This is a genomic window from Paraburkholderia oxyphila NBRC 105797, assembly GCF_000685075.1.
GTDB classification, from domain to species: domain Bacteria; phylum Pseudomonadota; class Gammaproteobacteria; order Burkholderiales; family Burkholderiaceae; genus Paraburkholderia; species Paraburkholderia oxyphila.
Map to the genome: position 1 here is coordinate 57,672 of NZ_BAYD01000023.1, position 57,671 is coordinate 115,342.

46 protein-coding genes and 1 pseudogene (2 of these 47 cut by a window edge) are annotated in these 57,671 nt (G+C 63.3%); 30 read left to right on the forward strand and 17 right to left on the reverse strand.

The features are described 5' to 3' along the window. Window positions 1-672 carry the 5' portion of a TauD/TfdA dioxygenase family protein gene (locus tag BO1_RS51420; protein ID WP_063744687.1) on the reverse strand. It extends 312 nt beyond the left edge of the window, so 672 of the gene's 984 nt are visible here — the first part of the coding sequence; its start codon is at window positions 670-672; its stop codon lies off the left edge, out of view. Window positions 673-1,732: 1,060 nt separating this feature from the next. Here BO1_RS51420 and BO1_RS61190 point away from each other — a divergent pair. Continuing rightward, a pseudogene (locus BO1_RS61190) lies at window positions 1,733-1,927 on the forward strand (integrase); the annotation flags it as partial. 190 nt (window positions 1,928-2,117) lie between these two features. On the opposite strand, the gene BO1_RS17270 reads toward BO1_RS61190, so the two are convergent. Then, entirely contained in the window at window positions 2,118-2,975 is an 858-nt protein-coding gene (locus BO1_RS17270; protein ID WP_028218630.1) for an oxidoreductase, read from the reverse strand. Window positions 2,976-3,095: 120 nt separating this feature from the next. Between BO1_RS17270 and BO1_RS17275 the strand changes: the two genes are divergently transcribed. Next, complete coding sequence (locus BO1_RS17275) at window positions 3,096-4,070, forward strand: LysR family transcriptional regulator (protein ID WP_028218631.1); 975 nt, start codon at window positions 3,096-3,098, stop codon at window positions 4,068-4,070. Window positions 4,071-4,414: 344 nt separating this feature from the next. Here BO1_RS17275 and BO1_RS17280 read toward each other — a convergent pair whose 3' ends face one another. Both BO1_RS17280 and BO1_RS17285 read right to left on the reverse strand, forming a co-directional pair. Beyond that, window positions 4,415-4,963 carry a carboxymuconolactone decarboxylase family protein gene (locus BO1_RS17280; protein WP_028218632.1) on the reverse strand — a complete coding sequence of 183 codons (549 nt, stop codon included), beginning with the start codon at window positions 4,961-4,963 and terminating at the stop codon, window positions 4,415-4,417. A 150-nt stretch (window positions 4,964-5,113) separates the two neighbouring features. Continuing rightward, window positions 5,114-6,031: a LysR substrate-binding domain-containing protein gene (locus BO1_RS17285; protein WP_028218633.1), complete on the reverse strand. Its 918-nt coding sequence runs from the start codon at window positions 6,029-6,031 to the stop codon at window positions 5,114-5,116. 146 nt (window positions 6,032-6,177) lie between these two features. On the opposite strand from BO1_RS17285, the gene BO1_RS17290 reads away from it, so the two are divergent. From BO1_RS17290 to BO1_RS17300, 3 genes are all read left to right on the forward strand, one after another. Further along, a complete protein-coding gene (locus BO1_RS17290; RefSeq protein ID WP_028218634.1) occupies window positions 6,178-6,921 on the forward strand; it encodes a transporter substrate-binding domain-containing protein in 744 nt (247 codons plus the stop codon). A gap of 48 nt (window positions 6,922-6,969) precedes the next feature. Further along, window positions 6,970-8,094 (forward strand): succinylglutamate desuccinylase/aspartoacylase family protein, encoded by a 1,125-nt coding sequence (locus BO1_RS17295; RefSeq protein ID WP_028218635.1) that lies wholly within the window; start codon window positions 6,970-6,972, stop codon window positions 8,092-8,094. 94 nt (window positions 8,095-8,188) lie between these two features. Beyond that, window positions 8,189-9,349 carry a porin gene (locus tag BO1_RS17300; RefSeq protein WP_028218636.1) on the forward strand — a complete coding sequence of 387 codons (1,161 nt, stop codon included), beginning with the start codon at window positions 8,189-8,191 and terminating at the stop codon, window positions 9,347-9,349. Window positions 9,350-9,413: 64 nt separating this feature from the next. Here BO1_RS17300 and BO1_RS17305 read toward each other — a convergent pair whose 3' ends face one another. Beyond that, window positions 9,414-10,217, reverse strand: a complete 804-nt coding sequence (locus BO1_RS17305; protein WP_028218637.1) for a helix-turn-helix domain-containing protein — start codon at window positions 10,215-10,217, stop codon at window positions 9,414-9,416. Window positions 10,218-10,374: 157 nt separating this feature from the next. Between BO1_RS17305 and BO1_RS17310 the strand changes: the two genes are divergently transcribed. The 3 genes from BO1_RS17310 (at window position 10,375) to BO1_RS51425 (ending at window position 14,673) form a co-directional block, all read left to right on the forward strand. Then, window positions 10,375-11,484, forward strand: coding sequence for a DmpA family aminopeptidase (locus BO1_RS17310; protein WP_028218638.1), 1,110 nt, complete (start codon window positions 10,375-10,377; stop codon window positions 11,482-11,484). Window positions 11,485-11,538: 54 nt separating this feature from the next. Further along, window positions 11,539-12,651: a polyamine ABC transporter substrate-binding protein gene (locus tag BO1_RS17315; RefSeq protein WP_043285161.1), complete on the forward strand. Its 1,113-nt coding sequence runs from the start codon at window positions 11,539-11,541 to the stop codon at window positions 12,649-12,651. A gap of 231 nt (window positions 12,652-12,882) precedes the next feature. Continuing rightward, a complete protein-coding gene (locus BO1_RS51425) occupies window positions 12,883-14,673 on the forward strand; it encodes an ABC transporter ATP-binding protein/permease (protein WP_084688017.1) in 1,791 nt (596 codons plus the stop codon). 49 nt (window positions 14,674-14,722) lie between these two features. Here the strand turns inward: BO1_RS51425 and BO1_RS17325 are convergent, their stop codons facing one another. Beyond that, a complete protein-coding gene (locus tag BO1_RS17325; RefSeq protein ID WP_028218640.1) occupies window positions 14,723-16,021 on the reverse strand; it encodes an NAD(P)/FAD-dependent oxidoreductase in 1,299 nt (432 codons plus the stop codon). A gap of 461 nt (window positions 16,022-16,482) precedes the next feature. On the opposite strand from BO1_RS17325, the gene BO1_RS17330 reads away from it, so the two are divergent. From BO1_RS17330 to BO1_RS56395, 7 genes are all read left to right on the forward strand, one after another. Then, entirely contained in the window at window positions 16,483-17,247 is a 765-nt protein-coding gene (locus tag BO1_RS17330; RefSeq protein ID WP_028218641.1) for a ParA family protein, read from the forward strand. 255 nt (window positions 17,248-17,502) lie between these two features. Next, window positions 17,503-18,612, forward strand: a complete 1,110-nt coding sequence (locus BO1_RS17335) for a molybdopterin cofactor-binding domain-containing protein (RefSeq protein WP_156992299.1) — start codon at window positions 17,503-17,505, stop codon at window positions 18,610-18,612. After that, the gene (locus BO1_RS62040; RefSeq protein WP_407669958.1) at window positions 18,503-18,871 is read left to right on the forward strand and encodes a hypothetical protein; all 369 of its coding nucleotides are present in this window, start codon (window positions 18,503-18,505) and stop codon (window positions 18,869-18,871) included. The genes BO1_RS17335 and BO1_RS62040 overlap by 110 nt, the downstream gene beginning before the upstream one ends. After that, window positions 18,778-19,236 (forward strand): (2Fe-2S)-binding protein, encoded by a 459-nt coding sequence (locus BO1_RS17340; RefSeq protein WP_028218643.1) that lies wholly within the window; start codon window positions 18,778-18,780, stop codon window positions 19,234-19,236. Before BO1_RS62040 ends, BO1_RS17340 begins: the two co-directional genes overlap by 94 nt. 214 nt (window positions 19,237-19,450) lie before the next feature. Continuing rightward, entirely contained in the window at window positions 19,451-19,813 is a 363-nt protein-coding gene (locus BO1_RS59220) for a hypothetical protein (RefSeq protein ID WP_156992300.1), read from the forward strand. Continuing rightward, window positions 19,785-22,961: a hypothetical protein gene (locus BO1_RS17350; protein ID WP_028218644.1), complete on the forward strand. Its 3,177-nt coding sequence runs from the start codon at window positions 19,785-19,787 to the stop codon at window positions 22,959-22,961. Before BO1_RS59220 ends, BO1_RS17350 begins: the two co-directional genes overlap by 29 nt. A 28-nt stretch (window positions 22,962-22,989) precedes the next feature. Beyond that, complete coding sequence (locus BO1_RS56395) at window positions 22,990-27,777, forward strand: GMC oxidoreductase (RefSeq protein WP_052409490.1); 4,788 nt, start codon at window positions 22,990-22,992, stop codon at window positions 27,775-27,777. Between the two features lie 9 nt (window positions 27,778-27,786). Here the strand turns inward: BO1_RS56395 and BO1_RS51435 are convergent, their stop codons facing one another. After that, entirely contained in the window at window positions 27,787-29,430 is a 1,644-nt protein-coding gene (locus BO1_RS51435) for a hypothetical protein (protein WP_052409491.1), read from the reverse strand. Window positions 29,431-29,731: 301 nt separating this feature from the next. On the opposite strand from BO1_RS51435, the gene BO1_RS51440 reads away from it, so the two are divergent. Then, complete coding sequence (locus BO1_RS51440; RefSeq protein WP_043285191.1) at window positions 29,732-31,729, forward strand: ATP-binding response regulator; 1,998 nt, start codon at window positions 29,732-29,734, stop codon at window positions 31,727-31,729. A gap of 3 nt (window positions 31,730-31,732) precedes the next feature. On the opposite strand, the gene BO1_RS17370 is transcribed toward BO1_RS51440, so the two are convergent. Next, on the reverse strand, window positions 31,733-32,611 hold the full coding sequence (locus BO1_RS17370) for a response regulator (RefSeq protein ID WP_245643816.1): 879 nt from the start codon (window positions 32,609-32,611) through the stop codon (window positions 31,733-31,735). Here BO1_RS17370 and BO1_RS17375 point away from each other — a divergent pair. The 4 genes from BO1_RS17375 to BO1_RS17390 all read left to right on the forward strand — a co-directional run bounded on the left by BO1_RS17375 (window position 32,610) and on the right by BO1_RS17390 (window position 36,678). Then, window positions 32,610-32,948: a hypothetical protein gene (locus BO1_RS17375; RefSeq protein WP_028218646.1), complete on the forward strand. Its 339-nt coding sequence runs from the start codon at window positions 32,610-32,612 to the stop codon at window positions 32,946-32,948. The genes BO1_RS17370 and BO1_RS17375 overlap by 2 nt on opposite strands. A gap of 13 nt (window positions 32,949-32,961) precedes the next feature. Continuing rightward, complete coding sequence (locus tag BO1_RS57615) at window positions 32,962-33,321, forward strand: hypothetical protein (RefSeq protein ID WP_052409492.1); 360 nt, start codon at window positions 32,962-32,964, stop codon at window positions 33,319-33,321. A gap of 244 nt (window positions 33,322-33,565) precedes the next feature. Then, the gene (locus BO1_RS17385) at window positions 33,566-35,467 is read left to right on the forward strand and encodes a hypothetical protein (RefSeq protein ID WP_028218647.1); all 1,902 of its coding nucleotides are present in this window, start codon (window positions 33,566-33,568) and stop codon (window positions 35,465-35,467) included. Beyond that, window positions 35,467-36,678 (forward strand): hypothetical protein, encoded by a 1,212-nt coding sequence (locus BO1_RS17390; protein WP_028218648.1) that lies wholly within the window; start codon window positions 35,467-35,469, stop codon window positions 36,676-36,678. Before BO1_RS17385 ends, BO1_RS17390 begins: the two co-directional genes overlap by 1 nt. Before the next feature lie 215 nt (window positions 36,679-36,893). On the opposite strand, the gene BO1_RS17395 is transcribed toward BO1_RS17390, so the two are convergent. The 3 genes from BO1_RS17395 to BO1_RS17405 form a co-directional block, all read right to left on the reverse strand. Beyond that, window positions 36,894-37,412, reverse strand: a complete 519-nt coding sequence (locus tag BO1_RS17395) for a hypothetical protein (protein WP_028218649.1) — start codon at window positions 37,410-37,412, stop codon at window positions 36,894-36,896. Window positions 37,413-37,521: 109 nt separating this feature from the next. Then, window positions 37,522-38,007 (reverse strand): hypothetical protein, encoded by a 486-nt coding sequence (locus tag BO1_RS17400; RefSeq protein WP_028218650.1) that lies wholly within the window; start codon window positions 38,005-38,007, stop codon window positions 37,522-37,524. A 4-nt stretch (window positions 38,008-38,011) separates the two neighbouring features. Beyond that, window positions 38,012-38,785: a DUF2092 domain-containing protein gene (locus BO1_RS17405; protein ID WP_028218651.1), complete on the reverse strand. Its 774-nt coding sequence runs from the start codon at window positions 38,783-38,785 to the stop codon at window positions 38,012-38,014. A 314-nt stretch (window positions 38,786-39,099) separates the two neighbouring features. Here BO1_RS17405 and BO1_RS17410 point away from each other — a divergent pair, with 314 nt between their 5' ends. The 3 genes from BO1_RS17410 to BO1_RS17420 all read left to right on the forward strand — a co-directional run bounded on the left by BO1_RS17410 (window position 39,100) and on the right by BO1_RS17420 (window position 41,057). Next, window positions 39,100-39,471 carry a response regulator gene (locus BO1_RS17410; protein WP_028218652.1) on the forward strand — a complete coding sequence of 124 codons (372 nt, stop codon included), beginning with the start codon at window positions 39,100-39,102 and terminating at the stop codon, window positions 39,469-39,471. 173 nt (window positions 39,472-39,644) lie between these two features. Then, the gene (locus tag BO1_RS17415) at window positions 39,645-39,857 is read left to right on the forward strand and encodes a hypothetical protein (RefSeq protein ID WP_245643817.1); all 213 of its coding nucleotides are present in this window, start codon (window positions 39,645-39,647) and stop codon (window positions 39,855-39,857) included. 114 nt (window positions 39,858-39,971) lie between these two features. Beyond that, entirely contained in the window at window positions 39,972-41,057 is a 1,086-nt protein-coding gene (locus BO1_RS17420; RefSeq protein ID WP_028218654.1) for an HAD family hydrolase, read from the forward strand. Between the two features lie 256 nt (window positions 41,058-41,313). On the opposite strand, the gene BO1_RS17425 is transcribed toward BO1_RS17420, so the two are convergent. Next, the gene (locus tag BO1_RS17425) at window positions 41,314-42,726 is read right to left on the reverse strand and encodes a DUF2252 domain-containing protein (RefSeq protein WP_028218655.1); all 1,413 of its coding nucleotides are present in this window, start codon (window positions 42,724-42,726) and stop codon (window positions 41,314-41,316) included. A gap of 436 nt (window positions 42,727-43,162) precedes the next feature. Between BO1_RS17425 and BO1_RS17430 the strand changes: the two genes are divergently transcribed. After that, entirely contained in the window at window positions 43,163-43,831 is a 669-nt protein-coding gene (locus BO1_RS17430) for a response regulator transcription factor (protein ID WP_167338356.1), read from the forward strand. A gap of 439 nt (window positions 43,832-44,270) precedes the next feature. Beyond that, window positions 44,271-46,376 carry a sensor histidine kinase gene (locus tag BO1_RS17435; protein WP_084688018.1) on the forward strand — a complete coding sequence of 702 codons (2,106 nt, stop codon included), beginning with the start codon at window positions 44,271-44,273 and terminating at the stop codon, window positions 46,374-46,376. 82 nt (window positions 46,377-46,458) lie between these two features. Here BO1_RS17435 and BO1_RS51450 read toward each other — a convergent pair whose 3' ends face one another. Next, window positions 46,459-47,178 (reverse strand): TetR/AcrR family transcriptional regulator, encoded by a 720-nt coding sequence (locus BO1_RS51450; RefSeq protein WP_052409493.1) that lies wholly within the window; start codon window positions 47,176-47,178, stop codon window positions 46,459-46,461. 106 nt (window positions 47,179-47,284) lie between these two features. Here BO1_RS51450 and BO1_RS17445 point away from each other — a divergent pair, with 106 nt between their 5' ends. From BO1_RS17445 to BO1_RS17460, 4 genes are all read left to right on the forward strand, one after another. Further along, window positions 47,285-48,196 carry a TauD/TfdA dioxygenase family protein gene (locus BO1_RS17445; protein ID WP_028218658.1) on the forward strand — a complete coding sequence of 304 codons (912 nt, stop codon included), beginning with the start codon at window positions 47,285-47,287 and terminating at the stop codon, window positions 48,194-48,196. Window positions 48,197-48,231: 35 nt separating this feature from the next. Further along, window positions 48,232-49,674: a coniferyl aldehyde dehydrogenase gene (locus BO1_RS17450; RefSeq protein WP_084688020.1), complete on the forward strand. Its 1,443-nt coding sequence runs from the start codon at window positions 48,232-48,234 to the stop codon at window positions 49,672-49,674. Window positions 49,675-49,749: 75 nt separating this feature from the next. Next, window positions 49,750-51,036, forward strand: a complete 1,287-nt coding sequence (locus BO1_RS17455; protein ID WP_028218660.1) for an MFS transporter — start codon at window positions 49,750-49,752, stop codon at window positions 51,034-51,036. 80 nt (window positions 51,037-51,116) lie between these two features. Beyond that, window positions 51,117-52,259, forward strand: a complete 1,143-nt coding sequence (locus BO1_RS17460) for a porin (protein WP_052409494.1) — start codon at window positions 51,117-51,119, stop codon at window positions 52,257-52,259. Window positions 52,260-52,350: 91 nt separating this feature from the next. Here the strand turns inward: BO1_RS17460 and BO1_RS17465 are convergent, their stop codons facing one another. The 3 genes from BO1_RS17465 to BO1_RS17475 form a co-directional block, all read right to left on the reverse strand. After that, a complete protein-coding gene (locus BO1_RS17465; RefSeq protein ID WP_028218662.1) occupies window positions 52,351-52,872 on the reverse strand; it encodes a hypothetical protein in 522 nt (173 codons plus the stop codon). Window positions 52,873-52,881: 9 nt separating this feature from the next. Beyond that, a complete protein-coding gene (locus BO1_RS17470; protein ID WP_084688021.1) occupies window positions 52,882-54,936 on the reverse strand; it encodes an alkyl/aryl-sulfatase in 2,055 nt (684 codons plus the stop codon). A gap of 197 nt (window positions 54,937-55,133) precedes the next feature. Beyond that, complete coding sequence (locus tag BO1_RS17475) at window positions 55,134-55,505, reverse strand: hypothetical protein (RefSeq protein ID WP_028218664.1); 372 nt, start codon at window positions 55,503-55,505, stop codon at window positions 55,134-55,136. A 475-nt stretch (window positions 55,506-55,980) separates the two neighbouring features. Here BO1_RS17475 and BO1_RS17480 point away from each other — a divergent pair, with 475 nt between their 5' ends. Continuing rightward, window positions 55,981-56,946 carry a hypothetical protein gene (locus BO1_RS17480; RefSeq protein WP_028218665.1) on the forward strand — a complete coding sequence of 322 codons (966 nt, stop codon included), beginning with the start codon at window positions 55,981-55,983 and terminating at the stop codon, window positions 56,944-56,946. Window positions 56,947-56,974: 28 nt separating this feature from the next. On the opposite strand, the gene BO1_RS17485 is transcribed toward BO1_RS17480, so the two are convergent. Further along, window positions 56,975-57,671, reverse strand: partial view of a sensor domain-containing diguanylate cyclase gene (locus BO1_RS17485; RefSeq protein WP_028218666.1) — the 3' portion only. 1,136 nt of this gene lie beyond the right edge of the window; 697 of the gene's 1,833 nt are visible here — the last part of the coding sequence; its start codon lies beyond the right edge, outside the window; its stop codon occupies window positions 56,975-56,977.

A 57,671-nucleotide genomic window follows, 5' to 3' on the forward strand; every position in this document is an offset into this window, starting at 1 on the left:
CAGCAGCGCCCTGGCCTCGCTTTCGCCCATGCCCTCGATGCCGTAGGCATGCGAGGCAATGTACAGCGCAGTTCGGTTGTTAACAGGGTTGCGCCATGTCATACGCCAGCGAACCGGCGGCAGCGCGGCGCGTTCCGCCGGCGTCATTAAACCCGGATCGATCTGATCACGGGAGTTGGCATAAGCGTGGGTAACAATGGCGTCGCGCAATCGTAACTGCATCGCTCGCGGCAACCGGCTCCAGGCCAACCGGGTCGAGGCAAACTCGGTCTCTCCACCGTAATCAGGAATGGTGCGTGCCGACAACACTGAGGCCAGCGCCGGGGTTGCCTTGAACGAGCTGTCGGTGTGCCACAGCTGATTGGCGCGGGCGGTCAATGTTTGCTGATGAGTCTCCGGCACGAGTGTGCCGTCTGCCGCGATATTGTGGAGTCGGTTGTAAAACGTGCCCGCGCCGACGGAGCCGATTTTGACCAGTTCCAGTGGGCCGAAGGCCCGGGAAAAAGCCGCCTGCACGTCGTCCGCGACCGCTTGCTCGCGAAACAACAGCACGCTGTGTTCTTCCAGAGCGGCACGGATCGAACGATACGCACGATCACTGCTGGCCCCATCGATCAGGCCGATGCCCCGCACTTCGACACCGAAACCGGGTCCGAGGGGAAGCAGTTCCATGACGCCATTCCCAAATGGAGGCTTACCTTCATGGATATTAGGCTCCGTGCCGAGCTAAATAAAGGAGGTTGCCCGAAATCCGCCGGTCGCGACAGTCAACGGGGCGGTGCAGACGATTGCGAGGCTGCGGGCCACCGACGTCATGGTGCGAAGCACGCGATACGCGATTTGCATCGGTCGGCTGTCGGCAGTTTGCCAGCGTGCGATCGCGGGCGATCGAGCAGCCGTTCCTTATACGGACCGAACCAAGGGTTTGTCTGGCTCTGCCAATCGTATGTCCACCGGACCCACCCCACAGATCGCAATGGTTACCGGCTCCCTTTCGTCTCGGGGAACGCCATCATAATGCCAGGTTCGTGCAATACGCCGAACGAATGTTCCAGTGGGCACCGGGACTGTGTGGGCCGTGTCGAAGTCCGCTCCGCTGTTGATCCACCAGGTGCCGGACACCACCACGCATAAACGATCCGAGGCATAGCTGTGTGGCGCACTCATGTAGCCCGGATACCAACGTACTAGCGTGTAGTAGATCCCTTCCTTCTCTGGACTGCTGTAAAGCAGCGCGCTTTCGACGCTCTTGGGGGGCGCCCCCGACCGAGCGCTGAATTTAATGTTCTCGGGAAGCGTGTACAGGGTCTCGGCTGTATTGATGGGACTAGCCTCGGTTGTTCTCGCTACTAGCAAGGATGTCATCCCTGCCAACATCGCTAGTGCTTCGCGTCGGGTGATGGCATCTCCGGCCATGGGGCTCTCCTTTTCATGGCAAATAGCGCTCATGAATTTTCTTGTGCAACATCCCGTGACATACCACTACGGCTAACTCTGGCCATTATGGTGCCATCTAACGCCGTGTAACTGCGCGTCGTGCACGGCCAGAAGACATTTCACCGCGCGAAGTTCGCTATGGCCGAACTGCCGCCCCAGGACAGCGGGTGTGGATGACCGGACCACTTCGTTCACCGCCGTTGAACCCCAGACAGTGCGACCGGTAGTTGAGGGTCGGGCAGCGACCACTACCAGACGGCACAGTGGATCTCCCTTCAATTGGAAGGAGATCGTCATGGAAACGCAGAATGGTCGGGCCGGAAACTGTGTGCCGTGGAACAAGGGCAAGCTCACTGGCCAGAAGCCGCCGTTGAAGCTTCCGGAAATCTGGGCTATTCGCACCAGGCTACAGATGTCTTCGAACGTTCGCGATCTGGCTATGTTCAATCTTGCGATTGATAGCAAACTCTTTTCTGAGAGTCAAACCCGGCCGGTGCCTGCCAGGCGGGGCGGGCAACGTTCCGGATTTCGCCTTCGAGGGGCCGCACGGGTGGCGGCCGACACGCTGCCCGTCAGCCGCAACCCAACCTTGGCTTTCCGTTTGCCCGGATATCTCGAGCGCATCGTAGACCTCAATGCCGGGATGCCTGGCCGCCGCTTTCGTCACTCAGCTTCGCCGCTCATGCAGCGAAGTCAGTCGACGCAGACAGATCCTTCCATGTTGCCGTTTCCTGCGCCACATAAGCGTTTTTCGCAGCGATGGCAGCCAGCGTGTCCGTGCCAAGCGGAAGGCGCAACGGCGGGTCAGACGCATCGACGAGCGTGATCAACGCGGCCGCAAGCTTCGTCGGGTCGCCGGGCTGGTTGTGATTCATCTGCACGGCTTTGCGACGGACCGCGCCCGAGGTTTCGTCGTAATCGTCGATCACGTCGGGCGCGACGACCAGCGAGGACGCATCCAGGAAGTCGGTGCGAAAATAGCCCGGCTCGACAACGGTCGCGTGAATGCCCAGCGGTTTCAACTCGGCATGCAACGCTTCCGTAATGCCTTCGACAGCGAACTTCGTCGACGAATACACGCCAAATCCCGCCGCGGCCCGATAACCGCCAATCGATGAAATATTGATCACGTGACCCGAACGGTTTGCGCGCATCGCCGGCAATACTGCCCGTGTAACGTTCAGCAGTCCGAATACGTTCGTGTCGTACATGCGGCGGACGTCCTTGTCGGCGGATTCTTCCACCGCACCCAGCAGACCGAAGCCGGCATTGTTGACGAGCACATCGACGCGACCGAATTTTTCCACCGCCAACTGCACCGCCGCCTTGGCCTGGGCCTCATCGGTCACGTCCAGCGCGACCGGCAGCAACATCGCGGAGTCGCCGAGCCGCTCGACGATAGCCGGGACGTTCCGTCCGGCTGCCACGACGGCGTTGCCGTCCGCGAGCGCTGCTTCGGCGATCAACGCGCCAATGCCACGCGACGCCCCGGTGATGAACCAGACGCGCTTGAAGCTACCTTGTTGAGCGTTAGCCACGATGTCTCTCCTGCGTGTGTGTGATGAAGTGATGCCATGGTAGGCGCACCGATTGACACAGACTAGCCGTATATTAGTGGAGTGATAATCAACGTTTGTTTGCGAATCAGGGGCCCAGAAATGAACGAAATTCGCGCGATCACCACTTTCGTCCGTGCCGCGGCGCTCGGGAGCCTGCGGGGTGCCGCGGTGGATCAAGGCATCTCTCCGCAGGCCGCAAGCCATGCGGTGATGCAGTTGGAGAAGGAGTTGGGCGTGCGGCTCTTTCATCGGACCACCCGCAAGCTGAGCCTGACCGAGGAGGGCCAGCGGTTGCTCGACAGCGTGGAGCCGGCGCTCGCGGTTCTCTCGTCTGCGCTCGACGAGGCGCGGCGCTCGAAAGAAGACGTGGCCGGCATGCTGCGCGTGAGCGCGCCGCGCTCGCTCGGGCTCCCGGTCCTTTGGCCGTACTTCGAGGAATTCCAGAAGCGCTATCAGAATGTGCAGCTCGAAGTGCAATTCGACGATCAATTCACGGACCTCGTGACCGACCGCTCCGACGTGGGATTCCGCGGCGGACCGCCGCCTTCGGGCGGCTCGATCGCACGCCGGCTGGTGCCCATTCAGCTGATCGTGTGTGCGTCGCCGGAATATATCGAACGCAACGGCGCGCCGCGGACCATCGAAGAGCTCGCTCAACATCGCTGCACCGGGTATCGGCGCGCCAACACGGGCAAGCTCGCGCAGTGGCAGTTTCGTGTCGGCGATGAAATCGTCTATCGCGACGTGCCCGCTGCCATCTGCGTGAATGATACGGAACTGGAAACGCAGGCTGTACTGTCGGGTCTCGGCATCGGGCAGTTGGGTAGCTTCAATGCCGCAACGCATATCCGAAGCGGCCGGCTCGTTCCTTTACTGATGCCACACGTCACTGAATACGGCACGATCACTATCTATTACAAGCATCGAACGGAACAATCACTGCGCGTGAAGACGTTCATCGACTTCATGGTCGAGCGCATGGCCGGCAACCGGAATTTTTTTCTTGATTCGTCCGAGCTTCGCGCTGCGCAGTTGCCGGAGAAGAAACGTGTGGTGAGGCGACCCCTTGCTTGAACTTGACGAGATCCTTGAAGATCAGCGTGAAGCTGCGATAGAGTTGTGACGCAAGGCCACCCGCCACGATGACGAGAGCGCGACCCATGCTCGAGTCCACACTAACCATGACCTCAGTGAGGTAGATTGCGGCCGCGGCTATCAGCGGATGATAGAGCGTCCTGGTTCGAAGATCGTCCACTTATGTTCTCCAACTTCCAGATCGTCGAAATACCTTGCCGCCTGACTATCGAGTCACTAAAAGCCCCCTTTCCGGGAAGAGGAAAGGGGGAGGGGGCTAACGGCGTCGCGATAGACCGTGCAATTGACTACCGTCCCCCGGGTTGCGATTCAGCGCTTCGGCCTTACGCCTGCCATGCATATGGCTGGAATGCCTCTTCGAGTGGTGGGTTGGCGACGCTGCCGGCGTAATTCGTCATGGTCGAAGCGGCAACAACCAGAATCACGTCGAGCACCAGGGCCTGGTCGAAACCGGCGGCCGTGAATGATGCGATGTCCTGATCGTCGAGACGGCCGCGCTTGTCGATCAATGTGCGCGCGAGATGCGAGAGTGCTGCGAGCTTCTGATCGTCTGGCAGACGACGCGCACGGATGGCCTGCACGTCGGCTTCGCTGAGCCCTTCCTTGAGTGCGAGGAAGGAGTGAAACGCGACCGCCCAGGTGCAGCCGTTGGTGACCGCGTTCGTGAGCAGCAGGGTCTGAACTTGTGCTTCCGTGAAGCTGCCGCCGTGAGCTTGCTGGAATACGCCCACCAGGCCGTTGATCAGCTTCGGCGAACCGGCGATGGCGCCGGCAATGTTGGGGACCATGCCGAATGCTTCGGCGAGACCTTCAAGTGCCGGCTTCGAGCCTTCCGGTGCCGTCTCGAGCGTATAGATGGGAAAGTTAGCCATGGTATTTCCTTCAGAGGTGGATGCGTGCGTCAAGGGGGGATCACACGACAACTGAAGGTTAGTGATACGGCCTGGCCTCGCCAATTACATCGCGGGTAATAGAAAGCAGTCCCGCATGACGTGCAGCAATCCGAAACTTGATGAACAAGATCAGGACCTCGTCATGCGCGCGTACGACGCAATCATGGTCGCCAGTTCTTGCGCAGCGGGCGTGAGTGGAACGCTTGCACGCTGAAGGAGGCTAACGGTCGATTCGGCCGTCCGCTCCGCGATGGCAATCGACGTGAGCTCTCCGCCGAACAGCCGATGTCGCGTGACGATTGACGGTTCCAGCGACAACCAGTCGGTTTCGACGATCAGATGCAGTGTGTCGAACAGTGCCTCGGTGGTGGCAACGATGCGGGGCGGGGCAAGGCCATGCGAGGCAAACAGATCCGTCAGTCGGTTGACGGGCGGTGCAGAGGTCGCGCCGGGCTGGCGCGTCGCGATCCAGTCGCAATCTGCCAGTTCGGCGAGCGCTTTGGCGTGCCGAAGCGGGTGCTCGCGCCGGCATACGACTACAGGGTCCGATGGAAATAGCGCTGTGACCGTCAGGTCCAGCGCGTCGGTTTTGGGGCCGACGAGCGCGACGGCAAAGTCCAGTGTGCCGTCGCGCAACCACGAGATCATCTTGCGCGAGGTGCCGTTGACAAGGTGTATCGATACGCGCGGAAAGCGCGCGCAATACTGTGTCAGCACCGGCGCAAGCGTCTGGATCATGGGCTCCGTGGTCATGCCGAAGGTCACACTGCCGGTGAATTCGCCTCGCAATTGCCGCATCTCGTCCTCGGTGCGCTCGCATTCTCCGAGGATCGCACTGGCGCGCGCGAGCAAGCGTTCCCCGAAAACGGTCAGTCCGATGCCGCGGTTTGTACGCGTGAGCAGCGGCGCCCCGAGTTCGAGTTCCAGATTCTGCAGTTGCTGAGTAATGCTGCTTTGGGCGAGATCCAGCGCGCGAGCGGCGCCACGCAGGCTGCCCTGCTCGGCAACCGCTGAAAAGATGCGCAATTGTGCGAGCGTCAGGGGCATGAGTCGGTGATCGGTAAAAACGATCATGATAGCCACATCCACACTTTTCAGGGCATTTTGAGCACCCTAGGATCGGGGCCTGTTCTTTGGAGACCCCTGCAACCATGACGAAACTTCTTCGAGCCGCACTGGGCGGCCTGTTGGCAATGAGCCTCTTTGGCGCGGCGGGTATGGCGCAGGCGGCCGATCCCGGGGTCGTGCGCTTCGGCATCGACCCGACCTATCCCCCGATGGACTCGAAGGCGCCGGACGGGAGCGTGCGGGGCTTCGATGTCGATCTCGGCAACGAAATCTGCCGGCGCATGCATGCGCAGTGCAAGTGGGTCGAACTGGAGTTTTCGGGCATGATCCCTGCGCTCGGCGCACGCAAGATCGACGCGATTCTGTCGTCGATGGCGATTACCGAAAAGCGCGCACAGCAAATCGCCTTTTCGTCGAAGCTCTATCAGTTCAAGTCACGCCTCGTGGCGCGCACCGGATCGGGACTCGGCACCGATGTGGCGTCGCTTGCCGGCAAGCATATCGGCGTGCAGTCGGGCACGCAGTTCGAAACCTACGCGCTGGCAAATTGGGCGCCACACGGCGTGAGCATCGTGCAATACAAGAGCCAGGAAGAAGTCTTCGAGGATCTCGTCACCGGCCGTATCGACGGGGCACTGCTGGGCATGGTCGAGGCCGATCAAGGTTTCCTGCGCACGCCACAGGGCAAGGGCTTCCAGTTCGTCGGTCAGCCGCTTTCGATGGGCGACCACGGTGTGGGCATCGGGATGCGCAAGGATGACGTCCAGCTCAAGGCGTCGATTGACGCCGCAATCGCGTCGATGCTTGCCGATGGTACGTATGCACGCATCGCCCATCGCTACTTCTCGTTCGATCCGTACGGCAACTGATGCCGTCCGGCACCGCGCAGACGCTTCTAATTTCGCCTTCGTCACACAATGCATACTCAATCGATTCCTTTGATCTCGCCTGCGATCGGGACGCGCCGCGAACTCGCGAGCTTTCACTTCGGCCCGCGGGATGCCGCCGATGCCCGGCAGAAGATCTACATCCAGGCGGCGCTGCATGCCGACGAGACGCCGGCGATGCTGGTCGGCGTCATGCTCAGGCGCCGCCTTCTGGAACTCGAAGCCGCCGGCGACATCGAGGCGCAGATCGTGCTCGTGCCGGTGGCCAACCCGGTTGGCCTCGCGCAGCATGTGCTCGGTCAGTTCGTCGGCCGTTTCGATCTGGCAAGCGGGCGCAACTTCAATCGTAGCTTTCCGGCATTGGCCGGCGACCCATCATCGCTCGATGGCGCGCTCGGACCGAACGCGCAGGACAATGTCGCCACCGTGCGCAAGCTGATGCGCGAAACGCTTGCGCAACAGAAGCCACGCACCGAGTTCGAGTCGCTTCAACATGCGTTGCTTGAACTGTCCCTCGACTCCGATGTGGTAATCGACCTTCATTGCTCGCTCGAAGCCACGCTGCATCTCTATACGAGCGACGAGGCATGGCCGCAGTTCGAGCCGCTGGCCCGCTACCTTGGGGCAGAGGCGTCGCTGATCGCAACGGACTCGGGTGGCCAGGCGTTCGACGAAGCACACAGCCTGCCGTGGTGGACGCTGCAGCAGCAGGCCGGCGACGCAAGCCCGCTACCGCCCGGCACCATCGCCGCGACGATCGAATGTCGCGGACAGCGCGACGTGAGTTACGAAACCGCCGGGCGCGACGCCGAAGCCATTATCGATTTCCTGCGCGCACGCGGCGCCATACGCGGCGCGGCGCGGCCTCTCCCGCCGCTCGTGCGCGCGCCGACGCCGCTTGCCGGCAGCGAGCAGTTCTATGCGCCAGCCAGTGGCATCCTGGTCCATCGTGCAGCGACGGGTGACCTGATTCGGGCAGGTGACGCGCTCTTCGATATCGTCGATCCGCTGACCGACGAAACGTGCACCGTGCATAGCCAGACCGAAGGCATTTTCTACATGAGGCGTGCGATCCGTTTCGTCACGGCCGGCGCGCCGCTTGGACGCGTGACTGGCACGCGTCCGATACGCACCGGCGTGTTGCTCGGCGCGTGACGATGCAGGGGGTAGATCGGTCGCCATGTACGGCGACCGATCAATTTATCAGGAAAACTAATTTAAATAACGCTAAAAGGTTTGAAGATATCTCATGAAAAAATACCTGCTTCCCATGGCGGTGATGTCGGCCTGCGCGACGAGCGCTTTCGCGCAATCGAGCGTTACCCTCTACGGCGTGATCGACGAGGGTTTGAACTACACGAACAATCAGCAAACGACGCCGGGTAACAGCAGCCATGTCTGGGAGATGGAGAGTGGCTTTGCGCAAGGCAGCCGCTGGGGGCTGAAGGGCGCTGAAGATCTGGGGGGCGGCCTGAAAGCCGTGTTCAGACTCGAGAACGGCTTTGACCTGAATTCCGGGATGCTCAACCAGGGCGGGCGCATGTTCGGTCGTCAGGCCTATGTCGGGCTGTCGCAAGAACAATACGGTACGGTGACGATGGGGCGGCAATACGATGCGCTCGTTGACTTCCTCGCGCCCACCACGGCAAACGGCAACTGGGGCGGCTATATGCTGTCGCACCCCTACGATAACGACAATACGGACAACTCGTTCCGTGTGAATAACACGGTCAAGTACACGAGCCCGTCTCTCTCCGGCTTGCAGTTCGGCGGTACCTATAGCTTCAGCAATGACACGAACTTCGCGAACAATCGTCAGTACAGCATTGGCGGTCAGTACGCGCATGGTGGCCTCGTGATCGCCGGTGCCTTTCTGCAGGCCAACAACCCGGGCGCGAGCAGCGGCGGCGCGATCGCCTCGAACGATGCCAACTTCACCGCAGCACTCCAGCGCATCTTTGGCGCAGGCGTGAACTACACGTTCGGCTCGGCCACGGCGGGCTTTGTCTACACGAACTCGTACATGAAGGATCCGACGTCGACGGTGTACCTGCCTGGCGCGCTCGCAGCCGGGGGCAGTACGCTGAATTCGCTGCGCTTCCAGAATTTCGAACTCAACGGCAAATATCAGGTCACCCCGGCGTTCTTCGTGGGCGCGCAGTATGTGTACACGTACGCCAACTACGACGCCTCCAGCGGGACCGTGCATCCGAAGTACCAGACCTTCGGTCTGATGGCCGACTACAACGTGTCCAAACGGACGGACTTCTACTTCCAGACGGCGTACCAGCACGTCTCGAGCGGCGGCACCGGAACGCAACTCGATGACGCCATGGTGCCGAGTGCCGACAATCCGTCGTCCACGAACAACCAGGTGTCGTTCCGCATCGCAATCCGGCACAAGTTCTGACAGGTTCCCGACCTCCGGCGAATGGACCCGTCGCAGACGTCGCGAGTCAGCGCCATGCGCCCCATCACGACGCCTGCGGCACGTTCTCCACAAAAAGACCAAACAACGCCGCCTGCGAAGAAATATCGAGTTTGCGGTACAGATTGCTGCGGTGAACCTTCGCCGTCGCGGGCGAGATGCCGAGCAGCCGCGCGATGTTCTTGGTGGAATGCCCGGCGAGGATCATCAGCGAGACTTCAACCTCCCGGGCCGTCAGGCGCGTACTCGCGCGTTCGTGCAGCGCGTGCTCGAAGCGCGCGCGCCACTCGGGTTCGGCGGCCACATGATCGGTCCTGTCCGGCTGGCCGTCCGGCGGCCGCACGGCGCGCCGCATCAGCGGCAGGATCCACGTGCCGTACAGGCACAGCGTGCCCACGTCCGCGGCGCTGATGTGCCGACGGCTGCCGAGCGACAGCGAAACGGTTTCCCCGCCTGGCAGGGGAGCGAGAAACTGCACCTCGTCCTCCAGCACGTTCACCGAGAAATAGCGCCGAAAGTACTCGGTCTCGCGAAACTGATCGGGCGCGACCTCGTCGAGCCGGTACACGCCGGGACTGATCGGTCCGAGGCTGAACTGATAGTACGGATCGAGCAGATAGACGTTGTTCAGGTAGCCCTGAAACAGGGTGTCGCCCGCCGCGTCGGACACGCTTGCCGCAATCAGGCGCGGCTTCAGCGTCGGGCTGTAGACCATCGCCACCCAGTTGTCGAACCGCACCACGCCGCGCAACAGGTCGATCAGCGCATTCCAGAATTGGTGATCGTCGAGACGTTCGATCAGGCGTCCGAGCCGCTGGTGGAACGCCACGTCCGCAACGTCGAGCTTCATAAACTCTCCTAATCCCAAAGGTGTAGTGCCGCGCCGGCGCGCCTAGCCCTCCGGCCCGATGTTCGTTCAGCCGCTCGCCCCCTAACATCGCCGTACCTCGACGTTCAACCGTCGCACTCAACGACAGGGCGCCCACGGGGCGTCCGGAGGAACAGGTATGCGAATCAGAGACATCGGCGTGCGGATCGGGCGCGGCACACCCGGCCCGCTGAACAGCATCACCGACGTGGAAGGCGTGCGCGTCGGCCATCGTACCGTGGTCGAAAAGAATGACAAAGTGTCGATCCAGACGGGCGTGACCGTCATCGAACCGCGCGCCGGCATGGCGCGGCTCGACCCGTGCTTCGCCGGCTACCACGTGCTCAACGGCAACGGCGACGCGACCGGGCTCGAATGGATCCGCGAATCCGGGCTGCTGACCACGCCCATTGCGTTCACCAACACGCACAGCGTGGGCGTGGTGCGCGACGCGCTGGTCCAGGCCGAGCGCGCCTCGGCGGGCTCGCATCAGTACTGGTGCATGCCGGTCGTGCTCGAGACTTTCGACGGCCTGCTCAACGACATCTGGGGGCAGCACGTCAGCGCGGCGCACGTCCACGACGCGCTAAACGCGGCGCAGGGCGGTCCGGTCGCCGAAGGCTGTGTGGGCGGCGGCACCGGCATGATCTGCCATGAGTTCAAGGGCGGCATCGGCACGGCGTCGAGGCGCCTCGCTGGCGACGAAGGCGGCTGGACGGTCGGCGCGCTCGTCCAGGCGAACTACGGTGTGCGCGAGGAACTGCGCGTCGGCGGCTATCCGGTGGGCGAAGTCCTGCGCGATGTGCCGTCGCCGTTCCGCAAGCGCGAGGCCGGCGTGCCGGGCATGGGGTCGATCGTCGTCGCGCTCGCGACCGACGCACCGCTGCTGCCGCATCAGTGCACGCAGATCGCGCAGCGCGCCGGCGTCGGGCTCGCGCGCGTGGGGGGCGGCACCGAGTACGCGAGCGGCGATATTTTCGTCGCGTTCTCGACCGGCAACCGCGGCTTGCCGGTCGCCGACTACGGTCGCCAGAGCGCGCCGCTGTCCACCGTACAGAGCGTCAACGCGGATTACATGACGCCGCTGTTCGTCGCCGCCGCCGAAGCGGTCGAGGAGGCGATCCTCAACGCGCTCCTCGCCGCGACTGACGCCGAAGGCCAGGGCGCGCACGTCAGCGCTCTCGGCGCGGACCGGCTGCTCCACGCGCTCGAACGCGTTGGCTGGCGCCCCGACACACGACGTGCGTAAGCATCCGGGCGCTCGCCGCTAGCCCGAACCGACATCACCGATCGAGAAACTGCCATGATCCCTCACCGCCTCGCCACCCCGCTGGCCGCCAGCCTCGCGGCCGCCCTGATCACGCTCGTGACCGCCGCCCCGCATGCCCGCGGCGAAGAGCTGAACGTGTACAACTGGTCCGACAATATCGCCGATGACACCGTGTCCGGCTTCGAGAAGCAAACCGGCATCCACACGCGCTACGACGTCTACGACGGCGACGAGACACTGCAGGCGAAGCTGCTGGCCGGCTCCTCCGGCTACGACATCGTCGTGCCGTCCTCGGGCTACGCGAGCAAGCAGATCCAGGCCGGCGTGTATGCGAAGCTCGACAAGAGCAAGATTCCGAACCTCGCGAATCTCGACCCTGTGCTGATGAAGATGGTCGCGACAGTCGACCCTGGCAATCAGTACGTCGTGCCATGGTCGTGGGGAACCGATGGTCTCGGCTACAACGCAACGAAGGTCCAGGCGATCCTCGGCCAGGATGCGCCGCTCGACCGGTGGGATCTCCTGTTCAATCCGCAGTACGTATCGAAGCTCAAGAGCTGCGGGGTGTCCGTGCTCGATTCGCCGGAGGATGCATTCGGCGTTGGGCTGATCTATCTGCACAAGAATTTGAACAGCACGAATCCCGCCGACTATCAGGCCGTCTATCAGCTCTACCGGAGCATCCGCCCGTACATCACGCAGTTCAATTCGTCGGGCTATATCAACGACCTCGCAAACAACGACATCTGCCTCGCGCTCGCGTGGTCGGGCGACGTCGCGATCGCGAAAGCGCGCGCCACGGAAGCGCATCGGACCTACGAGCTCCGCTATGCGATCCCGCCGGGCGACGGCCTGCTCTGGTTCGACCTGATGGCGGTGCCGAAGGACGCCCCCCACGCCGGTGCGGCGATGCAGTGGATCAACTACGTCCTGCAGCCGAAGGTGAGCGCGGCTATCACGAATCAGGTGTTCTACCCGAACGCCAACGCGCTCGCACGGCCGCTGATCAAGCCGGAGATTCTCCAGAACCCGGCCATTTACCCTGGCCCGGAGCGCCTGAACGCGCTCACGCTGCAGTTGCCGCCGCCCGCGGAGATCATGCGGCTCGAGAACCGGCTGTGGGCGCAGTTGAAGAGCGGCCGCTGACCCGGATTCAAGCGCGCCCGGCCGACGATCGCGCGTGCGGTGCTCCGGCACCGCGCGCGCCATGGGCGGCCGGACCGATCGCACCCTACAATGACCCCCATGTCCGCTGGATGCACCTGAGCCGGCTCGCAAGCGCGCACGCAAACGCCGCTGCACGACCGCCATGCATGCACGCAGCGGACCATCACGCCGTGCACTCGGTCCGGATTCACTGCGCGTTAGGGGGCGCTCATGAGCCATCCAACTTCTGGCCCAGCTTCCGGGCAGCCCGACAATATCTCGGCCTGGAGCCTGATCAGACCGTACTGGGTCTCCGAGGAGCGCCGAACCGCGTGGGGCCTGCTGATCGCGATCATCGCGATGGATCTGTTTCTGGTCGGCATCAACGCCCGCTTGAACACGTGGAACCGCGACTTCTACAACGCGCTGGAAGGCCGGAACGTACGCGAATTCCCGCAGCTGATGCTGCTTTTCAGTGCGCTCGCCTTCTCGTTCGTGGCGATCTCCGTCTATAACCGCTATCTGCGCCAGATGCTCGGCTTCCGGTGGCGCCAATGGCTGACCACACGCTATGTGCAGGAATGGCTTGGCGACGGCACCTTCTACCGCATCGAGCGCGACCGCCTCACCGACAACCCCGATCAGCGGATTGCCGTCGACCTCGACTCGTTCGCCAACACCACGCTTTCGCTCACGCTCGACCTGCTCTCGACGCTCGAGACCCTAGTCTGGTTCTCGACCATCCTGTGGAGCACGGCGGGCGCGCTGGCCGTCGTCATTGGCGGGACACCCGTCCAGATTCCGGGCTATATGTTCTGGGCGGCCGTCATCTATGCAATTGCCGGCTCGGTGCTGACCAACAAGGTCGGTCACCCGCTCGTGTCGATCAACTACCAGTTGCAGCGCGTGGAGGCGGATTTCCGCTTCGGCCTGATCCGTCTGCGCGAAAACGCCGAGCAGATTGCTTTGTACGACGGCATGCGGGCCGAGGCATCGAACGCCCAGGATCTGTTCGGCCGGATTCGTGACAACTGGTGGCGCGTGATGAAGTACACGCGGCGCTATAGCTTCGTGCTCAACTTCTACAGTCAGATCGCCGATATCTTTCCGATCTTCGTGGCGTCGCCGCGTTATTTCGCCGGGGTGTTCAGTTTCGGCACGCTGATGCAAATCACCGATGCATTCAGTTCGGTTAGCGATTCGCTTTCGTGGTTCATCAACAATTACGACACGCTCGTCCAATGGCGCGCCACGGTCAATCGTCTGCGCGAGTTCAGGCGCGTCATGCAGCTGCCGCATTTGAAGGAATCGGTGTCGCCCGCAACCGAGCATGGCGGCATCAATCTGCACTACGTCGACGAGAGCCGGCTCGCCACGCACCATCTCACGCTTGCGCTGCCCAACGGCGAGACGCTCGCGAGCGTGCGCGACATGGCCGTCAAGCCCGGTTCGCGCTGGCTCGTGCGCGGGCCGTCCGGCTCGGGAAAAAGCACGCTGTTGCGCGCGCTGGCGGGTCTCTGGCCGTTCGGAAACGGCTCGATCGACGCACCGGTGAACGCGCGCATCATGTTCATTCCGCAGCAGAGCTACCTGCCGGTGGGCACCTTGAAGACGGTGCTGGCCTACCCGGCAGCGGCCGCCAGCTTCAGCGACGAGCAATGTCGCGAGGCACTGCGTCTGTGCCAGCTTGCCGGCTACGTTGAGCGATTGCACGAATCCAGCCAGTGGTGGCGCATTCTGTCTCCCGGCGAGCAGCAGCGGCTGGCGGTCGCGCGCGTGCTGATGCACAAGCCCGATTATCTGTTACTCGACGAAGCAACCAGCGCGCTCGACAGCGAGAGCGAACTGCATCTGTATCGCCTGTTGACCGAGCGGCTGCCGAACGCGGCGATTGTCAGTGTCACGCACCGCAAGTCGCTCGCGAGATTCCACCAGGAGACCCTCGATATCGCGCGGGTGCGCGAGCACACCGTGGCATCGATACGGCCGCCTGCCCGCGCTGATGGACTAGATGGACCATGACGGCCTGAGGCGCCTGCTCGAGCCGCTGCGCAAACGCGGATAGCGCCAATCAGGCGCCGGGCGCGGGCATCTCCGGCAGCGAAATCTCGACGCCACGGCGGTGCAGCGCCGAGAGCACGTGATACACGGCCTTGAAGCACATCACCGGGAGCGCGGCGCGCCAGCTCCCGCGGAGATTGCCTGCCAGCAGATTGACGACGCCGTCCCGCATCCATAAGCGATTGGACGGCTCCATGAAAAGCGTGCGCATGACAGGATCGTTCACGCGATAGATCAGCCAGCTGATCCGGTCCATGGCCTCGGACAATTCCTTGTTGGCGGCTTGCGCGAGCTTCATCCCTCGCGCGGGATCGTCGAGCCAGACGTGGGCGACCTCGGCGCCGAGCTCTCCGCCCGTCATCGCCATCAAGACGCCGGTCGAGAACATCGGATCGACGAATCCGTAGGCATCGCCGATCATCAGAAAGCCGTTACCGTTGCCCTCGCGCGCGCGATAGCTGTAATTGGCCGTGCTGTAGACGTCCGATACGCGCTGTGCGCCTTGCACGCGAGCCGCCACGGTCGGGCTCGAGGCGATGCGTCCGGTCAGCAATTCGGCCGGCGTTCCCTTGCGTTCCTTCCATGCCGATTGATTGCCGACGAAGCCAATGCTCATGATGTCGCCGGGCAGGGGGATCAGCCAGAACCAGCCATCCTCCGCAAGGTGAATGCTGATGTAGCCCGCGAGCTCGCCTTCCCGGCGCGTTACGCCGGTGAAATGCGCATAGACGGCCGCCGTGTTGTTGTACTTGTTCGAGGTCTTGACCTTCATCCGCGACGCGAGAAACGTATCGCGGCCCGAAGCGTCGAGCACATAGCGCGGATGCCATTCGCGCGTGCCGCCCGATTCATCCTGCGCGGACACGACGTGACGCCCGCCGGCATCGTCGAGCTTGACTTCGGTGACGCGGGTCCGCTCGAAACATTGGGCCCCGCGCGCGATGGCGTTTTTGAACAACACGGCATCGAAGTCCGCACGCCGGACTTGCCAGGCGTGCGTGCGGTCGCGATTCAGGGCGTTGCCGAATGGGAACGCGCAACTGCGGCCCGTACGGTCCGAGACGAACTCCGCACCCGGCTTGTGGACGCCGATCTCCCGCACCTGGTCCAGCACGCCGAGCCGCTCGAAAATGTCGAGGTTGCGTGGCAGCAGGCTTTCGCCGATATGAAAGCGCGGATGCGCTTCCTTCTCCACGAGCACGACGTCGCGTCCTTTCATTGCGAGGAAGGCCGCCGCCGTCGCACCGGCGGGCCCGCCGCCGATAATCAGCACGTCAGGCCGGCTCGAATCGTTCTTCGATGAGTTCATTGCGCTAACTTCCCAAAAATTCAGTGGCCCGGCTGAGCAATTTGTGTTCCTGAGCGGCGCAATGGCAAACAGTCCGCCTGTTTCCCGATGGCGTGCCGTCATCGATGGCGCTATTCTGCCATCGCGAATAGTCCGCTCGTTCGTGCGATAGAACCGGCCGCGTGAGACTGGCGGGGCCTATGCCGCAAGACTCGTGAAGGCCCGCCGGCTGCGCAAACCTTGGGATTGTAGCGACAGGAGCGTGGCAATGAGCAAAGTGCAAGTGAGCGCATTCTCGATCGATGGCTATGGCGCGGGGCCGTGGCATAGCCCGCCGTCTTGCGGCGGGGATGAACGCTGCGGTCTGCAAAAGCCTGCCGCTGCCTCAACACCCGTACTGGCCCCAATCTGATGGCCATCAGCCAGCAATAATGTTCAGGTAAGCTGCTGCCTTTGGGCCAATTTGCGTTCAAGGGGCGAGCATGCGGCGTGTTGTATTCAATCAGAAAGGCGGCGTTGGTAAATCGACAATCGTGTGTAACCTGGCGGCCGTGAGCGCCAGCGAAGGCAAGCGCACGCTGGTCATCGACCTCGATGGCCAGGCGAATTCAACGCAGTACCTGCTCGGCGCGCGAGCCAGCGAGACGCATCCCACTGTAGCCGGCTTCTTTGAAACCGCGTTGACATTCAGCTTCCGGCCCCCGGAAGTGACCTCGTTCATTCATCCGACACCGTTTGAGAACCTGGACATCATGCCCGGGCATGCGGATCTGGACACGCTGCACGGCAAGCTGGAGTCGCGCTACAAGATCTACAAGCTGCGCGATGCGCTCAACGAACTCGACATGTACGATGCGATTTACATCGACACGCCGCCGGCGTTGAACTTCTACACCCGCTCCGCGCTGATCGCCGTCGAGCGTTGCCTGATTCCGTTCGACTGCGATGACTTCTCCCGCCGCGCGCTTTACACGCTGCTGGATAACGTGAAGGAGATCCAGCAGGACCACAATGCCGCGCTGGAGGTGGAGGGCATCGTCATCAACCAGTTTCAGCCGCGTGCGAGCCTGCCGCAAAAGCTGGTCGACGAGCTCGTCAGTGAGGGCTTGCCGGTGCTGGCTTCGCGGCTGTCGTCTTCGGTGAAGATCCGCGAGTCCCATCAACAGTCCGTTCCGGTCGTTCATCTCGATCCGGGTCACAAGCTCGCGCAGGAGTATCGAGCCCTGCATCGCGAGCTGGCCGCATAGCGGCGTTGTGCGCCCGTTTGCATACCTTCCTGTCCCGTACCGCCGACGCTTTCTTTTTCAGCGATCGCTACACTTGTCCGAATGGTTTTCGAATTCGCAATCGCCAGAACTAGTGACTAATATAGGTGATTAAAGAAGCGGAAAAATTAGCGCATTGATGCAACAACGCGCATATCGCTCGCTAGCAAGGCAAGCTGCAACGTGAAATGCCAGGCTTCGGCCTGCGACGACTTTCATTCGCAGTAAGAACATTCGGTGGACGATGTCATGCTGGCGCGCAGAACCTTTCTTATCGGCGGTGCGAGTGTCGCGGGATTGGGCGTCCTCGCGATCGGATGGTCAGTACTGCCACCAAACGGCAGGCTGCTCCCCGAGAAGCCGCTCGATACGCCCGGCAGCAACGTCGCGCTCAATGGCTGGCTGATGATCGATACCGGCAACCATGTCACGATCGTCATGAGCAAGGCGGAGATGGGGCAGGGCATCCATACCGGCGCTGCGATGTTGCTGGCGGAGGAGCTGGGCGCGGACTGGTCCCAGGTCCGTGTCGTCGAGGCGCCGATCGACCCGCTCTACACGAACCGTGAAAACATCGCGCATGCGCTGGCCATTCGCCCCGACGATCATAGTTGGACGGCGCAGGGTGAAGAAGAGGGCGCGCGCTTCCTCGCGCGCTTCGTCGGCACCATGGTGACGGGTGGCTCGACGAGCATCGTCGACCTCTGGAAGCCGATGCGCGAAGCGGGGGCATCGGCTCGCCTCATGCTTTGCGCCGCGGCCGCAAAGGCGTGGAAAGCCCCCGTCAACGAATGTGAAGCACGCGCGGGTCAGGTGGTTTGGGGCTCGGCAAAATCGGCGACGTTCGGAGAGCTCGTTGAAGCGGCCAAGTTCGAGCAGCCTCCCACCCACGTCACGCTCAAGGATAAATCGCAGTTCACGATTATCGGCCAGCGCTTCAAGCGCATCGAGGCGCAATCGAAAATCGATGGCTCCGCGCGCTTCGGCATCGACGCCCTCCCGCCCGATCTGCTCTACGCCAGCGTCACGATGTGTCCGACGCTCGGCGGCAGGGCGACCGGCTTTGACCGCTCGAAGGTGAAGAATACCGAGCGCGTGCATGATATTTTCAAGGTCGACGCTTTCCACGGCGGCACAGGCGGCGTTGCGGTCATCGCCGAGAATCCGTTCATTGCCATGCGACTGCGGCATCGCGATCAACCCGAATCTCGTCGAGCAGCAAATGGAGAGTGGGATTATATTCGGGCTGTCGGCCGCCTTGCAGCAGCGCGTCACCATTGTGAACGGCCAGGTGCAGCAGCGGTATTTTCCCGATTTCCCGCTCGTCAATATGTCGACTTGCCCTGAGATTCACATACACGTGCTCCAGTTGGGCACGGAGCCACAGGGCGTTGGCGAAGCGGGCACGCCGCCCATTGCGCCTGCCGTAGCGAATGCGCTCTTCGCACTCACGGGGGTGCGCACGCGCCGCCTTCCCCTTATTGATCCGCCCGTTCCTTGCGGAGGTGATATATGGTGTCAGTCTGTATTAACGGGCGAACCGTCGTCTTGCATTCTTCCGCAGACACTCCGCTGCTCTGGGCACTCCGGTGCGAGTGCAATCTGACGGGGACCAAATTCGGCTGCGGCATCGGCGTGTGCGGCGCCTGCACGGTCCTGCTCGATAACGTCGCCAAGCAGGCTTGCCAGACAGCCCTGTCGGCAATTGGCCATGCGCATGTCGTCACCATCGAAGGGCTCGATAGCCCGGAAGCGCGCGCGCTGAAGAAAGCGTGGCTCGAATACGATGTCGTCCAGTGCGGCTATTGTCAAAGCGCTCAATTGATCGCCGCGACGGCGTTGCTTTATCTTCATCGCCACCCGACCGACGCCGATATCGACGAAGCCATGAAGGAGATCGCGTGCCGCTGCGGCACGTTTCCTCGCATTCGCAAAGCCATCCACGCAGCGTCCGAGTCGCTGGGGCCGTAATTGTCCGTGCGAGGGGATTATCGCGTTGTTTCGATAACGAACATGCATTTTGGCTTCAGCGTAATCGTTGGGATTTCATTGAAAAGGATTCGAAACTCATGTAACCAAATTGACATTCGCTAAGCGTCGCCTATATTGTCCTCACCGTCACCGGGTGTGTGTAAATGACATCGGTGCACGAGCAGTTTCGACTGCTCGCCATCGGGAGCCGGTATTGAATGCTTCGCAAGCGCGGTCGAAGCGTGCCGGCAGTGCGCACCACGGCGCCTCGCTTTGCGGCAGTTACACAGTAGCCATTGCTCCTTGGGTTTCGCACCTTCAGGGGAGGGGCGATCATGCGTTCACTGTTCAGTTCACAAAGCGAATGGCGCTTGCTGGCGCGTCGGCATCGTCTTTCGCCATGCGTAATCACTGGCGTCCTGATGGGGGTTGCCTGCCTGTTGGCATGGAGCACCGCGAATGCTGCGGGAACGGCGGCATCGGGCTCCGTTGCGTGCGCATCGGCGAGCTGCGCGCCGGCGACGTCGAAGCAGGAGGCATGCAAATCGGTGGCATCGTCGGCCAAGGCGGTCTGTGAGGCCGAAGCGACGGAGCTGGCGAATGCGATCAAGCGCTATCCGGCCGCGTCGACCGCCCCCACGCCCTCGAAAGATGCCCCGCCAGATGGCGAGGTCGAAAAGAACGCTCCACCCGACGAGGCCGGGGCCACGGTCACCGCCCGAGGCGTGCGCCTGTTCCCGCGCAACGAACAATGCTTCCCGACGGAAACGCGCAATCTCTTCAGTGAGGTCGACAAAGTCGTCATCGGCGACGACCGCACGCCGCGCCCCATGGACTGGTTCGACGGACACAGTGTTCCGCCGACCGCGCGCTCCGCCATCATGGGGCAGAACACCTGGATGCTGTGGGGCGAGGGCAACGAGGCGTTCTGGGGCTGGGTGCAGGAGAACGGCTACGGCATTGCGGACTTTCTCGTCCTGCTCAATTCGAAGAACCGCGCCCATCGTTTCAGGGATGGCGGGCTGATCAACCAGCCCGGCATGGTCGAGCGCGATACGCCCATGACTGGGCTTGGTCTCTATATCGACGGACCTGACGGCGACAAAGTCAAAATGCATGCGCCGGCAAACGACGTCGACGCAGACGGCAAGCCTGTGGAGCCGGTGAAGATGCCCAACGACCCGGCGCATCACCATCAGACATTTTTTGAGGTGGACCCCGACGCTCAGGCGCTCTATGACCAGGCCATCCGCGAGCTCGGCAAAGACGGCGTCGACCCGCTCGTCTATGGCTATCCTTCCGGCGTCGTGGGTCTGCGGCTATGGCCGAATCCGGACTTCTTCGGCAAGTCGCCGGCCGCGAAGCAAGCCCGCGAGCACTGGAACGAGCAGGTCGTCAGCGATCAGGGCAAGCGCTACTACTCGACCGATCCCAAGGACGCGGATTTTCACGCGGACCCTTTGCTCATCCGGCCGTTTCGCGTCAGCATGGCGTGCTCGTTCTGCCATGTCGGGCCGCATCCGCTTTCGACGCCCAAGGATCTGGAGCATCCCGAGTGGGGCGATATGTCGAGCATGATCGGCAACCAGTACTGGCTGCCCTCCAACGCCTTCACGAACCTGAAGACGCCCGATAGCTTCCTTTGGCAGTTCGTCGCGAGCCAGCAGCCCGGGACCATCGATACCTCGCTCGTGGCCACGGACCACATCAACAATCCGAACACGATCAACGCGATCTTTGAAGTGAACGCGCGCCTTGACCGCGCCGCCGTCAACCCGCCCGAGGAGCAAAGCAAGAGCAACCTGATGCTGCGCGGTGTCGAGGACGCGCCCCTTTTCACGCTCGATCCGCGCCACACACCGCGCGTGTTGCTCGACGGCGCCGACAGCATCGGCATCGAAGGCGCGTTATTGCGCGTGTATCTGAACATCGGCGCCTACTCGGAGCAATGGCGCAGGGTGCAGAACACGATCGTCGGCTTCACGGCGCAGCGGCCGTTCGATATCGCGACCATCAAGGCCAAATCGGTCTATTGGAATACGACCGAGCACTTCCGCGTGGAAGAGCTGGAGAACTTCTTCAAGTATGTCACGACATCGGGCGCGACGGTCACGCAGCCGATGAAACTCGCCTCGACCGAAGAGGGGCTCGCGCGAATCAACGCCAATCAGGCCGATAGCGCAAAAGGCCGCGGCGTATTCATTCGCAATTGCGCGATATGCCATTCGAGCAAACAGCCGCCCAACCTGCAAATCACGTTTTCTCGCGATTGGCGCAGCGCGAACGCGGACGCGCAGGACGGCATCACGCTGCCGATGGACTTCGCCGATTGGGAGGCGTTCAAGCTGAGCCCGCCGTGGCTCGCCTATGTGGACCGGCTTCAGAAATTTATTGAGGCACAACCGAAAGGCGGGCAGGACTTCTTCGAGAAGGATAACTATCTTTCGACGGATGTGCGCGTGCCGATCACCCTCGTCGGCACGAATTCGCAGCGCGCCGTGGGCACCAACGGGATGCGTGGCCAGGTCTGGGACAACTTCTCGTCGGAAACGTACAAGTCGCTGCCAGCCGTGGGCGTGGTCCACTTCTACAATCCGTTCAGGAAAACGAGCGCCGTCGACAAGTGGGGGAACAACGACGAATACGCGCCCCCCGGCGGCGGCCCGGGCTACTACCGGCCGGCCTCGCTCGTCAGCGTCTGGGCGACGGCGCCACTGCTGCACAACAATGCGCTCGGCATCTATAACCGCGATCCGTCTGTCAAGGGCCGGCTCGAGGCGTATGACGACGCGATCGACAAGCTGTTCAACAACAGCAAGCGGGCCGTCATCGGCACGCCCGCGTATGGCGCGGCGCGGCTCGTGAATGTGTACCCCGCGCAAAAAGAGGCGTTCTGCCACGAACACCCGGCCGACCAGAGTCTCGAATGCAGTGCGCTGCGCGGTGATTTCCGCCAGTCGTTCGCGGCAGCGGGCGTGGCCGATCAACCGGGCTTCAGGGACATCGGCTTTATCTATAGAACAACGAAGGATTCCTATATCGATTTCGCGCCGAGATACATCAAGCCGCTCGTCAGCGGCATTCTGGGCGAGCGTTTGACATCGTTTTTGTTCATCTATCTGTGGGTGGTGCTGGCCCTGATCGCCTTCGTGCTGATTTTCGTGGGGCAACCTCGCCTTGCCGGCGGTTTGCTCGCCTTGCTCGCGGCGGTGCTGGCGACCGTGTTGCGCGTGTCGGGCGTGGACACGATCTATCTGTGGCTGTGGCTGATTCCGCTTGTCCTGTTTGTGGCTGCAGCGGCGTTCTTCCGTTTCCCCAATGCGCAGCCCTGGGCGCGCGCGTTCTTCGTTGCGAGCGTCGTGGGGTTCGCCGTCATGGGCGGCCTGGGCAAGGCGCTCCTCGACGGGCGCCTGATCGGCATCGACATCGGTCCGATTCCGCGCGGCACGCCGGTGAATCTCCTCATGAACATCGACCCGGACGCGCCCACAGTGGATCTCCTCCATGCGGTCGCTGGCCTCACGCGCGGGGTGCTGCTGGTGCGTCGCGACGACCCGAAGGACGGCAGCTTCAAGGCGCTCGACGAATTCCAGCGCGAGGCCGGCCCGGCGCTGCTCAAGGCCAGCAAGTGCCCCGACTTCGTGCTGGACCGCGGGCACTGGTTCGCTCAGACGCTGACCGACGACGAAAAGCGGCAACTGAAGGCCTTCCTCGAAACGCTCTGACTCGTCAACTTCGTCCACCGGAGCCGCGATGAACCCCGATGATCCGCTGTGGAAAGCCCGCGACCCGCAGACCACGCCCTTCGACTATGTGATCGTGGGATCGGGCGCGGGCGGCGGCCCGCTCGCCGCGCGGCTTGCGCTGAACGGGCGCCGCGTGCTGCTGATCGAGGCCGGCACCGATCCCGCCATCGCGCAGCCCGATGCGCAAGCTCAGCCGATGACGCGCGGCGCGCCGGATCTCGCGCAACAGCAGATGCGCCAGGTGTACGCGGTGCCAGCCTTTCATGCCAGCGCGACCGAAGACCCCGACATGAGCTGGGAATTCTCGGTGCGTCACTACACGAGCACGGCGCGTCAGCAAAACGACTCGAAGTACAACGCGGCGAAGGACCCCTCCGCGACAGCGCCGGGGGAGCAGCCGGGCGGCATCTTCTATCCGCGCGCGGCGGCCATTGGCGGCTGCACCTCGCATCACGCGATGATCATCATTCGCCCGAACGACGCCGATTGGGATCACATTGCCGAATTCACCGGCGACGATTCATGGCGCTCGCAGAACATGCAGGGCTACTTCGCCAAGATCGAGAACTGCCTTTACTACGCGGTCTACCGGACTTTCGCGGACAAAACGCTGGGGCGCGTGTTCGAGTTTCTGGAGTGGCTGGCACGCGTGCTCGATCCGCGTGGCCAGCTCGATCCGGGCGGACACGGTACCGCGGGCTGGCAGAAGACGAGTTTCGTCGACCCGTTCGTGATCGCCGGCATTGTCCGTGGTGACCGCACCTTTCTCGGCGTGCTCAAGGACGTGCTGTTCGCCGCGCTCGAAAACCGCAGCGCGGCGCAGATGTTCGGCCGCGCGCTCGTTCGGCTTCAGATCCTGCAGTTCCTCGACCCCAATGTCCGCTCGCCGGACATCCAGAGCCGCGCCCATGTCTCGCTGATCTCGATCGGCACCGACGGCAAGCGCCGCTGCGGCCTGCGCGACCATCTGCTGAACGTGAAGGCCGAGTGCCCGGACCGGCTCACGATCCTGAACCCGGCGCATGCCACGCGGATCGTGTTCGAGCAGAGCGGCAACGGCGTGCCGCGTGCGATAGGCGTGGAAGTGCGTATCGGCCCGTATCTGTACGCGGCCAGCCCCAGGTGTGGCAGCGACGATGATGGGGCGCCCGTCACGCTACAGGTGTTCGCGCGCCGCGAAGTGATTGTGTGTGGCGGCGCATTCAACACGCCGCAACTGCTGATGCTGAGCGGTATTGGCGACGCGGCGCATTTGCGCGGCATGGTTGAAGGCCCGTGCGACCATGACGGAAAACCCATTGCGCCGGTCGTGAATCTTCCGGGCGTCGGCCAAAATCTTCAGGACCGCTATGAAGTCAGCGTGATCAGCGAGGCGCGCGCGCCGTTCACCACCCTCGACGGCGTGACCTTCGATCCGGGCGACCCGGCTGACCCGATGCTGCGCCAGTGGCTCACCGACCAGAGCGGCCTTTACTCGACCAACGGCGGCGCGCTCGCCATGATGATGTCGTCCACGAGCGGCGCCTGCGTGCGCAGCGACCCGGACCTGTTCATCTTTGGCTTGCCGGTCGCGTTCCGGGGCTACTACTGGGACTATTCGCGGCAGTTGCTGTGCCGGAACATGTCGTCGAACGAAACGACGCGCAATTTGTGGAGCTGGGTGATTCTCAAGGCTTACACCAACAACAATAACGGCGCGGTCCGCCTGCGCAGCAACGATCCATTCGCCACGCCGGAAATCAACTTTCACTCGTTCGACGACACGAGCGAGGGCGCGCAGGACTGCAATAGCGACGTGGATGCCCTCTGCGACGCGATCCAGCACATCCGCGAGACCAATCGCCGGGTGTCCGCGTTCGCGAGCGAAGTCCAGCCCGGCCTCGACAAACCCGATTACTCGCCAACCTTGCGTCAGTGGATCAAGAACGAAGCGTGGGGGCATCACGCGTGCGGCACCTGCCGGATCGGCCACGATCCGTGGCGCGCCGATCCGCGCGATCTGCAGGACCCGTATGCCGTGGTGGACAGCAATTTCCGCGTGCATGGGGTGGAGGGCCTGCGCATCGTCGACACTTCGGTCTTTCCGCGCATTCCGGGCTACTTCATCGTGACGCCTACCTTCATGATCAGCGAGAAGGCCGCCGACGTGCTGCTGGCCGACTCGGAGAATTATCCACGCGCGCTGGAGGCGGTCGAAGCCGGCGCGGTGCGCGCACGCCGCCGCTCGGCCCGGCCCGAATGGGAGGAGGCGGCCCATGCGGATCCCGCGCGGCTGCCCGAGGACACGGTGGGCCTCGCCTTGTCGGGCGGGGGCGTGCGCAGCGCCACCTTTTGTCTCGGCGTGCTGCAGGCGCTCGCGAAGACGCGGCGTCTGCGCGATATCGACTTCATGTCCTCGATATCGGGCGGCGGCTATATCGGCTCATTTCTCGGCAAGCTGTTTACGGAGATGCCGGAGCAGGAACGCCAGATGCCCGTGGACCGCGTGGAAAGGACGCTCACGAATCTGGGTTCGCCGACCATCCAGTGGCTGCGCTACAACGCCCAGTATCTCGCGGGCGGCGGCCGGCACGACATCTTGTTCGACATCGCGGTCATCCTGCGCAACCTCGCGGCGGTGCACGTCTGGATCGGCGCGCTGCTGTTTGGCGTGCTGGGCGCGCTGCACTGGTTCGTGCTCGGCTGTCCGTCGCTCAGCACCCTCTCGCCCGTGTGCGAGACCGCGCCGCCGCAATGGTACGGCGTGACGCTCTCGGCCTGGTGGTGGCTGCCGCTCTGGCTCTTCGTGCTCGGCGTGCTGCCGCCTTCCATCGGCTACTGGCTCACGATGATGCGCCGCCCGCATGGCGACTGGCGGCCGTGGATGCCGTTCATCCTGTGGATCGTGATGCTCGGATGCGCGATCTATGGACTGACGCTGCACGACATCGAAGTCTGGAGCGCCGTCGCGCTCGCTGTGCTGCTGCTCGCGTGGTTCGAGCAGCAAGCAGCAGGGCTGCTTCTCGCCAATCCCCCGCCGCCCGGAGCGAATGCGCCGCCGGTCGATCCGGGCACGGCCCAGCCCGAGGACGGCACGACCGTCATACGCAACCGGCTGACCCGTCTGCTCGGCGCGGCGCTGTTCGGGTTCGCCGTGAGCGCGTTGTTCGTGGTGGTCGATACGCTCGCGCAAGCCCTCCCGACAAGCGGCTCGCGGGCGATGAACTGGTCGATGGCCGGCATCGCTCCGGTACTGGTCCTGCTGCGAGGGATCATGGCTAGCGTGCTGAAGCGCGAGATGAAAAAGGCCGCGACGCCCTCGCCGGACCAGGGGCAGACCTTCGTGGGCGGCCTCATGCAGGAGGTGCTGCTTGCGCTCATCGCCTTCACGCTGGCATTCGTGCTGTTCCTGTTCCTGGATCTGCTGGTCTATCTGGCCTTTAGCCTCGATTCGACCACCGCACGCTTCTGCGTGGTTGCCGCATTGCTCATTTCGGCCGTGAAAGGCCGCGCGCTGCTCTTTCTCAACTTGTCGTCCCTGCAGCACAGCTACGCGGAAAAGCTGGTGCGCACCTATCTGGGCGCCTCCAACGATGCCCGTGTGAATCCGCCCGGCGTCAGCAAGCCGGTGCCGGTGGGCGTGAGCGACCTGGGCGACGACGTCCCGTTCGACGAATATCATCCCGAGAACCATGGCGGGCCGCTGCATTTGATCAGCACCTGCCTGAACAACACCGTCGACCCGCTCTCCGGCAATCAGCTGCGCGACGACAAGGGCATGCCCATGTGCGTCGGGCCCGCCGGCATCAGCGCGGGCAGGCGGTTTCACGCGCTCTGGGGGGCGCGCGACGCGAAGCAGACACCCGTGCGCGCCGCGCCCATCATCCCCGTGCGAGTGGGCCCCAATCCGAACGAGTTCCACGCCCTTGCACGAGCCGACGGCGGCCCGGTCAGTGTCGAGCGGCTCAGCCTCGGCCAGTGGATGGCCATTTCGGGCGCCGCCGCGACCACCGGCCTTGGCCGCAACACGAAGCTCGCGGAATCCCTGCTGCTTGGGCTGTTGAACTTCCGGATCGGTTACTGGTGGAACAGCGGCATTGCCGCGGGCGAGCGCCCGGGACGGTATCCGCCGGCGCTCTGGCGCCGGCTCAAGTCGCTGCCTTCGGCGCTCTTCACCCTGCAAGCGAAGCTGCTGGACGAATGGCGCGCCTATTTCGAGGGGCCTTCCGCGCGGATGTGGTATCTGAGCGATGGCGGCCACTTCGACAACACGGGCATCTACGAACTGCTGCGCCGCCGGCTTCCCTTCATCGTCGCCGTCGACGCGGGCGCCGACCCGACTTACTGCTGCGATTCGCTCGCACTGCTGACGAGGCAGGTGCGCTACGACTTCTGCGCCACCATCACCTGGCTCGATCCGCGCGCCGTGCGCGCGAAACTTCCGCGCCGCGAATTCGGCTGGAGCGCCTTCGAGCGCGGGGCGAACGAGCCGAAACTGCCGGACTGGATCAAGCCACTGCTCGACCCGGAAGCCATTGGCGCGTTCTCCGAACTGAAGCGCGATGGCCCGCGTTGCGCCGCGCTTGCCTGTATCACCTACTCGAACCAGCCCGACCGCCCGAGCTGGATGCTGTACGTCAAGCCGAGTATCGGCATTGGCCCGCCCAACGACGTCAGCACCTACGCGGAGACCTTCCGTGATTTTCCCCAGGAGACCACGGTCGACCAGTTCTTCACCGACAGCCAATGGGAAGCCTATCGCGAGCTGGGCTATTGCGCGGGGATGAGCGTATTTGGGAAGCGCCCCGCAAGCTGACCCGAACGTTTAGCCTCTTTCGCGTTGCCGGGGCGCGGATTGGTGGCTCGCGCTTTCGACATCGGTCGCCGTGGCCGTGATTCGCAGGGGCTTCATCGGGCTATTTTCGCGCGGGTGCAGCCCCAGTTGATTGCATACGTTGGGCGTATTCGGCACGCCAGCCGGCAGGGTGTTGGCGAATTCGCTTCCACGGTTGGCCGCGGAGTGAATCTGCGCGTCGCTGCAGCCGGACGCTTCGAGAAGTGAGCGCGGCAAGCCCTGGCGGCACTCCGGCCGCTTCTTCGTCGTGCGCTCGGCCATGTTTGCGTAGGCGGTGCCCGGTATCAGGGCGAGCTGCTGACGCGCACGTCCAGCGGTATCCGCGTTCAGTGCTATGGCTTTCTCGTAGGCTTCGCGCGCCTGCTTTTCGTCGCCGCCGTAAATGGCTTTCGTGTTCGGGTCCGCAGACGCGGCCAGCAAGGGCCGCGAGGCGTCGCCCAGGTTGACGTAGGCCTCTTGATAGCCGGGATCGAGTTGCACGGCTCTCGTGGCGGCGTCGCGCGCCTTCTCGCGATAATCGGTGAGCGAAGGGGAGGCCGTGCCGGCGCGCACGCTAGTTTCCGAGAGCGCGTTGTAGGCGCGCGCGAGTGCGTTATACGCGGGCGCATAATCCGGATTCTCGTTGGCGGCTTCCGTGAGGACTTCTGTAGCGGCCTCGTAGCAGCCGAGATCGTTCAGCGCGACACCCCAGTTGTAATACGCCCAGGGCAGCACCTTTGCCCACGATTTGTCGTTTTGGCTTTTCTCGCGTATGACGCGAGTCCGCCCAATGGAACCCGCGTAGTCGCCGGTCAAATCGTCGATCTTGGACAACATGAGTTCCGCCAGGGCGGCATCGCTGTTCGAATTTGCCACTTGCTGGCCGACTTTCACGAAGTGGAGCGCGACCAGAATGGGCATGGCCCAGGCCGTCTTGCTTTCGGGCTCATCGGGTCTTTTCCCCCCATCGACGGCAATCTCCTCATAGCGCTTGCGCACTTCGCGAAAGTCGCATTTCGCGCTATCGGAAAAGCATTCGTCTTGCTGGCTATGCAGGAGGTTATCGGCGTAGAGCAGGGGGCTCTGGCGCTCGAGTATCTGCATGGCGGCACGCCGCAGCGTTTCCTCCATGACCAGAGGCGCGCCCGATCCGCTCGCGGGCTTCTCGCCATGCCGGCGCGCGGGCGACGCATTGTTCGCTATCGTTTGATGGATCGAGAGCGACTCGCCTTGCGCGTCGCGAAGGGTGAGATCCACGGAAAATCCAGACGGGGCGCCCGTCGCGCTTCCATAGACCGACGAGTCGAGCTCGAGCAAATCACGCGCATACTCGACGAGTGAGCGCATGGAAAGCCCCGTCCCGGGCACGGAGAAGTCCGGGAGATTGAACTCGGTCAGCACCGCCTCGGTGTCCGGGGAGCGGGGCGTGACGCCTTTGGCCGTCGTACGCAATTCGCTCAAGGCATCGACCAGCATGTTTTGCAGAGCCTCCTCCGTGAAGCCGCTCTTCTTGAGGGCATCGGACACCTGGATTGGCTGGACTAGCGTCGCCGGCTCGCCGAAGACCTGGTACACGCCGACCACGACCAGGGGGAGCGCGACCCCCAGGCCAAACGACTTGATAGAGAAGCTCATTTCCCACTCCACGGACGGCATTTGCCATCGCCCGAGGCATCAATGCATGCTCCGTGCCATTTGCATCTTCCGTTGTCACACCACGCAATGCGCGGAGGCCACGCCATCGGAGTGAAAAAAACGTTGGCATCGCACCAACTGGCCGGCATTGACAGTCTGGTTTTACCCGGCATTTCCTGCCGCTGGCGGACGTTGATTGTTCGTATGGAAAACAGGTCCTAGAATGGACTGGCACGCCTGAGCGCCAGACGTGCTTCCTGCTTCGCGAGGCCAGCGGGCATACCGGCGAGATGCGATGAACATGTTCAGGTTTCAGTCCGAGACGGAATCGAAATTCCTCAAACACTCGCCGGTGCCGGCTGCGGTTCGTGCGTGGCTCGTCGACATGCTTTGCTGGCCGGCACGGTTCGAGGATCCGCAACTCGAACAGGCCTTTACGGAAGACTATGGCCAGCGTTTTGCCGACTTCCGCCGTGCGGCGCTCGTGCTCGGAACCTTGATCTGGGTGTGTTTCGGCTACTGGGAAATCCGCCTCGCGCAGTCCAGTCCAGTGTTCCGGCCATATTTTCCGGAGGTTTTCGCGTTCCGTTGCGCCGGTGCGCTTGGCGCGAGCGTGGGCATCGTGCTGGCCTTCAGGCTCGCCTTTTATCGCGATCGGGTGGCGCATTGGATCCTGCTGTCGGGATTGGCATTCATGTGTCTGTGCCTGATGATGCAAACCTTTCTCGCGCCGCGCCCGTTCAATTTCACGCATTTTTTTGTCGGCTTTTATTTAATTCTTTTCTATCAGTTCGGTTTTCTTCGCCTGCGAGCCAAGGCGACACTGATTTTGGCCGTGTGTGTGATTGCCGTAATCGTGGTGGCGCAACTGCTCACTCAGGCGGTGGAGTCAGAGAACTTCGCGGCGGGCATGTTCTACCTGCTCAACGTGGCGGTTCTGGGCCATAGCGTCAACGTGAATGCCGAGCGCCATGTGCGCGACCGCTACGTTGCCGTCCAGGCGCTTGCCGATAGCAACGACACGCTGCAGGTCGTCAACTCGGCGCTCGCGCAAAAGCATCATGACCTCGAGCGTGCGCGGCGCGACCAGCAGACCAAGTCGGAGGCCCTGATCGCCTTGCGCGAGCAGCAGCGCGAAGCCGCCGAGCAGGCGAGCCGGGCGAAATCGCGCTTTCTGGCGGCCGCCGCGCATGATCTGCGGCAGCCCATGCATGCGCTCAATCTCTTTCTCGCCGCGGCCGACGAAGCACTGGTTGCGCGTGACGTCGAAGCGTCGAGCAGGCTGATCGGCGAGGCGCGCAAGGCGTCGGTCCTGACCGCGCGCCTCTTCAACGCGGTGCTCGACCTCTCGAAGCTCGAATCGGGGCATGTCAACCCGAACTATACGAGCGTGGACCTGAGCCGCGTGACCGAGGAGGCGGTCGAGCAACTCGCGCCCTTCGCCGCGAGTTGCGGCGTGACATTGCGCTATGGAAAGGCGCAGCAAAAACCGGCATGGGTGCGCACCGACGCCGACTGGATTCCGCGCGTGCTGAGCAATCTCATCTCGAACGGCATCAAGTATGCGGACCCGTCGAAGGCGGGCCGCCGCGCGGTGCTCGTGGGCGTGGTGCGCATGCCGAACTATGTGCGGCTCGACGTCCTCGACAACGGCATAGGCATCGCATCGGAGCATTGGGATGCGATCTTCCAGCCGTTCGTGCAGCTCGGCAACCCGGAGCGGGACCGCGAGAAAGGGCTCGGACTCGGTTTGTCGATCGTGAACGCGGTGGTGTCGCTACTCGAGGGCCACCGCCTCGAACTGAAGTCGATCGAGGGCCGCGGGTCGCGCTTCTCGGTCCGCATGCCGGTGGCCGATCCCTTTGCGCTCCAGGATGCCGCGATCGCGCCCGCCGATGCGGCATCGTCGCCGGCCTCGCTGCGGGGGCTCTACGTGCTGCTGGTCGAGGACGACAGCCTCGTGCGCGCGTCGATGGAGGCGCTGTTCGCGCGCTGGGGCGTGCTGTTCGATTCGGTGCGCTCGGTGGCCGAGCTCCGCGATCTGCTAGAGGAGATCGAGCGCGTGCCCGACCTCGTCATCAGCGACTACCGGTTGCCGGAAAGGTCGACCGCGGGCGATGTCGTGCGCCTGCTGGGCGAGCACTTTTCGCGGCCCGTGCCGTGCCTCGTGGTGACGGGGGAGGCCGGGGTCAGCACGCAGGGTGTGTTGCCGGCGCGCTGCGTGCTCAGCAAGCCGCTGTCCCCCGACCTGCTGATTGCGCGCATGCTCGAATTGACGGAGGCGCCCGCCCAGGCGTAGGGCCTACGCCGCCGTGTCGTGCGCCACGGTGGGAATCTCAATGCCGCGGCGCGCCATTTCGACGATCAGAAAGGTGCGCCGCGAGACGTTGAAGCGGGTCAGCAGGTCGCTGATGTACTCCTTCGCGGTGTTCTCCGTGATATTCATCTTTCGCGCGATGGCCTTGTTCGACATGCCCTGCAGCAGAAAGCGCAAGGTTTGCGCGAGGCGCGGCGGCAGGTTCAGCGAATCGATCGGAATGCCCTTGCTCGGGCCCGGCGATTGCGGGGTATGGCCGCCCTTGCCGAGCACGCTGTTGGGCAGGTAGACACGTCCATTGAGGATCGTCTGCAGGGCTTCCCGGAACACCGCGCCGCCTTCCTCGCTGGCCTTCGAGATGAAGCCGCCCGCGCCATGCTTGATGCACTCCAGCACGGTCTCGCGGTCGTCCTGGGCGGACAGCATCACCACATGCGCGGCGCGCTCGTTTTCCTGCAGCCAGCGCAGCAGGTCAAGCCCGGTGTGATCGTCGCCGATCTGGTAGTCGAGAAAAACCAGATCGTACGGCTTGTTGAGCAAACGCTCGACCGCGGCCGCGTACGAGCCGGCTTCGTCGATGTCGAGCGTCGGCTCCGACGTCAAGATCAGGCTCTTCATCGCGATCCGCGTCAGGCCTTCATCCTCCACAAGCAGGACGTGGCGGAAATACAGGTTGTCCATCAGCACCTCTCCAGTCGAGACCATCGTACCCGTATTCGCTCGGGACGCGATCCCCCCATTGCGGGGGACGCTTTTGGGGCCGTCTTCTGGAGGCGTTCCTCCCCCGGTATGGCCGGTTTTCGCCAAGCCCCGGGCCGCGCACGATGGAGTCGTTGCAGATCGGACGACGAGGAACGCCACCATGCGCTCGCTACACCCCGACTTGAAAAGCCTGCTGAACATCTTCCGCAGTGCGTCGGCAGACGAAACACACTTTCGCCGGCGCAAGCCGGAGCCGGAGCTGGCGACGGAGCTGCAAGCCCACATCGTGGAAGACATCCTTTGGGCATGGGTTCTCATGAGCCGCATCGAGTCGAGTGGCGTGAGATTGCCCGTGCAGATTTCCGAAATCCTCGTACAGGCCTGGGCCGCCTATGAACAGAATCGCTGGACGCTGCAGGTCGACCGGAGTTTCTGCAGCACCTTGAAGCTGCTGGAGTCCGTCGCGCGGCGCCGGAAAGTGCGCGACGGTAATGAGTGAGCGATCAGCAGCCATGAGCTCGATACCCGAAAATCCATCTCGCAAGAACCCGAGCCAGGCGGGGGGCAAGGCTCAAGGGCGCGAGAACGCGATTCGTGCGACTGCAAAGACAGCGACGGAGACCAAGGGGGAGACCGAGACCGAAACCGGGACCGAAACGCGGCGGAGACCGCTCAGTCCCTACACCATCCAGAATTTAGACGACGCCATTGCTCACCTCGAAAAGGCAATCGGCGCGGACAAGGCGATGGCGATTTTCGGTGTGCGTTACTGGCACCAACGCGTGCACGAACTCCGTTCCACACCGGGGATCTTGCGCGATCAGGAGCGTCGCTTGTTGTGTTTGCTGGATCGATTTGCCACTACGGGGTAGTGCGAGGGGCCGCTCATTCACCAATGGCCGCGACGGGGAATCGCGAGTCGTTGGCAGGCGGAGTCACTGCCACTCGGGCAGTGCGTTACGGATGTCGTCAAGTTCAAACATGTAACGGGCTCCAGGCGTGGCGCTCGACCACGCTGTTGTGTGCGGAAGCGAACGGAATGCTCGTGTGCGCTCGATCAGAGTCGACAGATGGGCCTTGAAACGAGGTACGCAGGTTCCCTTGGAGGAGGCGCCCATGACGCCGCGCAAGAGCGCCAATGCTGCCCCTTCGGGACCTGCCGGCGGCGCGCCAGACTCGTCTGGTTCCACGCAGATCGACTATTTGCCCCGCGGGTGGAAGTGGACGGCTATCGGGCTCGCGATAGTGTTCAATGTCGGCTGTGCTTGCTGGATTTTCTTCCGAATCCATCACTTGTGCAGCGGACACGACTCGTGCTGGAACACCCTCTTTTTCGATCCCCTGCCTTCGGAAAGCGCGGCGGAGGTATCCGTTACGCCGATGTACTCGGGAACGCGGTTTCCCTTATGGGTCACGTCGCTGCGGGAAGAAGCCGGTACGGGCGTATTCCTGTGGAAAGGCATGTTGCTGGCGATTGCGGTGACTGTGCTCACGGGCATCGAATTTCTTATTTTCCGTGTCAGAGGCGATGCGAGGCACCGCAGCGAGCAGGCCGCGGACGCTGGGCACGACGAGAAGCCGGAGCAGGGCGAGACGCAGGAGCAAGACGAACAAGGCGAGGCGAAGCGCGAAAGCAAAATCGCCGGGTTTTTCCATTGGCTTGGCAAGTGCTTCGAGGCCAAGGGCGGGCTATTTTTATTTTGCTTGAGTTTCCTGCCCGCCGCGCTGTTCTTTGCCGCAATGATATTGGACGGCGAGCAGGACGCCGCGGTCTTCGCCATGGCGCTCGCGGCGATCTTCGTTGCGGCCGAGCACTATAGCTCGCTCGAGCGGCAGAAGGGCATTGCGAGCGAGCAGCGCAAGGACCTCAGGAGCCAGTTGACCTACCTGAACGATTTGAATGCCCAGTTGAGAACCAACGTCCGAAGCATCGTCTCCGCGCTCGGCAAGAGTCCTGCGCAGGAGGAAATGTACCGGCTATACAGCCTCCTGCCAGAAGAGAAAAAGAAGGACGACGGCAAAAGAAAGCCTCCCGAGGAGCCTGCAGCCGAGCCGGATGGCGCGGAGGAGGGCACGCCCGCGGGTGCTCCGGCCGCGGCGGTGCCGGACCAGACCGGGACATCGCAAAACCGGCAGGCGAAGGAGGAAGAGGAACCGGAGTTGACACAGTCGGACCGGCGCATTTACGCCATCTTCCGCGAATGCTTCGTGGACCCTGTATGGTGGAACGAGGGAAGAGACAAGCGCCAATGGGACACATTCCTCGAAATCACGCCGGCCAGCGGGCACATGACGCTTGCCCACGCACTGATGAAAGGCAACCGGAGGCGAGTCACGATCGTCGTTCCTTATGGATTCAGAAGAAAGTCGGGTGATGACATTTCGTTCCAGAATTTCATCGGCCTGATGTGGCATTGCGTTTTGTTTGAAAAAACGGCCGAGCGGATGATCGCAAAAGATGCCCTGAATAAAGCCACATCATCCCATATCGGTGCGCCCAACCCGAGCGCCGGCGGCGCGCAACAGGACGATGCCAACGACGCCATCGAGCTGCGCATCTCGATGGCCGATACCGCACTCTGGCTTCATGTCGTCGACCGCGATGTTCACCAGATCGTGGATCAGCCGGACGAGGAAATCATGGTCCGCAATCTCAGTCTCAACATCAATGAACGTGCCATGCCGCTGGCGCAGTGGGCAAAGCGCGAGATCGAGCAGCTCGCCAGTTATGGGCCGGGTGCCGAGGAATTCCTGTGCGTCGCATTGTGCAACGCGTTTCCAGACTTATTCAATGACAATCGGCTTGACGAGGGCATGGCCGGGGCGATACTGCGTTCCAGCAGCCTGAAGATGGAATCGTGGCTCAGTCAGGAGCCGAATGGCCGGGAAAGCCGCGAACGCGGATGCGTGAGGTTGCTGATGGATTTTGCCGAGATGCTCTACGCCAGGCAGAACGGGAAAAAGCCCGACGCGACAACCCGATTGTCTACCCGCATTTTTAGTGGCGAGCTGGAATAATGAGCACCGCGGACGATTTCCTGGACGCATTCGAGGCTATGGCGCCGGATGTCCTTGCGGCGTGCAAGCAGTGCTTCGAGTCGAGGAACGATCTGCGGGACGCGTCGCAAGGTGTCTCGTCGGAGGTTCGATCGCAACAGGACGAGAATCTGGAGCCACGACTGGCGGCGCTGAGCAACTTTGTGAAAGCCGCGCTGCCGCACATTAACCGCGAGCAATTCTGGCAAGTCGAAAAAAGTCATCTCCTGCCGGAAAAAGTCAAACCAGCGATCGCTGGCTCCATGACGGTCGAGCACCAGAACGAGTGCTATGTGGAGCTGCTGACCGGGGCATGGCTTGGGCTCTACTTCCTGGGCGTACCCGACGGGCGGCCGTGGAGCGTCGTGCGCCACTGGGCGGAACATCAGGGCGGAGGTCTGCCGAATGGCGCCTGCGTGTCAAAGGCGATTGGGGACATCGTGAGGGACGCGTTCCGGGCACACAGGGATGCCGCTGCGGGGCGAGGTGGAAAGCCCGGGGACCTGCTGATCCACTCGTTCTTGCCGATGGTCGTTTTTCCGGAGCTCGTCATTGCCGCGAGCGAATACGACAAAGGCGACGGCGCGGCGAAGATTCCAGTCTGTTTTCATCACGTCGCGCGCGAGTATGAAGTGCTTCAGTTTCGCCGCTACGCGAATGGCGGATATCCCTATGTCTATTCGGTCCCGGCGCGGTTCGTTTACGGCTATCTGAAACAGCGAGTCGACAATCCACCCGATGGCAAGCCGGTCGATTTCCGTACGGCCTACAACGCATTGTGCGACGACCTGCGCGGTCGTTTGCAGGACGGTTGCCCCATTCGGGAAGCGGAAAAGGCGCAACAACGGATCGTCGTGCTGAGCTACGACCGTGCGCCGGCATGCTTCATCAACGACCACACGGGCCTGTTCACATTCGAGGCGATCGACGCCTGGGACGCGTCGCCAGCCGTTCCGCTGCCGGCGTCATACATGCGCGAGGACCGTCGCAAGCGCTATGCAGCGAGGCTCAAAAACCCGCCAGACCCGAAACCCGAAATGAATCTGCTGCTCGACAGGCAACAGTGCAAGGACCGCCACGACATGATCTTCGCGGAGATCATGAAAGGCCATGGAGGCCGGCAAGCGGCTTCAGGCACGCAGGCTTCGGGCATGCCGCCCGCTGCCGTCAGGCCGCCGGTTCGGGACGAGTAAGCGGCAGCCGCTGTCTGCCGCGCACCGTGCCCGCAAATCTTCGAAGAAAAAAAGCCCGCACACGGCGGGCAAATGGTTCGAGGAGACAAGAGGAGTGCGGAGCTATCCTCAGCAACGATTATGGGCGGGCCGCTGACTCTCGCCTACCTATCCGTTTGGACAGGGGGATTCCGTCAAGTCCATCACACGAAGGTTTACGCCACCGAGCGCGATTGCTACGGACGCTCTGACGACGAGGGCAACGGACCGAAAAACATCGCCTTGAGGCGGCCTTTGCCCAGCGCCCGTGCGAGTTCTGCAATCACGCAGTAGTTGAAGATCAACGTGAGCAGCAGGATTTGCACGGCCCAGAAGCGCGGCCAGCTGATATGGGCGAGCAGGGCGTGATTGGCGGCGGCCAGACTGTGCGCCTCCTTCCAGTAGTCGTAGAGCTCTTCCAGATAGTGGATCACGAGCGCGACCAGCGTGTACATCAGCGTCTTCCAGGCGACGTTCCAGACCAGCGGCTTGTCGGGAAAGCGATTGATGAAGGGCAGCATGTCCGCAAGCAGCACGGACTTTCCAAGGATGAGCGAGGCGAGCAGGATCGAAGCCGTCGTGGGCAGTGCGACACCGGTCTCCTTGACCATCAGCGCGCGTATCAATGCGACGATATGAAGGATGACGAAGAAAAAGATCGTCGGCGGCAGCACCTTCTTGAATTCTTCCTTCACTTTTTCCGTGAACTTGCTCATGGTGCCCTCCAGTGATCGGCGATATTCGCAAACGCGCCGCTGCCGCGGGCAGTGGCCCACGGCAGCGGCGCTCGCCAGCCCGGTGCGCGGGTGGCAATGGGGGAGGAGATCAGTAGGGCGCGTTGACCACGATGTACTGCGACCCCTGTGGCTGGTACCAGGTGCTGCCGCATTGCTGGTACATCATGCCGCGGTAGTTCACCGGCACGCAGTTCGACGGCACCGACCGGACGATGGAGCCCACCACCGCCGATGTGACGGCCACGGTGGCCGTGACGGCGGCGGCCGTGGCGACCGGGTGATAGTCGTTGTCCCAGCCGCCGTGGTTGTCGACGTTCACGTTGACGTTGCGGTTGGTGTTGATGTTGGCGTTGCGGTTGACGTTGTTGACGCTCGTGCTCCGGACATTGTTCGTGCGGGCGTCGGCGCGCGTGTTGTTGATCTGCGCGCGGCCACCGCCGCCACCGCCGCCGCCGCGCTGGAAATTGCCGCCGCCGCGTCCCGCGTTGGCAAGCGGCGGGACGGCAAGGGTCATGCAGGCCACGACAGCCGCGACGATGAGACGGGTGGGAATGTGCCTGATGGCGTTCTTCATGGGCCTACCCCTTGTTCGTGACAGGAACGAATTCGATCTTCTTCGCACCCGCCGGCGGCCGGAATGTGAATTCGGAATCGTTGAAGCCAGCATGCGTCGACCAGTCGAGAATCGACACGGACTGCGGCCGCGCGTCGTCATCGCGCCGCGTGATCACGATCTTGTGCGGCAGCGGATTCGCGCCGGTGCTGATCCAGATTTGCCAGTCGAGATCCTTCTGGCGGTACGCATAGTGATCGCACAGCGTCGAGCCGATATAGTCCTGGCCGGCATACATGGCCGATTCGAACTGGTCGGTTGGCGCGTTGGGCGTGCCCCAGACGAACAGGTCGGCCAGCGGGAATTCCATGCCGTATTTATCGCGCAGCCTGTCGATCAAGGTGGCGATCGTGCCGTCGAGCGGCACCGTCGAGTAGTACTTTTGCGCCGGCGTATAGAGCGTGACTTCCTTGCCGTTGAAGATGATTTCGCGCTCGCTGCGCGAGCTCGACAGGACCGTGCGAATCTTGTACGGGCGATCGACGTCGAGCTTGGCCGTCGCGGTGTGCTGCAGTTTCTGGCCGTCTTCCAGCACGCGCTCGCCGGTGACTTCGGTCGTGACGCTAAAACGTTTCAGTGTCTGCAGGTAAGCGCCCATCTTCTGCAGCGCGGCGACCGCTGCGGGATCGACCGGATTGGTGGCGGCGCTCGCCGCAACCGGTGCCGATGCCTGCGCGAAGACATGCGGCGTGACCAGTGTCGCGGCCAGCATGAGCATGCATGAAACCCTTCTCTTCATCATATTCTCCATGCGTGTGAACGAGTGGCTTCAACAACGCGAACGCGCCGTCGCGGCACGCGCGTAGCGGTGTTGGGCAGCGCAGTTTCAGTGCGTAATGTAATGGTCGCTATCGGTAAAGGGAAGGTTTCTGCCCGATATTGCCCAAAGGGGAAATGAGCTTGCCCCAAACCCCTATGGAAAGGCTTGCGTTTCATTCGCATTGGATTGCGCATGTTGGCGATTGCCCGAAGGTGAAGACGTATTTCCCCGTTTCCCTATGGTGCCGCGTATCCATCTGCTCAACACTCGTCAAATAGCCAGGTGGGCAGCGCATGGACGAGCAGCGGCAATTCATCGTGATAGTGGAGGACGATTACAGCCTGCGGCGCGCAGTCGAGCGCTTGCTCCGGCTGTCGGGCTTTCGCACGCGATCGTTCTACAGCGCCGAGGATCCCCATGTTTTCGAGTGGGCGTCGGCCGCGCGCTGCCTCGTCATCGACGTGCAACTGCCGGGCCTTTCGGGACCGGCGTTCTATGGAACTTTGCATGCGCCACGGCCACCCGCCGTATTCATGACGGCCCACGAAGGGGTGCGTACACGTCTTGCCATCGAGAGCGCCGGGGGGCACACGCTGCTGACCAAACCGTTCCTTGGCGACGCGCTGATCGAAGAAGTGATGAAGGCGATGAGCGGTCCGCCCTGAACATCGATGTCATGCATGCATTCAAGACGGTAACAACCCGGCATTAATTCGAACGATACCAAGGGGAAAAACATGAAGACTGAATCACGCTGGTGGCGGCTTGCCAGGCTGTCGCAACCGTGCCGCAGATATTCGACCTCTGGCAGGATCCTCAGGAACGCTACGATATCTACATGAACAACTTCACGGAGCACACCTGGACGATTCCGGCATTCGCGGGCGCGATCAAGGATCTCATGACGACGTACGTGCAGTATCCGCCTCGCAAGGCGCAAAGCGAGGCGTACTCGGGACCGATCACGCTCTCGCAATATGAGCGCTTCCAGTACGTTCGCGATCAGCTCAGCAAGAATGGCTTCAACATTCCCATGCCGAGCGGCAACTGACGGACTGGGCCGTAGCGAATAGCGCTAACGGTGCGGACGACTGGCGGTGTCGCCCGGGCGGCACGCCGGTTGTCCGCATTGTCTTTTGTGTCGTTCTCAATAAACGGATTCATGATGCGTGACAGTCAATCCAATGCACGCTCGCGAGGTGCGTTGCTGCGCCTTGCAGCTATCGCGGCAAGCGCCTGTCTGGCGCTTGGCGCTTGCGCGAGCCACGAGCCGGCCGCTACCACGCAAGCCATGCCGCCGGCCGCGGCCAGCACACCGGTTGCGGCAGCCTTGCCCTCGTGGGAGGACAGCGCCGCGCGCGCCGCCATTCTCAAGTTCGTGGGCGAAGTGATGCAAGAGGGCGCGCCCACCTACGTGCCGCCCGAAGCGCGCATTGCCGTGTTCGACAACGACGGCACGCTCTGGAGCGAGCAGCCGATGCCGTTCCAGGTGCTGTTCATGATCGACCAGCTCAAGGCGGCCGCGCCCCATCATCCGGAATGGCAGCGCAATCCGGCCTTCAAGGCATTGATGGCGCATGACAACGCCGCGCTCGCGAAAAATCAGAATGCACTGCTGCAACTGCTCGAAACGGCCAACAGCGGCATGAGCACCGACGAGTACGACCAGTCGATCCGCTCATGGCTCGCGAGCGCGAAGCATCCCACCCTTGGCCGGCCTTATACGGATCTCGTCTATCAGCCGCAACTCGAACTGCTCGACCTGCTGAGAGCGAACGGCTTCACGATCTGGATCGTGTCCGGCGGGACGGCGGAATTCATGCGTGTCTGGGCGACCGAAGCCTACGGCGTTCCGGCGGAGCACATGGTGGGCACCGAAGAGAAACTGAAGTACGAGATGCGCGACGGCAAGCCGGTGCTGATCCGCGAACCGGGTATCGATTTCGTCGACGACAAGGCCGGCAAGCCCGTGGGCATTTTCCGCGCGATCGGCAAACGGCCGATTCTCGCTTTCGGCAATTCCGACGGCGATCGCGAGATGCTCGAATACACGACGGGAGGCCCCGGGCCTTCGCTCGGGCTGCTGCTGCATCACGACGATGCGGCGCGAGAATTTGCCTACGACCGCAACGCGGGGTCGGCGCGGCTCGACAAGGCATGGGATGAAGCGCAGGCACGCGGCTGGGTGATCGTCAGCATGAAGCAGGACTGGAAGAGCGTTTATCCCGCGCACAAGGCGAATGGGCAGTAATCGCGGAGCGCGAACCCAGGGTACGATGGACGCCCATGGCGGACCATGCCCTGGGGCGTGCATCCGTAACGAGAAAGCTGGGGACATGAAATGCGCGAAAGTGCTGAAACGGCGGTTGAGGTACCTGTTACCTTCTTGGCGCCCGCGCAAAAGGGCCGCTTCCACGCGATGGCCAAGCCGATCGGCTCCACGTGCAATAGCAATCCGGCTGCCCGGCCGTCGCGAAGCGGTGGCCGGGCAGCCGTTTCTGCTCGCACTAGACGCGGAAATCCGCGGCCATGTCTTCGTCGCTGCGGGCTTCGAGCTTGCCCGAGCGGCACGCGCGTATGAACGTCTCGTAGTCTTTTTCGTTTTGCGTGGCGCAGGCGAAGGCGTATTCGGTGAGCGCTTCGGCGAAGCGGTCGCCATTGCCGACGTAGGCTGCGATCTCGACCGCCTTGCCGCTCGCCTTCGCGTGGGCGCGGGCGAGCGCCCAGCCGCAGATGCGCGCGTAGCCCTGCAGGACGGCGTTGCTCATGCGCTCCACTTCGGCCGATACCTTCATGTCGCGCAGCTGGCGCACGTAGAAGTTCCGCTTCGCGGGTCCGGTGGTCCAGCCTAGGAACGCGTCGCTGGCCGCCTGCAGCAGGCGTTGCCCGGCTACGACGCGCTGGCCCTGGTGCGCGGGCCCGTCGGCGGTGAAGTAGCGCGCGATCACCGACTCGCGCGCCTCCTTCACCTGCAGGAAGAGCGGCCTGCCGTGACTGTCGATGAAGAGCATGACCAGACAGAACGTCCCCACGCTACCCACCCCAACCACCTTGAACGCCACGTCCTGTAGCGCGAATTGCCCGATCAGCGCGCGGCGCTCGGGCGCCAGGGTGTCGAGGTAGGCGTCGAACGCGGCGGCAAGCTTGTTTTCCCACGCTTGCGTATTCGACCATGCCTCGTCCTTGCCGAGCAGCGTATTGGGCCCGCCCGGGTGAAACAGCGCGGGCGGCGAGTCCTGAAGGACCCAGTGGCCATCCTGCTGCGCCGCCATTTTCCCCAGTATGCTTTCGTTGGTCCGCCCGGCGGCTTTCTCTTTTGCCTTGAGGAGCGTGCGCCGGCCTTCGTCGGTGTCGGCGGTTTCGAGCATGCGCTCGAATGTGACGATCTCGTGCCAGAGATCGAGCGTGCTATACCCGGCATACTCGCGCATGCGATCGCAGTACTCGTGCACGGCGGTGGCGACGAACTCGCCGGTCGGCCCACGGCCGACGCCCATGTGCTGGCCCGCGATGGCGAGGCTCGCCGTGAGCCGCTTCAGATCCCACTCCCAGGGGCCCGTTGCGACTTCGTCGAAGTCGTTGAGGTCGAACACGAGTTGGCGCTCGGGCGTGGCGAACCCGCCGAAATTCATCAGGTGTGCGTCGCCGCAAATGGGAAAGGCGACGCCCATATTGGCGGTATCGGCCAGATCGTGGGCCTGCAGGATCGCGCTGCCGCGAAAGAACGTAAACGGCGAAACGGACATGCGCCCGTAGCGCAGCGGAACGAGTGCCTCCACGCGTCCCGCGCTGTTTTGCCGGAGCAGTTCGACCGGATCCCGATCGACATTGCCAACCTGTGCGTGCAGCGAGCGCTTCGCGTGTTCCCGCGCCGCGCGGCCGATTGCCTGCCTGGTTTCCAAACTTTGAATCTCTGCCATGAGCGCACCTTTATGTTTTGAGAACGTTTAAGCGCGAGCGGGTGGGCGTGCCTCGCGGCACGTTCGGTCCGGAGACAGACTGGAACCGACGCCAGTGAGTCTAGCATCGAACTCTTTCGGTGTACTGCGGGATGCGGGCGTGCTTGGCGCGTTACGGACAACCGTTCGGCAGCGCGGTGCTTCCTGCGTTCATTTAAATAGAGCGCGGCGCTTTCCATTCTTATTCGACTTATTTGTGTTATTTTCGCAAACGATTGCGATCTTTTCGTAATCGGAGTGTACACTTTCGCGAACAGTTATCTGCAAGGAAAAGAACAAATGGGGAAATGCCACTGTCGGCATGCAGATTTTGAATTGCTGATATAAATGTGCGGTGCAGCGGTGAATGCCGGGGCGATATGAGGTTTGCATACAACCTGCGTGCCCGGCGTCTATGATGACGGCCGAATTCCGCGTATTTCGGGTCGGCCGTACGACATTGGAGAGAACCGTGATCGACCATGCCAATACAGTGATTCACGTAGTTGACGATGACTCGGCAATGCGAGTTGCATTAAGGCGTCTGCTTCACGGCGCCGGTTATGAAGTGCGCGATTATGCGTCCGCCGGCGAATATCTGGTTAGCGAACCGGACACGCGCTCGGGCTGCCTGTTGCTCGATCTCGAGCTGGGCGGGCCGAGCGGGCTGGAGCTCCAGCAAGCGCTGCGGCGCCATCCGCGGGCGTTGCCCGTGGTGTTCATGAGCGCGTACAGCGACGTCCCCAGAACGGTCCAGGCCATGAAGGCGGGCGCCGTCGATTTCCTGCTCAAGCCGTTCGACCGGCATGCGTTGTTCGACGCGCTCGACGCGGCGCTGAGTTCGCCGGCCATGGCGCAGGCGCCCGGCGAAGACGCGCCGCCCGTCGATCTTGGCGATCGCGAGAAGGCCGTGCTACGCGGCATCGTTGCCGGGATGCGCAACAAGCAGATCGCCGCGCAGCTCGGGCTCTCCGAGCGCACGATCAAAAGCTGCCGCGCCGGGCTGATGCACAAGTTCGAGGCAACCTCGCTGGCCGAATTGCTGCGCCGGGCCGAATCGATGGTGAGCATGCCGCTCTTGCAGTAGCACGCTCACGCGTAGCGCGCCGCGCATTCACTGTGGTGCCAGGCCGCTCTCATTGACACCTGCCGCCCCGGAACGCTGAAAACCCTGGGGCGAGCCGTTTAGTACGCCATGGAATAGGCCATCCAAAAAGCCCGCAATTGCGCGGGAATTTCGGCTGCGGGTAGCGGGATCACATTATTTCCACGCGAATTCCGGCAAGAGCGTGTCTGTTCACACGATTGCTGGCACGGCTTATTCCCGATATTTCCTTGCCGCGGTGATTGTCGAATATTTACTCAATTAGACTGTTCGGACTTCGGATTGGACTGGACAACGGCCAATATCCATTTAACATTACGCGAGCGGACGTATCGGCGCGTTGAATGCCGAGCACAATGCCCGCAGCGTCCCGGCAGGGTGTGTCACGAAGTATGGCGCAGGGGCAGCCACGACATCCCGTATGAAAATAGCTCTCGAATATACCGTTCAGGCGCGAATCGTGCGCACACATGGCGCATCCCGGCGGCTACAGGCATTTGCGAAAGGCATGCAGCGCACGATGTGCGTTCGCTCACGCGTGCAATGCGTTTCCTGGATATTGACGAACGCGATCCGGCTCGGACTCTTCCTGTTCTGTCTGGGAAACACGGCAGCCTGCCTTGCCGCCGAGCCGGCGCGCGTGTTGCTGCTAATCGGCGCCGACCCCAGCCAGCCGGCGGTGTTCGTGCAGATCCACGGCATTCGCCGCGCACTCGACGCCGGGTTGCCTGGGGACGCCGAGGTCTACCTCGACTCAATTGACGGATTTCGCTTCGGCGACGCGCATCTCGCGCAGGAATTCCTCGCGTTGCTGCAAAAAAAGTACCAGGGGCAGCACATCGACCTCGTCATCGTGATGGGCACGCATGCCGCGGATTTTGCGTTGGCCTATCGCACGATGATCTGGCCCGGCACGCCCGTCTTGTTCTCGAGCGTGACGGATAGCTGGGTGCGGCAGCACGCCTTGCCTCCGGGAATCGCGGTGTTGCCGTTTCCAACCGACATCGGGAAGACGATCGCGATAGCGCAGGCATTGCAGCCCCAGGCGCGGCGTCTCATTGTCGTGGGGGGGGTGACCGACGTCGACAAGGAAATGGTCGATCGTGTCGTCAGCACGGTGAGCAGCGAACGAGGGCGCTGGACCACAGTGGAGCGGTGGGAGGGTCTCGGGGTCGACGAGTTGCAGCGGCGGCTGGCGGGGCTCGGGAAGGATGACGCGGTGCTTTACGCCACGATCTACCGGGACCGCGACGGCCATCGCTACTTTCCATATCAGCTCCTGCAGCCCATGGTGCGAGCGAGCCGGGCGCCTATCTATGGCTGGTACTCCACGTACCTGGACGGCGGCATCACCGCTGGAGGCGTCTACGACCTTGCCGAAAACGGCGTCAATACCGGCAAGGCGGCTGTCGCGATCCTGAAGAATGGCGGGAAGTTCACGGGAGTCGCGCTGCCGCCCATGCCCGTGCGCTGCGTGGCCAACGTCACCGAGCTCGAGCGCTTTGGCTTGTCGGCGGCGAATCTGCCAAAAGATTGCGAGCTCATCAATCTTCCGCCTTCGATCTTTCACGAGTATCGCGGCACGATGTTGGCGATGCTGGGCGTGCTGCTCGCACAGGCCGTGACGATCATCGCATTGGTCACGCAGCGGCGCAGGCGGTGCAGCGCCGAAGCCGAGGCCACCGCGCGCGGCAACGAGCTCGCGCGCGCGGCCCGCTTTGCCACGGCCGGCGAGCTGAGCGCTTCGATTGCGCACGAGGTCGGCCAGCCGCTGGGAGCCATCCTCAGCAATGCCGACGCGGCCGAGCTGCTCGTGACTTCGCCGCACATCGATGTCGAGGAGCTGCAGGACATTCTCTCCGACGTCAAGCGCGACGCCTTGCGGGCGAACGACGTGGTTCAGCGCCTGCGTGCCTTGCTGCAGAAGCAGAGCATTGTCTTCGCGCCGATCCCGCTCGACGCCACGCTCAAGGGTTCGTTGCCGCTGCTCGAGCCGGAAGCGAGGCGGCGCACGATCCGCATCGAGGCGCAATTCGGAGCCGGAGATCTCGAGGTCATGGGCGACCACGTGCAGCTCCAGCAGGTGCTGCTCAATCTTGCCATGAACGCGATGGATGCCATGCACGAGACGGCGCCCGAGGATCGCGTGCTCACCCTCGTGACGCGCCAGGACGGCGAGGGTGTCGAGATCGTCGTGGCGGATCGCGGCAGCGGCTTTCTGGTCGGCAGCGCCGAGCAGCTGTTCGAGCCGTTCTATACGACCAAGCCGCATGGCATGGGGCTCGGCTTGTCGATCGTGCGCTCCATCGTCGATGCGCACCACGGCCACGTGGACGCCGCGTTGCGCAGCGGCGGCGGCGCTCAAATCGTGGTCTGGCTGCCGCTCGTACAGGGGCGGCATCGCACGGCGGCTACGGCCGCTACGGCGGACCATGCCGCCGCCGCTTCGGCAGGCGAGGGCTCGCAGCGAGACGAGGCGCACGCCCGCCGTGCGCCCGGCGCAGCGGGCGAGCGCTTTTCCTCCTGAGCGTGCCGTCTTGCCGGCGCATCTGGCCTGCCGGATGCGTTACCGGGCTTCGCGCATGGGCACGGCTGGCCCGCGGGCGTGATCAGCCTTTCGGCGCCGTGCCCGCTGGACTCCGTTTCACCGTATCGGCCACGCTGCTCGTGACATAGAGCACCAGCATCTCGGCGAGCGCCTCGGTCATCGCTGCATCGGCGAGGCTCAGCGGCCCCGGATCGTTGAGCGCCGCATTGATCATGGTGGCGATCACCGTCTGGAACGCCACCGTCAAGCGCTCGGGTACACGCTTGTTGCGGCGCAACTCGGGCAAGGGCGTCAAATGCGTGGCCATGTCTTCCACAAAGCCGCGCGCGAACGCCTTGAACGGCTGCCACCCGTCCGACGTGTGATCGCGCCGCTGCAGCGACGCGCGTATCACGCCGCGATGGCGCAAATGCCATAGCCGCACTGCCTCGACCACCTCAAAGGCGCATTCGGCGAATGTCGCCGGTGTGCCGTCCGTGCCCACCAGCGCTTGTTCGAGCGCCTGCTGGACGCGCTGCGCATCATCGAGCGCGAGCCGCTGCAAGGCGAGAAAAAACGCGTCCTTGCTTTCGAAGCGGCGGTAGAACGCGCCCTTGGTGAGGTCCGCCTCGGCACAGAGATCGTTGATGCTCAGCGCCTCATAGCTGATCTCGACGAGCAGCGCCCGTCCGGCCTCCAGCAAGGCGTCCGCCGAGCGCTGGCCGCTGCGATAGCGTGGCGCGACAAATCCGTCCCCGCTTTCGAGCGACTCGGAGAGTGGCTTATCGATTGGATTCGACATGGGAAAACCCTTGGTTGACCCGCTAAATGATACCCGATAGCATCTTTTTAAACGATACCCGTCGGTATCTTTTGTCCTCGGGATCCGAATCATTCTGGAGAGAGTCATGCAAGCCACTGAGCCCACCCTTGCCGCAAGCGCCTCGATCGTGCGCTCAGGCGTCCTCAAGACATCATTCAGCGTCGAGCCGATCGCGCCCTCGATTGGCGCGGAAATCGGCAATATCGACCTCACCGTGCCACTCGACGACGACCAGTACGCCGCGCTGCGCGCCGCGCTGCTCGAGCACAAGCTGCTGGTGTTCCGCGATCAGGACATCAGCGCGGCGCAGCAGGTCGCGCTGGCGCGGCGCTTCGGCGAGCTCGAAGTGCATCCGGTGTTTCCGCATCATCCCGATCATCCGGAACTGGTCGTGCTGGGCGGCGACAGCAAGATCCCGGGCCGCGAGAATATCTATCACTCGGACGTGAGCTGGCGCGCGCGTCCCTCGATGGGCTCGATGCTGCGTTGTATCGAGTGCCCGAAGGTTGGCGGGGATACGCTCTGGGTGAACATGGCCGCGGCGTATGCGAAGCTGCCCGAAGCGGTGCGCAATACGCTGGAGGGCTTGTTCGCGGTGCACGACCTGCTGCCGGCATTCGGCACGCGCATGACGCCGGAAGAGCGCGAGGCGCGCCGCGCGGCCTTCCCGCCCGCCATTCACCCGGTCGTTCGCACGCACCCCGAAACGGGCGAGCGCGTGCTCTATGTGAACGAGGCATTCACGACGCATCTGGTGAACTTCATCGAGAAGCACGAAGTGCGCTTTGGCTTCGACTTCCGTCTCGCCGAAATGGATCTGCTGCAATACCTCTACCGTCAGGCCGCCGCGCCCGAGTATCAGGTGCGCCTGAAGTGGCGGCCCAATACGATTGCGTTCTGGGACAACCGCTCGACGCAGCACTACGCCATTCAGGACTACTTCCCGGCGCGCCGGCGCATGCTGCGCGCGACCATCATCGGCGACGTGCCGGTGTGAGCGCGTCCGACTTTTCGCTGCATCGAGCAAACCTCATGAAGTTGACCGAACAAGAATGGCTGCGCATCACACGCGGCGACGACGAGACCGCATGGCGTTTTTCGGCGATGCGCGCCGCGTTTGCCGAAGCGCCTTTTCCCTCCTATGGCGAGCGGCGCGACGCATTGCGCCGGCTGCGCGCCGCGCTGCGCAAGCATGCGAGCGCTTGCGCCGCGGCGGCGGCAGCGGACTTCGGCGTTCGCGCCGCCGACGAAACGATGCTGGTGGATCTGCTGCCTTCGCTGCTCCATATCGATCATCTGCTCAAGCATCTGCGGCGCTGGATGCGGCCTTCGCGCCGCGCGCCGGAGCTGCTGTTCGCCACGAATCGCGCGGCCGTGCAGTATCAGCCCAAGGGCGTGGTGGGGATCGTGGTGCCATGGAACTTTCCGTTCTATCTCGCGCTCGGTCCGCTCGCGACGGCGCTGGCCGCCGGCAATCGCTGCATGATCAAGACCTCGGAATATGCACCCGAGTCTTCGCGCGCGTTGCGTGCGCTGCTGTCCGAGGCGTTGGGCGAGCAACTGGTCTGCGTGGTGGAGGGCGATGCCGAGTGTGCGAAGCGCTTTAGCGCCTTGCCGTTCGATCACCTCATCTTCACGGGCTCGCCGGCCGTAGGGCGGCAGGTCATGCGCGCCGCGGCGGAGAATCTCACGCCCGTCACGCTCGAACTGGGCGGCAAGTCGCCCGCGATTGTCTCGCGCTCGGCCGATCTTGCGCGCGCCGCGCGGCGCATCGTGCACGGCAAGACCGTGAACGCGGGGCAGATCTGCGTTGCGCCGGACTACGCGCTGGTGCCGCGCGAGCAGGTGGGGGCGTTCGTGACGGCGGCCGCGCGCGCCTGCACTCAGCTCGCCGGCAATGGCGCGCACTACACCTCGATGATCGACGTGCGCGGCCGCGACCGCATGCTCGCGCTGATCGAGGATGCGCGTGCGCTGGGCGCGACGGTCACGGTATGCGGCTCGCACGGACTCGACACGGGCATTGGGCGGCAGGTGCCGTTGCACATCATCACGGGCGTGCGTCCGGAGATGCGCATCGCACGCGAGGAGATCTTCGGGCCGCTGTTGCCCGTGATCGAATACGACACGTTCGACGACGCGCTGAGCCGCGTGCGCACGGGCGAGCGGCCGCTCGCGCTGTACTGGTTCGGCACGGATCGCGGCGAGCGCGAGCGCGTGCTGCGCGAAACGCACGCGGGCGGGGTGACGCTCAACGACTGGGGCTGGCACGCGATGAATCACGCGCTGCCGTTCGGCGGTGTCGGCATGTCGGGCATGGGCAACTATCACGGGGAAGAGGGCTTCCGCGAGCTATCGCACGCGAAGGCCGTGTTCTCCGAACACCGCTGGTTTCCCGTCGAGCTGTTCCATCCGCCCTATGGCCGCGCCGTGCAGCGCATGGTCCTGCGCTGGTACTTCGGCGCGCGGCCCTGAGCCGCGCAAACGCTTCTACGATTTGCGCGATGCCGCCCCAGCGGTGTCCGCGTCCTGACACGGGAAATCTCTGTCATGCAACCCACGTATCAACCGGCGCGCGCCTGGTTCATGGCGGCCATGTTGTTTCTGCTCATCGCCATCAACTTCATCGACAAGGTCGTGCTCGGCCTCGTGGCCGCGCCGCTCATGAAGGAACTGGGCCTTTCGCCGGCCCAGTACGGGCTCCTCGCCGGCAGCTTCTTCTTTCTGTTTGCGCTGACCGGCGTGGCGGGCGGGTTTCTCTCGAATCGTCTGCCCACGCGCTGGCTGCTGCTGGTGATGGCCTTGCTGTGGGCCGTCGTGCAATTGCCCATCGCCTATGGTTCGTCGCTGGGCATGCTGATCGCGTGCCGGATACTGCTGGGCGCGGGCGAGGGTCCCGCGCAGCCCATCGCCATTCACGCCTGCTACAAGTGGTTTCCGGACGAGCGCCGCAATCTGCCCGTTTCCGTGTTCCAGCAGGGCGCCGTGCTCGGCATGGTGGTGGCCGGCATCGCGGTGCCATGGATCGACGCCACGTGGGGCTGGCGCACCAACTTCGTCGTGCTTGCGGGGCTCGGGCTGGCGTGGGCGCTCTTGTGGCTCGTGGTGGGCCGCGAAGGGCCGCTCGATGTGCGCGCAACGAAGGCTGCCGCGCAACCGGGCGAGCCTGGCGGCGGCACGCGCATCCGCTATCGGACGCTGCTCACCGACCGTACCGTCGTCTGCATCATCGCCTTGCACTTCGCCGCGTTCCTGACGCTGGCGCTCGTGCTCACCTGGCTGCCGGCGTATCTGAGCGAAGGCCTCGGCTATGCGCCGCGCCGCGCGGGGCAGTTGTTCGCCGCGGTGCTGGTCGCGAGCGCGCCGGTGGGCCTCGTGCTTTCGGCATGGTCGCAGCGGCTGATGACGCGCGGCGTGCCGTCTCGCGTTGCGCGCGGCGCTTTCGTGTGCGTCTGTCTTGCTGTGGGTGGCGTGCTGCTGGTGGTGACCGCCATAGGGGGCTTCGGGCCCATCGTGAAAGTCGTGCTGATCGCGCTGGCCATTTCCACTACGCCGATCATTTACTCGCTCGGCCCCGCCATGATCGCGCAGATCGCGCCGCCGGAGCAGCGCGGCGCCGCGCTGGCGATCGAATATTCGGTTGCCTGGATCGCCGGCATCGTCGCGCCGCCGGCCGTGGGCTGGATGATCCGCGCCGCGAACAACAATGTGGCGGCCGGCTTCGAACAAGGACTGTTGCTGACGGGCGCCTTGCTCGTGGTGCTCGGCGTGGGCGGCATCAAGGTGCTGAACCCCGAGCGCTCGCTCGAGCGGCTGGCGCGCCGCCTGACTGCGTGAAGCGGCTTCGTCACTGCTCGCTGCGCTAATCCATTTCAACCGGCTCCGGCCAATAATCCAGTGATCCAGACGGGGAAGACATGCAGAAAAGAAAAGCAGTCCATAACAAATATCGGGTGGCGGCGCGCGTCAGTGTTGCCATGGCGCTCGGCGGGGCGGCGGCCGTAGCGCATGCGCAATCGTCGGTCACGCTGTATGGCCTCGTCGATACGGCGGTGCGCTATACCACCCACGCCAACGCAGCGGGCGACGACAAAGTCCAGCTCTCGAACGGCGGCCTGAGCGAAAGCGTCTGGGGCATGCTCGGCTCCGAAGATCTCGGCGGCGGCAACCGTGTCGTGTTCCAGCTCGAGAACCGCTTCTTTCCGAACTCCGGTGTGAGCGACCCCGGCTATCCGATGTTCAATACCGCCTATGTGGGGCTGGTGTCGTCCACCTACGGGCGTCTCACGCTGGGTCGCCAGACCAATCCGCTCGCCGACGCCGTGCTGAAGACCTTCGTGACCTCGGCCTGGCTGCCGACGGTGTACCAGTTCCGCCCCGAGGTCTCGATGTCCGAGGGCGTATGGACCAGCAACATGGCCAAATACGCGGCGCGCTGGAAGGACGTGACGCTGGAACTCTCGTATGCGTTCGGCGGCCAGGCGGGCGCGTTTGGCGCGGGAAGCCAGATCGGCGCGTCGGTCACGTACATCCCGCAATGGCCGCTGCGCCTCGCGGCCGGCTATCTGGATGCGCGCGATGCGGTCAACAGCTCGGCGCACTTCAAGGCCTGGACGGCTGGCGGGGCTTATACGTTCGGCGACACGTCGGTCAACTTCGGCTGGGCGATGAACCGCGAGGACCCGGGCTTCATGGGCAACTTCCCGAACGGTCCGTTCACGGCGCCTCAATTGACCGCGCTGAAGTTCAACACGTTCTCGGAGCGCGAGATGTTCTTTGGCGGCGTCACGCAGCAGATCGGCAACTCGACGCATCTGGCGGCCAATGTCTGGCGCACGCTGCAGGATGGCAAGGCCGAGAGCGGCAACGGCAACGCCACGCAGTTTCAGCTGGTGGCCGATTACAGCTTGTCGCGCGCGACCGACGTTTATCTCGAGGGCGATTACTCGCTCTATCGCGGTGGCCTGGTCGGCGCGCAGTTGCAGGGTTTCGTGGGCGTGAGCGCGGCTGCGCAGACGACGCAGCTCGGCATGATGGTGGGGTTGCGGCACATGTTCTGAGCCGCCGTGGTGTGAAGGCCGGGTGGTGTGACCATTCCGGCTATCGGGCACGGCGCGTGAGCACCGTGCCCGATCCGTTGCGCAGCGGGAGTCAGGCGGCTACGCTGGTTTCCGCTACTGCCAGCATCTGCTTCAGGGCTGCCGTGGAAGCTTCGGGCGCGTCGACCATGAAGAGCCCGTCGCGCAACGCCGTTTCCGCGTCGAAACGCCCATCGAGCCAGCCGTGCAACGCGGCCTCGGACATGACGAGGACATTGCTGCGCTTTGCCTCATCGGTCGTCGCCACATCGGGTATCTCCGGGATGATTTCCGGGTCGAAGCCCTCCGTGGTGGCGTGGAAGAAACCCCACGTATCGTTCTCGATCAGCAGAACGTAGAAGTCGGGCAGCTCCAGCAGCGCGTCTTCGCCATGAGCTTGCTCGATGCGTGCTTGCAGGAGGTTCAACGCGTCCACCGAGGCCATGCGCATGCGCGCCGCGGAGAGCGCGCCCTCTGCGGCCTCGATGGGCGCGATCAGCCCGGACTCGATCGCCTTTCGCGCCGCTACCGCCACGGCGAGCGCGGACGGGTGGCTGATACCGAAATCGATCTTGAATTCGCAGACCGCGCACATATTCGCACCTCAGGGCGTGACGATGTTGAACCAGAATTCGAAGTTGTCGAGCCATGAAACGAAGTCGCCGAGCTTCTGGCTGTCGCCATCGACTTTGACATTGCCGGCCATCACGAGCTTCTGCATGTTGGTCTTGCCCAGCATGATGTCGTTCAGGTCCGCGCGCTTCATGGTGACCGACACATTCGCCGCGCTCGAGGCCTGGCCGTTCGAGTAGTGCAGTGCACTGTTCTCGACGCCGAGCACGCGATTCTCCTTCGTGTCGGTGAGCGCGAGATTGATGGTCACGGTTTTTCCGGCCGCGCGCTCGGGATTCAGGCGGATCCCGAGATAGTCGAGGAACATGTCGAGCGGCATGGCCCGGATGGTGTCGGGGCTCTGGGGCTGCGGGGCGGGCAGCTTCCTGACGCCGTCTCGCAGTTCCATCGCTCCGGTCAGGTAGAAATTGCGCCACGAAGCGGACTCGGACTGATAGCCCAGTTGCTCATAGGTGTCGGCCAGCAACTGCTTGGCCGCGGTGTTTTGCGGCTCCGCGAACACGACGTGGTTGACGACTTCCGCCACCCAGCGATAATCGCCTTTCTCGTAGTAATCGTGAGCCTTCTTCAACACTGCGGACGATCCGCCCATGAACTCGACGTAGCGCTTGCCCGCCTCGGTCGGCGGCAGCCGGTGCAGGTTCGCGGGCACGCCGTCGAAAAAGCCCAGACGCAGGTTGTACTGGGCAACGGCGTCGTGATACACCGTGCCGTAATACCCGCGGCAATACCAGTGCTTCGCGAGGCTGTCCGGCAGGCGCATGGCTTCGCCGATTTCGAGCGGCGTGAGGCCCTGATTGGCCATTCGCATCGTCTGGTCATGCAGATAGCGGTACATGTCGCGCTGCGCACGCAGGAACGCGTTGATGCGGTCGTTGCCCCAGGTCGGCCAGTAGTGCGAAGCAAACAGCACTTGCATGTCGCCGCCGAACATGTCTAGCGATGTCTGGAGGTATTTCGACCAGAGCAGGCCGTCACGCATCTTGGCGCCGCGCAGCGTATAGAGATTGTGTAGCGTGTGCGTGGCGTCTTCCGCCGCGCAGAAGGCCTTGTACTTCGGAATGTAGAACATGAACTCGGACGGCGCCTCGGATTCCGGCGCCATCAGCACCACGATCTCCACGCCGTCGAGTGTCAGCTTCTGCCCGGTCTTTTCGGCATACATCGTGGGCAGGGCCAGCGTGATGGTGCCGACCGAGGTGGTCTTGCCGAGGCCGCCGTCGACGATGCCCGAAGCGCTGCGCGGCAGCAGCGACCCATACATGTAGCTGGCGCGGCGCCCCATGGCGTTGCCGGCGATCACGTTCTCGCCCACTGCCGCTTCGGTAAAGCCGACCGGCGCCACGACCTGGACCTTGCCCGAGGCCAGGTCTTCGTCGCTGGCGAGGCCGCGCACGCCGCCGTAGTGGTCCACGTGGCTGTGCGTATAGACGATGTGGGTGATCGGCTTGTCGCCCAGGTGCGGAATGACGAGCTCCTTCCAGACCGTGGAAGAGACTTCGGTCGTGATGAACGGGTCGACGACGATATAGCCCCTGTCGCCCTGGATGATGCTCATCACGGAAAGGTCGTAGCCGCGCACCTGCCAGATGCCGTCCACCACCTTGAAGAGGCCGTGGTGCATGTTGAGCTTGGCGTTGCGCCAAAGGCTCGGATTGACGGTCGACGGCGAATTGTTTTCGGGGCCGCCTTTCACGAAGGCGAACTGCTCGAGATTCCACGCGGGAATATCGCCTTGCCCCTTGATGATGACGGGCTCCGGCAACGTGGCCACGAGTCCGCGGCTGGCATCTTCGAAGTCCTGAGCATCCGCGAAGGAGAGGAAGTCCGCGTACTTCTTGTTCAGCGCGATAGTGGCGCCCGTGGCGGGCTTCGCATGCGGGGTCGTGGGGCTCATGGGCTTGTCCGTTTGAGCAAGCGTCTCGCCGACAACCCCCGAAAGGCCCGTGGCCACGCCGGCGACGGCGACGTTCTTCAGGAAAGTTCTACGTCCACCGGTCTTTGCCGGATCCTCGGGTTGAGACACGACCACCTCCTGTTGTTTGATAACGACTCGCGTTCAAATTGTCGATATGCGACAGCAGTCGTTTTCTCACTGTGGCCAACGGGAAGCTATAGGGAGTTCGGGCAAAGCGTCTGCCCCAAGGGGCAATGAGATTGCGGAGGGCTATGGGTTTGCTGGGGCGGGCACGGCAAGGGGCACGAAAATTCGGGTGTGTTGCCTCACTTCGCGCCTTGCAGCTCCCAGGTCATTTTCGCGCTTTGGCAGTATTGCGGACGCAACGTGACCGCCTGATTCCCGGTATGCACCGTGACGGCAACGAACCGGCAGGTTCTGTGGTGCTTGATCGAAGTGCCCTCCGGCGTGAGGGTGGCGCTGACTTCGGCGCGATCGACCGTGGCGGCGCGCATCCATGAGGTCGTTTCGCCGTCGTTCTTCGTATTCAGCACGACCTGCACGGTGCTGTTCAGCGCGTCGATGTCCTTCTGGTCGAGCTGGCTCATGGGCGTGCCGTTGAGAAAGCCGGCGTACGCCGGCCATGCGGGCGGCGAGGCCAGCGCGAGCAGCAAGGCGCCCAGTGAGGCAAGGCGCATGCTGCGTCCGGCACTTCTGGCTGAGTCGTGGTGGGGCATCACGGTTCCCGGTATCTCAACGAGCGTGCTGCTGGCGAGGGGCCATACAGCCCGTCCTGATTGTCCTCGTGTTGGAGCGAGGTTGCCATTCGGAGCCGGGGAAGTGCCATTGCCCTTTGGGGCAACCTGGATTGCCCCGCGCCCCTATGGCATCGCCGGGCGGCGCATACGACACTCCCGGATAAAGGGCCCGTGCGCAACCCCTTTCGGCGTTTGCGGCTTCATCGAGCAAGCCCTGGCTCCGACCACCTATGTTGCCTGATTTACCGCCTCAGCAGCAATGCGGCCATTCAATCGCGAATCGGCTCAGAGGCGGCGCACGTGCGCCTCGCGGCCGAGGAACAGTCGGTGCCTGTCGAGGTGTTCAGGGGAGAGGACCATCATGTCATTGAGGTCGAGACGCGGCTCTCGACAGGCTCGCCACCGGCGCGGGCGTTTGCATGCGGCCCGGGTCGCGGGCGCCAGCCTTCTGCTGAGCGGATGGTGGCTTTTCGCCGTGCCGGCCGCCGCGCAAACCGCGCCGGCGGAGCCGGTCATCACCGGTCCCGACGTGCAAAAGCGCGCCAATGGCGTGCTCGCGCTGCTGAGCTTCACCGTGACGCCCGATCTCACCGCGAGCTCGCTGGGCATTCGCAACGGCGCCACGGGCAACCCGGCGCTGAACATGACCCAGCTAGGCGGCGGCTTCACGCTGAGCCAGAGCTTCCCGCTTTATCTGGAAGGCGCCATCGGCGGGTCGCGCTACGACCCCACGTTTATCGTCTCGGACGGCCAGGAGCAGCGGGCGCTGCCGACCCGGTGGACAAACGTGGCGGCCACGGGCGGGATCGGCTGGGACTTTCCACTCAACGAGAGCAAGAATCTGGTCATCCGGCCGATCTTCAACTTTTCGCTCGGGGAAGTCCTGAGCGATGCCACGGCGGCCCAGTTTCTCGTCAATCGCCACTACGACACGAACGTTCAGTTCATCAAGGATGGCTCGCTCAATGCCTATGGCCTGGGCGGATCGCTGATGCTGGGCTGGTATCCGCGCAAGGAGCCCTACGAGTTCGACCTCGAACTGCGCTATACGGACATCTATCTGCAGAGCTTCGGCTCGTCGAGCGGCGTGCGCGGCGAGGCCAATGCGGAGTCGACGAACCTGTATGCCCGCTGGCGCGCGCCGACGGGCCTGCTGGTGCTGCACCGGCCGCTGCGCTATGTGCTCGAGCTGTCGCATTCGACCTATATCGGCAGCCAGGCCGATATTCTCGGCTTCAACCATCTGACCTCGCTGGGCGCCGGCCTGGAGATCGATACGGGGGCGGTGACGAAGTTGTTTTCGCGTTTCCGGATCGTGGCGCGCTACGCATTCGGCAAGGACATTTCGGGCGCGTCGCTCGGGCTTGCGCTCAGCTTCTGATGACCTCGCGCCGAGCGCGCGCGAGCGGTCATGATGCTTCGCCCCAGCGCTCGACGCGGTTGCGCCCGCCGTGTTTTGCCGCGTAGAGCGCCTCATCGGCGCGCTTGAGCGCTTCGTCGAGACGGGTTTCCGCTTCGTCATAGCGGGCAATGCCGATGCTGAAGGTTTGCGTTAGCGTTTCACCGGTATCGAGCGGGATGGGCGTGTCCTGCAGCGTCTGCCGAATGCGTTCGGCAACCCGGCGAGCCTGTGCTTCGGGCGTATCGAGCAGAATCGCCGCGAATTCCTCACCGCCGATTCGCGCAGCGAGATCGTCTTCGCGCAGCGCGGCCTCGAACACGCGCGAGGCCACCTTGAGCACGCGGTCTCCCACCGCGTGGCCCCAGGTATCGTTCACGCGCTTGAAGAAGTCCAGGTCGAGCGCCAGTACCGACAACGGGCTGTGATGCCGCCGCGCATGTTCGACCGCTTGCGCGGCGGCCTTTTCGAAGTAGCGCCGATTGGCCAGCCCCGTGAGCGGGTCGAAGTCCGCGTCTGTTTGCAACTGCTTGAGCAGCAGATGTTGATGGGTGATATCGGTGAGCACGACGAGCAGGGGATCGCCGTCGCTTTGTCCCGCGAGGTCTGGAAGCCTCGTGCAGTGGACCAGCATATGGCGAACGCCGGAGCGCGTCTGGAACGGCGCGGGCTCTTTGGCGGACTCCGTCTGCATACGCGTCCAATGG

What these genes read in the sequence shown, in the direction of transcription:
- BO1_RS17275 (WP_028218631.1), top strand. Translation starts at nt 3,096, where the DNA reads ATGAACGAAATTCGCGCGATCACCACTTTCGTCCGTGCCGCGGCGCTC.
- BO1_RS17280 (WP_028218632.1), bottom strand. Translation starts at nt 4,963, where the DNA reads ATGGCTAACTTTCCCATCTATACGCTCGAGACGGCACCGGAAGGCTCG.
- BO1_RS17285 (WP_028218633.1), bottom strand. Translation starts at nt 6,031, where the DNA reads ATGCCCCTGACGCTCGCACAATTGCGCATCTTTTCAGCGGTTGCCGAG.
- BO1_RS17290 (WP_028218634.1), top strand. Translation starts at nt 6,178, where the DNA reads ATGAGCCTCTTTGGCGCGGCGGGTATGGCGCAGGCGGCCGATCCCGGG.
- BO1_RS17295 (WP_028218635.1), top strand. Translation starts at nt 6,970, where the DNA reads ATGCATACTCAATCGATTCCTTTGATCTCGCCTGCGATCGGGACGCGC.
- BO1_RS17300 (WP_028218636.1), top strand. Translation starts at nt 8,189, where the DNA reads ATGAAAAAATACCTGCTTCCCATGGCGGTGATGTCGGCCTGCGCGACG.
- BO1_RS17305 (WP_028218637.1), bottom strand. Translation starts at nt 10,217, where the DNA reads ATGAAGCTCGACGTTGCGGACGTGGCGTTCCACCAGCGGCTCGGACGC.
- BO1_RS17310 (WP_028218638.1), top strand. Translation starts at nt 10,375, where the DNA reads ATGCGAATCAGAGACATCGGCGTGCGGATCGGGCGCGGCACACCCGGC.
- BO1_RS17315 (WP_043285161.1), top strand. Translation starts at nt 11,539, where the DNA reads ATGATCCCTCACCGCCTCGCCACCCCGCTGGCCGCCAGCCTCGCGGCC.
- BO1_RS51425 (WP_084688017.1), top strand. Translation starts at nt 12,883, where the DNA reads ATGAGCCATCCAACTTCTGGCCCAGCTTCCGGGCAGCCCGACAATATC.
- BO1_RS17325 (WP_028218640.1), bottom strand. Translation starts at nt 16,021, where the DNA reads ATGAACTCATCGAAGAACGATTCGAGCCGGCCTGACGTGCTGATTATC.
- BO1_RS17330 (WP_028218641.1), top strand. Translation starts at nt 16,483, where the DNA reads ATGCGGCGTGTTGTATTCAATCAGAAAGGCGGCGTTGGTAAATCGACA.
- BO1_RS17340 (WP_028218643.1), top strand. Translation starts at nt 18,778, where the DNA reads ATGGTGTCAGTCTGTATTAACGGGCGAACCGTCGTCTTGCATTCTTCC.
- BO1_RS56395 (WP_052409490.1), top strand. Translation starts at nt 22,990, where the DNA reads ATGAACCCCGATGATCCGCTGTGGAAAGCCCGCGACCCGCAGACCACG.
- BO1_RS51435 (WP_052409491.1), bottom strand. Translation starts at nt 29,430, where the DNA reads ATGAGCTTCTCTATCAAGTCGTTTGGCCTGGGGGTCGCGCTCCCCCTG.
- BO1_RS51440 (WP_043285191.1), top strand. Translation starts at nt 29,732, where the DNA reads ATGTTCAGGTTTCAGTCCGAGACGGAATCGAAATTCCTCAAACACTCG.
- BO1_RS17375 (WP_028218646.1), top strand. Translation starts at nt 32,610, where the DNA reads ATGCGCTCGCTACACCCCGACTTGAAAAGCCTGCTGAACATCTTCCGC.
- BO1_RS17370 (WP_245643816.1), bottom strand. Translation starts at nt 32,611, where the DNA reads ATGGTGGCGTTCCTCGTCGTCCGATCTGCAACGACTCCATCGTGCGCG.
- BO1_RS57615 (WP_052409492.1), top strand. Translation starts at nt 32,962, where the DNA reads ATGAGCTCGATACCCGAAAATCCATCTCGCAAGAACCCGAGCCAGGCG.
- BO1_RS17385 (WP_028218647.1), top strand. Translation starts at nt 33,566, where the DNA reads ATGACGCCGCGCAAGAGCGCCAATGCTGCCCCTTCGGGACCTGCCGGC.
- BO1_RS17390 (WP_028218648.1), top strand. Translation starts at nt 35,467, where the DNA reads ATGAGCACCGCGGACGATTTCCTGGACGCATTCGAGGCTATGGCGCCG.
- BO1_RS17395 (WP_028218649.1), bottom strand. Translation starts at nt 37,412, where the DNA reads ATGAGCAAGTTCACGGAAAAAGTGAAGGAAGAATTCAAGAAGGTGCTG.
- BO1_RS17400 (WP_028218650.1), bottom strand. Translation starts at nt 38,007, where the DNA reads ATGAAGAACGCCATCAGGCACATTCCCACCCGTCTCATCGTCGCGGCT.
- BO1_RS17405 (WP_028218651.1), bottom strand. Translation starts at nt 38,785, where the DNA reads ATGAAGAGAAGGGTTTCATGCATGCTCATGCTGGCCGCGACACTGGTC.
- BO1_RS17410 (WP_028218652.1), top strand. Translation starts at nt 39,100, where the DNA reads ATGGACGAGCAGCGGCAATTCATCGTGATAGTGGAGGACGATTACAGC.
- BO1_RS17415 (WP_245643817.1), top strand. Translation starts at nt 39,645, where the DNA reads ATGAACAACTTCACGGAGCACACCTGGACGATTCCGGCATTCGCGGGC.
- BO1_RS17420 (WP_028218654.1), top strand. Translation starts at nt 39,972, where the DNA reads ATGCGTGACAGTCAATCCAATGCACGCTCGCGAGGTGCGTTGCTGCGC.
- BO1_RS17425 (WP_028218655.1), bottom strand. Translation starts at nt 42,726, where the DNA reads ATGGCAGAGATTCAAAGTTTGGAAACCAGGCAGGCAATCGGCCGCGCG.
- BO1_RS17430 (WP_167338356.1), top strand. Translation starts at nt 43,163, where the DNA reads ATGACGGCCGAATTCCGCGTATTTCGGGTCGGCCGTACGACATTGGAG.
- BO1_RS17435 (WP_084688018.1), top strand. Translation starts at nt 44,271, where the DNA reads ATGAAAATAGCTCTCGAATATACCGTTCAGGCGCGAATCGTGCGCACA.
- BO1_RS51450 (WP_052409493.1), bottom strand. Translation starts at nt 47,178, where the DNA reads ATGTCGAATCCAATCGATAAGCCACTCTCCGAGTCGCTCGAAAGCGGG.
- BO1_RS17445 (WP_028218658.1), top strand. Translation starts at nt 47,285, where the DNA reads ATGCAAGCCACTGAGCCCACCCTTGCCGCAAGCGCCTCGATCGTGCGC.
- BO1_RS17450 (WP_084688020.1), top strand. Translation starts at nt 48,232, where the DNA reads ATGAAGTTGACCGAACAAGAATGGCTGCGCATCACACGCGGCGACGAC.
- BO1_RS17455 (WP_028218660.1), top strand. Translation starts at nt 49,750, where the DNA reads ATGCAACCCACGTATCAACCGGCGCGCGCCTGGTTCATGGCGGCCATG.
- BO1_RS17460 (WP_052409494.1), top strand. Translation starts at nt 51,117, where the DNA reads ATGCAGAAAAGAAAAGCAGTCCATAACAAATATCGGGTGGCGGCGCGC.
- BO1_RS17465 (WP_028218662.1), bottom strand. Translation starts at nt 52,872, where the DNA reads ATGTGCGCGGTCTGCGAATTCAAGATCGATTTCGGTATCAGCCACCCG.
- BO1_RS17475 (WP_028218664.1), bottom strand. Translation starts at nt 55,505, where the DNA reads ATGCGCCTTGCCTCACTGGGCGCCTTGCTGCTCGCGCTGGCCTCGCCG.